Here is a 49,653-nt window from a genome sequence, read left to right as displayed (position 1 = left end):
ATATCCGAAGCGATCGCACCGTCGATGCCGGTGAGGAAGCCGCCGGTGGAGGTGTTCATGGAAGCTGCGTTGCCATTGCCGTCGAAGGCGCCCCACGAGCCGAAGGCATAGCCCCAGGCGAGCGGGCCGATGCTGTCAGCCGCCGCCTGCCTGGCCCCGTCCGGTCCGTAGGCGAGAAGGGGCATGTCGCTTGCCGTGGCATCGCCGAAGGCAGACCGGATACGATCGTTCACCGCATCGCGGACGAAGTGGCTGTCCTCGATCAATGCCGATTTGGTGGAGGCATATATCTCGCCGGAGAGCTGGTCGAACGCGTGGCGGGCCGAGCCAGCGTCCAGCATCAGAAGGCTGTTATAGAGCGCAAGAGTGCCGCCGACCTGCGGCAGCGTGTCGAGTGCCACCGCCGTCGTGACCTGGTTGCGCGTCTGCGCCACGGCCTCGAAGGTCGCCGGCGGCGTCGGACCCGGAGTGCTGCCCTTGACCGCAATGACGAGGTCAATCTGGTTGGGTAGGTGCTCGGCCGAAAGGTCGAGGAAGGCCGAGCGCGAAACCACGCCGGCAAGCGTCCCTACGACGCCACCATTGGCGGTTATGATGGTGTAGCGCTGGCCGTTGATATAGCTGGTCTGCGGGTCGAGCGCGGTGACGCCGACCTGGCTGCCGCCGACCGTCGCCGTGCCCGAGGCCGCAATGCGATCGGAGCCGCCGGCGCCGCTGATCTCGACTTCGTAAGTCGAGCCGGCCGCCAGCACGAGGTTGCCGTTGACGGTGAGCGTGCCGATCGAGTTTCCGGGCGCAATGGTCGCCCCGGACTGGATCGTGGTGGCGCCGACCGTGCCGGAGCCGCCGAGAGACGCGCCGCTCAGCACAGTGACCGCCGAACTCGCAAGTGAGCCATTGACCGAAAGCTTGCCGGCCTCGACCGTGGTCGCGCCACTGAGGCTGCCCGTGCCGGTCAGGTTCAGGTTGCCGGCGCCCCGCTTCGTAAAGGAGCCGGTCTCGTTGATAGCATTGCCGAAGGTCGCGTCGGTCGGCTGGTCGATGACGAGAGCGCCAAAATTGCCGATCCCTTCACTGCCGAAACTCGTCGAGGATCCGATCAGCGTGCCCGTGCCGATCACCGTTCCGCCGCTATAGGTGTTGGTCCCGGTCAAGGTTGTGGTGCCCGTGCCGAACTGAAACAGCAGGCCATTGCCTGAGATGGCCCCGCCGAAGGTCACGGCATCGGAGCGGTTGAACGCTAATACGCCGTTGTTGACGACGACATCGCCCTGGATCGAGCCGGTGGTGCTGCCATTGCCCACCTGTAAGAAGCCGCCGGCGATCAACGTCCCGCCACTATAGCTGTTGACGCCCGTCAGGGTGAGCCATCCGCCGCCCAGCTTCTGAACGCCGCCTGATCCCGAGATGGCGCCGGCGAAAACAATATCGTCCGAGCGGTTGAAGGCGAGCGTGCCATTGTTGGCGACATTGCCGGTGATCGACCCGCTCGTGCCGCCATCGCCGATCTGAAGGGCGCCGGCCGAGATGGTCGTGCCGCCGGTATAGGTGCTGTCCCCGGTGAGGGTGAGAGTGCCGCCGCCAAGCTTGGTCAGGTTGCCGGAGCCAGAGACGGCGCCCGCGAAGGTGGGGTCGTCCGAGCGATTGAAGGTCAAGGCGCCGTCATTGGCGACATTGCCGACGATCGAGCCTGAGGCGCCGCCATCGCCGATCCGCAATGCGCTCCCGACGGCGATCACCGTTCCGCCGGTGTAGGTATTGGCGCCCGTCAAAAACTGGGTGCCGCCGCCGATCGCCAACGCGCCCGACCCGGTAATTGACCCGGAAAAGATGCTGCTCGCGTTTAAGATCGTCAGTGTCTTCGTGCCAAGTTCGACAGCGCCGCCGCCGGCGAGGAACTGGATATCAGAGCCCGCTGCCGTGACGCCGGAAATATCGAATGTGCCGTCGACCACGACACGGCTGGAGCCGGTAACAGAGCCGGTATTGGTCAGTGCCAGCGTGCCGGACTGGACCACCGTCTCGCCGGTATAGGTCTGAGCCGTGTTGAAGGTGACAGTGCCGGCGCCGACTTTCGTCACGCCGCCAACGCCGCTGAGCGGGCTCGCCACTGTCACCGCAAAACCGTTGCTGTCGAGCGTCAGCCCGCCCGCCGCGATATTGAGCTGCGTGCCGGTGAAGCCCGAAGCGATCCACGTCGCGTTGTTGCTCAGGGCCCTCAGGGTGCCGTTGTCGATATTGACCTGTTTGGTGCCAAAGAATCCACGCAAGAGTGCTGTCGTCTCGAGCGTGCCGCCGCTGTTGATATTCAGCGTGCCATTAGAAGTCGCGCCAGATCCAAGGCGCACCCCGCCGAGCGCGGTGACTGTGCCTCCGTCCTGAATCTTGAGCGTAGCGGAGCCTGAGTTGCCGAGCGCAAGAACACTGGCGCTCGTGTTATTCCATCGCGATCCGGCACCGGTGACGGTCACGACGCCGCTGCTGCCGCCAAAACCTCCGAGCAGAGTCGCACCAGCGCTGGTGAGTGTGCTGCCGTTCTGGATCGTAAGGCTTCCTAGCCCTGACGTGGCAACGATCAGATCGTCCGTCGAACCTATAGCGGCGCCGCCCACGCCGAGGACGGTCACGTTGGGCGCCGTCGTGTTGATGCCCGCATCAGTGAGATTGGTCGGCACGGTGCCGGTGGACCAGTTCGTGCCGTCGGTCCAGTCGGTGCTGGTGGTGCCGGTCCAGGTCTGCGCCGCTGCCGGCAGCGAGAGGGACAAGGCGAGGGCAGCGCCACTGACGACTGCGAGAAGCCTGCCATGAGTTCGAGACCTTATTCTCGAAACGCCCCGCTTCACGCCCGCATCCATCTCAGCCCCCACAAAGACATAGCCATCCTAGAGTTGCAAACATGCAGAGATTCGCCTGCCGCGCAAATGATAAAAACGGCAATAATAAGAATAGTTCGTTACGATGAGTGCAATTGCAGGAACACGCCTTTCCTGCGACGTTTCGTGGGTAATAAAAAAACCCCGCCGGCGCGAAGCCAGCGGGGAAAACGATTGGGCAACTCCTACCGGGCTCACCCACCCCGCAGCACGCGCCAGATGTCCGACCAGTATGCTGTAACGAGCGAAGCCAGCGCCGCTGCTCCCATGCCGGTGACACCGAGCGCCCCGAGCCCCATCAGCTTCCAGCGCGTCACCTCAGCGGTGACTTCCTTGACGCTGGTCATGTCGGCATTGAGCTTGCTGACCGCGGTCTCGGTGGCGCTCACGCGCTCGACCAGCTCGTCGGTCTTCTGATACATCTTCGCCCGGCTGGCGGCGGCGCGCTGTTCAGATTGCTCGTAACTGAGCGCCGCCCGGGCATCGCTATCCTTGATGTCGCGCCGGATCTCGGTGATGTCGCGCTGCATGTCCTGCGTCGCTTGCAGCAGGCCGCCGATCATCATTTCCAAGCTTTTCGTTCCTGATGTCGGCATCATCCCCGCCCTCATGCAATGCTATGATTTGAGTTCGGCGCGGCGCTCAGCGCTGGCCCTGGTGTGCCGGTCGCATTCCGCCGGCGTATAGAACTTCACGGCGCAACCTGGAGCCATGGTGCGATCGATCCTGTTCTGATCCTCGACCGTCTTGCCCTGCGCGCCAGCAAGGCTGCTACCGATCGCTGCGCGAAGGGCTGGAACACCGTTGACGCCGGAAGTCCCACAGCCCGCCAGCGCGATTGCAGTCATCAAAATTCCGACTGGCCTCAATGCCCTTGAGTACCGCATCCATGTTCTCCTTCTCGATCTGGTCGCGGACTTCCTCCGCCCCCCAATGCTTGATGAGCTGGTAGCCGCCGATGGCGGTGCAGGAGACGGCGACAGCAATGGCGGCCCAGGCTACTACCCCGGCCAGCGGGCGGGGAACGCCGACAAGACCGGCGATTAGGGAGATGAGCCAGGTCATGCTGGCGCGGTCCCGAGCGCTTCAGCCAGACGCTTGGCCCTGCGGTTGGCGAACCAGCGATAGCCGAGGCCACCGATCGCCAGCACGGCGCTTGCGAGCGCCACCACGACGACGACTTTCCCGATCCATTCGCTTGTGTAGGACAGCGGCGAAAGCTGGTTCTGGAGATCGTAGAGGTAGCCAGACAAGCCAAGGCCGCTGGCCCCCGCGCCAGTGGCAGCGTCGGCCGGCGCTGTCGATGGCGCCGCCTTGGCATCCTCGACCAGCGCCTTTGCCTGGCCGCCGTCGACGAAGTTGGCGGCTTGCGGCTTCTCGCCGGTCGCCCAGGCCTTGCCGATCGCGCGCACTTCGGCGACACGCGCTGTCCAGCCCTTGCCGAAGGTCGGGAACGTGCCGAGATGGCGCAGGAAGTTCATCCGCGCATCGCAGATGCGGTCAATCAGCGCGTCGTTGTTGTTGACCGCCTTCAGCGCCGCCAGCGTGCCCACGCCCATGACGCCGTCGATCGGCCCGGTATAGATCGGGCGAAGCGCCTGCTGAAGCCACATGATCGACCGACCGGGCCCGGAATTCACGCCGCCATCGAACACCACGTAGTCGACGCCGTCGGGCATCAGGTCGCCCTTTACCGCGTCCCAGTACTGGCGATCATAGATCTCGCCGACCTCGTCCATGGTGATGCTCTTGACCGAGCGTTTCGCCAGACCCTTGCCCTTCCGGTAGCCGTCATAGACGCGCTGCGTCACGCCCTTGTTGGTCGGGCCGCCCGGATCGGCTCGATTGTTGCTGTAGCCACCCTCGTGGCTAAGGACGTGGGCCAGCGCCGGCTGGAAATTCTGTTGAGCCATGATGTTCGATCCTGTGACAGTTGGCGCAAAGCAGATCGCACTTAGCGACCTCCTTTGCGATTTCTGCCAAGGACGCCGAGTCGATCATGTTTGCGGGGTGGTGATCTTTTTCCTGCGCGTTTCGATGATGGAAGTCGTAGACGAAGTCAGCGAATTGCCCGCGGCAGCGGGCGCACCTATTGCCGAGATGTTCGACGCAGACCCTGCGGATGATGCGCCGTCGCTTCAGCCGATAGTGTTGCTTACAAAGTGCCCAGCCGCCCTTCCCATCCACCGGCGCGCCACATTCGACGCATTCCGGCCTACGCCCGCGTTGCTGGATCGCCAGAGTGAGCGGCTTTCCGCTCCTCGATCGAATGTAGTGGGCGTTGCAAAAGCCTTTGGCGTAGCCACCGTTTGGGCACCCGGCGACCGAGCATTGGTAGGCCCGCCGGTTGGTCGGAGTGTAGGGCACATAGAGATCGGCTGCCGCCGCCTGTAACGCCGACCTTAGTTTCTCTGCTAAGTCGTTGGGTTCAAACAGGCTTTCCATGCTCGGAGTAGTATTGAAAACCCGACCGTTTCGCAATGCGCGGATGGTTCACATAGCCGCCTTCGTGCGCCAGCACCTTGGCAAGCGATTCCTTTTCGCGTGAAGCGACCATGGGGTTTCCTTTCGGGATGATGATTGGCTATGGTCGGCCCCGGGAGGGCCAGAGGGATGAGATACGACGAACCCCGAGGGGATTGGGTATCGCTGCCGAAACCGTGGCTGGAGCTACGGCAGCATTTGCGCGACGCGGTTTTCAACGCCGGCGAAATCCACACCTATGACGGCGGACATCTCCTGCTGGTCGACGGCCTATGGGAAGTGATGGTGAGCGGCTATCACAACGACGCCGATGTGGTTCTCAACGTGCTGCGCAAACCAAACTAAAGGCCCGTACGCGATGGAAACTCAACTGGGAGCCTGGGCCGGGCGGCTGCTGAAACTATGGCAGGAATGGGCGCCCGCCATGGGCGTCGTTATCGCGATCCTGGCCTGCCTGGTCTGGACGGTCTATCTGCCGATCGTCGGATTGCGGCACCTCTTGGGGTACTGAAGCGCGGGCGTGCCTGTTTCCGTTCTGGCTTCTGGAGCGCGTGAAGAGTTGCCTTCAATGGGCGCGCGGCTAGGACGGCCAAGCGATCACCGGCAGTTCGGCGAGGAACGCCTCGACGGTGGGAACCTCGCGCTCGCCAGCCTTCACCTTGTCCAGTTCGCCATAGGCGTAGACCCACACGGCATCGCGCCATGCGACGAAGGCTGTCGCCTCGGCCGACCATGCCGGCACTGTCGACGCGACATAGCCGGCAAGAGCGTTTCCATCGGCATAGGAGCGCGACCTAGCTGTCTGGTCGACGAGCGATTGGATTGCCGTCTGGAAACTCGCCAGCAGCGTTACCTGCGCCTCGGCTGCTCTCTGCGCAGCCGTGCTGATGATGGAAGGATCAGGCGTCCACATTGGCGGTCTCTTCCTCTTGCTCAGGCGCCACCGGCGGATCGGGGACGAACACCGTGTCGACCTGATCTGGCTGGTGCCAACGATGCGTTGTCGTGACGAGTTGCCTACCTCCCTCGACAGCCGTCTCGGTGGTCTCTGACCAGGTATTGGAGGGCACGTCGACCGTGCCATCGGGCACGTTTTCGATGTCGCCTGGACACGTCTGCCAAACCTCCGGGGACGGTCCATGCGGCAGGACTATCGTGACGTGAACCTCGCCGGCGATCTTGGTGACATTGCCGACGATGAACTCACAGGGGATATCCTCGACTTTGATCGCGTCGCCATCGCTCAAACCGTTGAAGTTGAACTGCTCCCCGTTGACGGTCAGAACGTCGCCGGACTTTGCTAGGGCGAGAGCGTCGTCGCGGCGCTGCGGTGCGAATGAGATGCGCATCAGAACCACCTTCCAATTGCTGTGGCAAAAAAGGTTTCTGTTTCACCTGCCACGAAACCTGCTGATGTGATGGCGTTTATTCGAGCCGACGTGGCTGTTATGGTGTCCATGGCGAAATGGAAACCAAACTTCGTGTTTGCCATTGTGCCGATGCCGTTTGCAGCCACCGAAAAAGTTGCGTTCCCGTCCGCAAAAGCGGCCGGATAGGTCCAAGTCCCCGCAATGCGGTTAGGGCTGGCAAAGGTACCAACCACGTTGTTGACCCTGCAAATCTGCGTCCCGTCGGCGAACCGCGTATAGGTTCCGTTGGCATTGCTGCCCGTCTCGATTATGCGACCGGAAGGAACGCCACCGATCTGTCCGACAGGCCCGACAATCAGATTTTGATGATAGACGGCGCGCGTTCCTGATCCGTCGAAAACGCTGATGCCGGAGCCAGTAAAGACCACGTCATCGGTGACGTTGTCGGCCACACGGAAATACACCTGATTTGCCGCATTCACGCCCCACGCGCCGCGAAAGCCAGCAGCGCCGTCGGAAAATAGCAACTGCTCGCTAAACAATGTCCCGCGCCTGCCAAAACAGATACCGCCTTGCGAGCTTACGCCGTTCGGATCGCCAAGATTGATCGGGGTGGTAACAATACCTGCGAGAAGCGTTGCGAGTTGTGCGGTCGCATCGGCATCGTCCAGAAGCGCGCGACCCGCCGCCGTAAACGTGGCCAGTGCCGCAGTGTTTGCCCCGTCAAAATAGGGAAGCTTGTCCGCCGCTCCTGTCAGACCAAGCATCGCCCGCGCGGCGGCCGTGAAGTTGGCCAAGCTCGCCGTGCCGGGTCCGGTGAAATATGGCAGCTTGTCCGCCGCGCTGGTCAGGGCGGCAATGGCGGCGAGATTGCCGTTGGCGAGAGCCTCGATCAGCGTTGCCGCCTGCGCCGTCAAGCGCGAGCCGTCCGACTGGAAACGAATGCGCAGCGGCTGGGCCGCGCCCGCGGCACCAGCCGGGCAATTTGCGACGAGCGTGCCAGCATTCTCCCCGGTGATCGACGCTATCACCAGGACCAGCCCCTTGGCCGGCAGGAGGATCTCGTCGCCAGCGCGGACCGCCGCCGATTGCAGCGCGGCGCCCGTCGAGGTGAAATTCGCCGAGCCGCTGGTCAGCGTGATCGTTCCCGTCACATAGTCCGGAACAACAGCCATGTCAGTTTGCCTTTGGCTTTTTGGCCGGCATCTCGGCCGGCTCCAGCGCGGCAAGCTTCGCTTCCAGCTCGGCAACGCGCGCCTTCAGGTTCGCGTTGCTCTGCGCCAGGAACAGGATCCGGTTCCTGGATGCCTTCGCCGCCGCGTCGAGGCGCTCGACCTCCTCCTCGAGCGCAACCTGCATTGAGATGGACATGGTCTCCGGTTCATTGGTAGTCATTTTCGGGCCTCTGTTTGGGTGTTTGCTCATTTTTTCCACCAGTTCGCGGTGACGGAGCAGTCGATCGTGATGCCGGCGCCGCCAGCGGGCGTATGGTTGGTGTCGATCCGATAGGTGAAGGTTCCCGCCGGAGCGGACGCATCGAGAAATACCGGCTCGTAGACCCCGGAGTTGCTGTTGTAGGTCACCGATCTCAGGACCGTATCGACGCCACCCACCGTTCGAACCAGCCTCATGTTGACGGTAGCGCTGCTGCTGCCGCCGCCGGCCGTGTAGACAGAATTCATCCTTGCGAAGACCAGAGGGGGAATCGCACCCGTGTTGTTGACGGTGATTGTGACGCGGGTGACGAATGAGGGTCCGTTGGCACCGGTCGAAAGAAGAAACGCCTGATTATCCCAATCGGTGATGGCATTGCCGGCGATCAGGTCGGTGATGACCGTGCCGTTCTGCAACACCACGCCGGCGTTGAGCGAATTTGCGGTGATGTTGCCCGCAGTCAGGTTGCGGATGCGCGCGTTGGCGATGAAGGCAGTGCCAGCGTCGAACAGCGCGGTGACGACACCGCCCGTCACAATGACAAACTGATCTGTGTCGAGGACGATGCGGGATGCTGATGCCGTCGCCTCGATGTAGAGGCCTGACGAGCGGAAGGTGCTGCCCGAAGTAACGCGCGCCTCTATGCCGATGCGCGAGGACCAGCCGGCCGCCGGTGTGTAATCGGTGCCCATTCTGAACGTGGAACCGGCAGAGACGTCGCCGATCGTGGTCTGCAAGGCGATGATCGCCGAAGCGTTGGCCGCGATCGTGCCTCCTTGGGCCGACACCGTCGTCGACAACAACGACACGGCGGTCGAACTGGCGACAACACCAGTGACCGGATCGTTGACCGTCGCCTCGAGAGCCTCGATCTTGAGGGCGAGCGCTGAGCCGGGACCGGTCGCAGTAATGATCTCTTCAGTGAACAGCGCGACTGCGCCGTCGGTTGCGGACCGCAGCTCCCGCCGCAGTTCCTGCTTGTCGGAAAAGCCGACCAGGTAGTTGCCGGCGCTGTTCGTCGATACCGCCTGCAATTGTTCAAGGACATCGCGCACCGCATTGCCGGTCCACGCCTGGAAGTCCTTCACATCCTGCGCGAGCTGGCCGAGGTCGATGGGGTAGAACGTATTGCCGGTGACATCCGCCGTCGTCAGCCAAGGGGTGAACGTCTTGAACCGATCGGGAACCGTCGTGATCGTGGCCCTGGCTGTATAAAACACTCCAGGCGAGACGTTCTTCGACGTGATGTAGATGCCGTCTTCGGGAGTGTCGCAGGTGTCCTGGTAGACCTGATCCGGAATATCGTCCCGGTAATAGAATATCCGAACGGCAATGATCGTGGGATCGTTCGGCGGATCCCAAGCAAAGCGCAGCGCGGGAACCTCCTGGCCGCCGGCACCATTGATTACACCGACCTCGACCCGCCAATTCTGCACTGTCGACAGGATCGACGGATTGATGGGCGGGCTCGGCGGGATGATGATCGGGCCCGGCTCGATGTCGCCGTCGTCGTAAATGTCTGCCGACGTTTCCGCCAGCGTCAGCGTGAAGCGAAACTGCTCGTCGCACTGCCATCCGGTGATCAGCCAATCGGTGCCGTCGAATGTGACCCACTCCCCTTCCTGCACCGTAAGGCCTACCCGGCGTGACACCGGAACCGTGGCGGACCCGCCCAAGCGGTTTTGCCGATAGCGGATCGTCAGCAGATATTGGGCGATGTCCGGATCGGTGACCTGGAGGAAGTCATTCGAGGTTTGCCGCGACCTGCCATCGGCCGCAACATCCGCATTGACGAAAATCGGCGTCAGGCTTTCCGGCCCCCACTGCGATTCCTCAGATGTGAATTGCCCCGACAGGTGGTTGAAAAGGTCGAACGCGGACTTGCGGCGTTGCAGATCCTGGGCGCGGTCGATCGGGATGTCGTCGGCCGTGATCTCCAGAACAGGAACTTGCGGCGCGCCGGCGATGATGCCTGAAAGGCCGCGGCGATTGAGGGCATAGCCAGCCATCGCATCGTCGAACTCCTTCAGCACCTCCGTATGATCGTCATCCGAGTTGACGAATAGGGCCGACTCATAGGTCGGCTTGCCATTCTTGACCGTGTCGCAGACGTTCATGGCGACGAAATAGGTGGCGAGATCGAGCTGGCCGATGCTCTTCCCTTCGCCGATCAGAGTTCGACCGGAGACCAAGCCTTTGAGGCCCAACTGGTAGTTCAGGCGATGGACGGCCGGGTTCTTGGTAAAGACATAGGTGGAGGTATCGCCGAGCCGCTGCGGACCGCTGCCGCCTGCGACCGTGCTGTCCTTGCGAGGATCGTATTCGCGCAAGCCGCGCAGCACGAAATCGAAGTCGGGACGCCCCTTGCTGAACCGCTCGTCATACTCGCGTTCGACCACCACATAGGTGAGGCCGGCACACACACTGGTCGACTTCCATGTCTGCCCAAGCGCCGCGCTATCCGAGACGAGTTTGGCGTCGACGCCCTGCCCCGGCCTTCCATCATAGAAGCGGAACGAGAGGTTGTTGCCGAACTCGGCCGTCTCATAGTGCTTCGCCTCGTTCCCGATTATGGCGCGTTCGATCAGGTCGTATTTTTGGCCGTAGAAATAGACATGCGGCTCCAGCCCATCACACCAGCCGTTGGCGAGCGCGAAGACCTCGGTATTGAATTTGTTGCCTTCCCCGAACTTGGCATAAAACAGCCGCTGACCGCGTACCTTTCCGGTGCCGAACAGGGCATTGACGGGAACATCGCCGCCGAACTGGGTCTCGCCTTGAACCGCCGAATACTTCCGCGCCTTGGGCCTGTTGAGATAGCTGATCGCCAGCTTGGCGCCAAAGGCCAGCGCGCCGGCGATCAGCGTTGCCGCAAGTACGGACCCGCCAAACAGCGCGCCCGCTATGGCGGTGCCGATAAGCGTGAAAATTGGCATGAATGACTATCCGAGCCGGAATGCGGCTTTGCAGGCGGAAAGATCGTAGTCGGCCCGCCCGCGCTCGGTCTTGGTGACGAAGCGCGTGGCCATGCAGATGCCGACATGTTCGGCGGGACCGACCTGAAGAATGACCAGGTCGCCGGTGCGTGCTTCCGCCGGCGCGCAGGGCTCAAGGTGACGTGCGAATAGTTGAACGAGGGATTTGCACTTCCGGCGCCGCAAAGCCCTCTGCGCGCCGGCCAGCGTCGTGTAGGAGCCGGAATACTTCTTCACCAGGCCGAGAGTGGTATCGAGCGCATCGGCCATGCGACAGCCGAGAAAGAAGCAATCGCTTTCGCCATAGACGTAGGGCTTGGCCATCTCGGCCTTCAGCGTCTCGGCGACGATCTCGAAACGGTTAGCCACTGCGCTGGCCCCATTCCTCGGGAATGGTCGCTGTCGTGGCAACGTATTCCATACAGGTGTCGGTCGGGTCGTTGTCGAACTGGTGTTCGGCCTGGCTGCGCTTGACCAGCGTTGAGCCCCGCGCCGAGCGGCCCGGAGGCTGGAGGTCGATCGTCAGCGTCAGCGAGCGCTCGCCTTTGCCGTCGATCGCGCCCTTGTTGTAGCGGACCTCATCGATCTCGTAGAGGCTCGACGCGAGAATGCCGAGCACCTCGTCGGTGGCGGGATCGCCGGCAAGATGCGAGATGATGACCGGCGCGTTTGGATAGTTGAACTCCTCGATCTTCGCGATGGCATCATCGACGTTGGCCGTCGGGATGTTCGAGAACGTGATCGTGCGCGTCGTCACCGCCACGCCGAGCGCCGAATTCATGCCGGCCGGCGAAAGCCAGCGGTTCGGCAGGTAGACCAGCCCGTTGTAAGTGTACGGGCGGCCGCCGCGGTGATAGCCGACCGACTTGCCCGGAAGATCGAAGCGGATGAGGTCGAGGCGAGAGATCTGCCCCTTCTCGACCAGATCCTGAACGGCGGGATCAAGGCTCATAGATGAACACCTCAGTCGCCGAGAATGATGGCTGGCGGCTCGACCAGGACTTGGCGCCGGAATAACTGCCGGGGTCGATCTGCATCACGCATGCCGCTTTCTCGAAATTGACGACGGCGGACGTGGTGAAATTGTCGAGGTCGAGCCCGTACTTGATCGACAAGGTTACGACACCGGCGCCATTGGTCGTGGCGGGCGCCATGATGCGGTGCAACGACCGCGTCAGGGCTGTCATGCGGAACTCGACATAGTCGCCGGGGGAGAACTGAAAGCCCGCCGGCAGGCCGCCTATGACCACCGTGCGGCTGTTCGTGATCGAATTGAGCACCGCCGTGCCGTTGAATGCGCCGCCGCCGGCCTTGGTGCCTGAGAGAGGCGCACCGGTGTCCATGAGGATCGGCCTCGGCCGGAACACGTCGTAGCCGAGGAAAGTCTCGCCATCGTCGCCAGCCTGCATCATGAACGCGTCGAGGAGGCCGAATTCAGCTTTGTTGCGCCATACTCCGGTGTATTGAGCCGTCCACCATGGCGTGCCGATGCTCTGGCCCTCGGTACGTCGGCCTTCCATGCGATCGGTGGAACGCGGGCGGACCGGATCAAAGCTGCATCCGTCCGTCCATGTGACGGCAGGCAAGTTGATTGGAGCGACCATTAGCGCGACGCCCCGTTCTGGTAGCGGTTCGCTTGAGCCTCATTGTTAGACTTGACGATCTCGATGGACTGGTTGCCGCTTTGCTCAAGTATCTTGGCAACAAGGTCCTGGCTGAGCTCGACTACGATGCGACCGTTCTGATTGGCCGACTGCATCTGCCCTCCGCCCGTCGCCATCACGCCAAGCTGACCCGAGCTGTTGCGCTTCAGCGGCAAGATACCTTCTGGCGCGGTCTCGGCGATGCTGCCGGTGCGGCCGCCTGCCATCTGGAATGTCGACATGCGATTGACGACACCGCCCTTTGCGAACGGGATCACATTGCCGCGGTCGAAAGCATTGCCCTTGGATGAGGCGAAAACGTCCTGGAACGGGTCTGGCGTGCCACCACCGAGGCCTGTTCCGCCAAGAAAGCTGGAGAACAGGCTATCAATGGCTGAGTTGAGCAACTTGTCGGCAATTTTGTCGAGGACCGACAGGGCTGCGTCACCGAAAGCCTGGAAGGCATTTTCGCCGTTTTTCAGCCCGTCGACGAAGGTGTTAACGAAATCGCCGGCCAGATCGCGGGTTTCTTTGAGATTGTCGTTCAGCCTGATTTGCGCAGCCAACGCCGCGCCCGCCGCGGAGTTGATATCAACATCCGCGTCACGAAGTGTCCCATAAACATCCTGCTCCGTTGGGGAGCGGAACATCTGCTGGCGGTCGAACAAGAGGTCTTGCTGAAGCTTGGCGGCTTTCGTGGCTTCCTCAAGCTTCGCCATCGCCTCGGCGCGATCATGCAATTCGGCCTTCTGCTTTTCGCCGATCGCCCGGCCATGATCCGTGGCCCGGCCGAGCAATTCCTGATAGTTGCGCAGCGTGTCGGCCGCCACGCCAACCTGCCCCGTCAGTTCGAGCTCAACCTTCATCTGGTCGATGCGGTCTTGGGCCGCCTTAAGCACATCCCGGTAGGCAGTCGCCGCGCGATTAGCCCCGCGATTTGCTCGCGCCAGGCGCTTATCATTCGCCGCGCCAATATCTTCGGCGTTGGGCCGCTCGTCCGGCGTTGGGGCTGAGCCCGGCAAGGTTATTGTGGGAGGGAATGCGTTGTCGTCCTTGGTGCGCGTGCCCCCGAGATTGATGTTGGCGACGGAAGCCGCGGCGGCATTCGCCTGCTCGATCAGCTTCCGAAAGCCTTCGATAATGCCTGCGAAGGTCGGGTTGGCGTTCTCAAGCTCGTTAAGCTTCGCCATGACGGCAGCAAGAGGCTGGGTGCCATCTTGCGCCGCGTCAAAGACGTCCTGAAGCGCCTTGCGAAGTGGTTCTGGCGCTGCCGCAGCTTCCAGCAGTTTCGCTTTGAAATCGGCAGTAGCCTGATCCGCGTCACTCAGCGCCGATTTCATACCTTCGACGGCGCGCGTCGTTCCGCCTAAAGCGTTCTCGACCTTCAGCGCTTCCGCAGCGGCGGAACTCAAGGTGGTAGCGAATTGCTTGCCTTCGCTTGTAGCATTCGGATCGAGCTGGATATCCGCAAGCTGGGTCGCAAGATCCTTGGCCGTTATCTTCCCTGAATCGAGAAGCACGAGCAGCCGTTGGAACGTGGCAAAGGTCTTCTCCCCGAACCCTCCAACGTCGCCCTGCTGCCCGCTAAGCGGATCGGTGATGGCCAAACGGATCTCACGACCGACCTCAGAGAATTTTTCTTTCAGGGTGTCTAGGTCACTGGCCGCCTTTGTGGCTGCATCGGCCTCGATGACAGACTTGGGCAGCCGAGAGGCGATCTCCTCATACTGCTGGGCCGCCTCCGCCACCTTGGGATATGAATCCGCCAGGCTTTCGATAAGCTTTTTGTGGTCCTCCAAGACCTCGTCGACCGACTTGATGTCGTTCCGCGCGACAAGCTCGTATGCCGCCCATGCCGCGCCAGCAGCAACAATCGCGGCGGTAGCAAGAGGAAACCTTGTTACGAGCCCAAGAATGCCGTCGCCGACAGCCTTCAATGATCCCGTCAGGCCGCCTGGCCCCTGTTGCAAGGCATCAACGATCTGGCCGGCTTGGCTTGCGAAAATCTGCATCGGCGGCGCGCCGAGTGCGAACATGGTCGCGACATCGTTCGCCTGCCGTGACAGGTTGAACATCTGGTTGGAGGTGAGCTTGGCCGCGGTTGCCACCTTCGCCGCCGATGCCTCTGCTTTCATTGCAGATGCGGCAAGCTTGTCGAGATCGGTGGCGGCTCTTGCTGCGGGCGAACTCTCAACAGCGATGCCAAGTGTTGCAACGGTCATTGCGGGTTTCCCGGAAGTGGATACGCTTCGCCCATCAGTTGCTCCATTCCATGGCGTGAGCTAGCTTCCCGTCTTTCGGGGAGGCTGATTTGGACAATTGGTTGAAAGGGCTGATCGCTGCCGCGTGCGTGGTCGTGATCGCCGGCGGTGCGTATTTTGCCTGGAACGACTACCGAGATCGAGCCGAAGCTAAAAGACTGGCAGAACAACGCGGCCAGCAGATGATGTGCGACACGATGTTGACCGAACTCAAATCTGGGAAGCCAACTCACGACTGGCGCATTCTTCATGTCGCCGGATGCATCGTCGACGGCTATTTGAATGAAAGTGATTTCTCACCATCCGAGCTCAAGCCGTATCTCGACCAAGCCCAAGATACGATCAAATGGAAGAGACAGGAAAAGGCCGGCAGCTGAGTGTGGTTCTTCGGAACCGCCCAGTGTGCCTGCCAATCAGACCAAGCCATTCCTTGCGGAACTGAGTGCGCCCGCAACTAACGGAAACTCTGCGGGAAACCGAGATGAGCGCAGTTTCCGTTAATTCAGCCGATCACATTTCGGTAATGGAACCGATAAACCACTTGTAAAGTTGTAGCCTGTAGGATACGTGTGCATGATCGAAGTCCGAGAGATCGACCGCTACTCCGACTGGTTCAATGCATTGCGAGACCTACAAGCCCGCGCGAGAATTCTCGCGCGCCTGAGGCGCGTATCGCTTGGTACGTTGGGCGATGTGGCACCGGTCGGTGAGGGGGTAAGCGAACTTCGTATCCACTACGGCCCTGGCTATCGGGTCTATTTTGTACAGCGAGGGAGCACCGTCATTATTCTGCTTGGCGGTGGCGACAAGAGTACGCAGAAGGAAGATATCGCCGCCGCTAAGGCATTGGCGAAGAAAGTTTAGGAGTGATCTCATGGCCCTCAAAACCAAACGCTGGGACGCATCAGAGCACCTCGAAAGCGAAGAGATGATCTTCGCATACATCAATGCAGCTTTCGAAGAAGGTGACCCTGCACTCGTGACGGCCGCCCTTGGTGACGTTGCTCGCGCTCGCGGTATGACACAGATCGCCAAAATGGCAGGCGTCTCTCGTGAGAGCTTATACAAAGCTCTGAGCGCAGAGGGCAATCCGGAGTTCGCCACCATCATGAAAGTGATGCAAGCCTTAAAGCTGCATGTCTCTGTCACAAGAGCTGATGACGGCGATCCTTGCGACGACAATTTTTCTGAGGCCCGCCTCTCTGCCTAGCGGGATGACGATGCATGCCATTGCCGACAATGGGTTAGATTGCGGTTCGCCTATCGAATTGTAGGCGAACCGCTCAATTTTGCCATTGCTAAGCGGTGCATAGTCCCTTCGCCGGCTTTGCGGGACATCACCCGCGATAGGTCGTTCGGTGACAGCTACGTCAACGCCGACTGAGCATGCCTGCCTTCATCTCAGGCAACTGGTCGGGCGTCTTCTCCCTCGTGATGAAACCCATCGTCTCGAACATATCAAGCTTGCCAGCATAGCCGACTTGGATGGCGTTCACATCGGCATTTAAGGCTTGGACCTCGGTCCACTGGAGCCAGCCGATCGCGTACATGGCCAAATCGTCGTAGAAGTCGACTAGGCTGATGCGGCCTTCGGAGGGTTTACCTCTACCTCCCCTCCGTCTTTATCCGTTGGCGGTCGTCCGCCGTTTGCAACGATCATGACGAAGCGGGTCAAATCGGCATTGAGATTTGCGATCCCGGTGCGCCAAACTGTCTCCTCGACCTCGGACGGCTTTTTCCCGAGGCCATCCGCGACAATGCTGGTCGCAACATCCAAATCGAGATTGGCGAGCCCGCGAAGCGCCCCCATGATCCCTCCAGCCTGCCGCGAAATGGCCTGCGCCGCCTTCAGGGTCGGCCGAAGCGTGAACGTCTCGCCTTCAAGAACGATGTCGACATCGCCGGCGCCGAGTTGTGGTTTGCTCATGTGCTTGCTCATGCTGGATTGATGAATTCGCCATAGGAATTCGAGACGCCAAAAGACCGCTTTGCGACGTTATTTGGGCCTGTGCCGTTGACGCGCGACCAGCTCATCACCGGACCGCGGATGTAGGACACATCGCCATTCTTCCATTCGAACTTGATGTTGAACTCGGCCTGGTTCGTCGGCGCCGCGGCTGCCTTGACCGCAATTTGCCCCAGATCGGTTGGCATGTCGGCACAGGTGATGGTGGCAACGCCGCCGTCGGTCGAACCCTTCAGGTGCCGGGTGCGCGCATCTGCGAGGGCCGTGAAGGCCACGTCGGCCGCCGTGTCGCCAAAATCGGAGATGGTTTCCGTCTCGGCGATCAGCTTGTAGGTGTCGAGCGCGAAATCTGCGAGGATTTCCGTTTCCGTACCAGTGAAGTCGATAACGGCAGATGTGCCGATGCTGACCTTGGTTCCGGCCAGGGTGTAAAGGGCCATCTCGGGCCTCCTATGCTGGGATGCCTTGCCGAAGGGCGGTTAGGCGAAACACTCGTAGGCGACAGTCACCGGCGTCTGCCAATGCGTGTCATCCGCAATGGCCTGCGCGACTTCCGCCGCCTTGGTGACACGCACTGAAACGGCGCCATAGGTCATGCGCAGATCGGTCGGGAACCATGCCGCCACCTGCCCTGCTATCTCCGCAGCGACCGACGCGTCCTGGTTCTTCTTCGCAAACGCATCGATCTGGAGCAGCCCGATGCGCTGGTGAGGATCGGTTGAGCCGATGAACAGCCGGCGGTTGATATTGGGGACGTGTGTGACGCGGAGATAGCCGGTGATCGGCTTGATGAAATCCTCGTTCGGCCATGCGATCGGCAGGACCGGCGATAGCGTGAGGGTCTGGACCCGGCCTTTCAGCGCGAGCCAAATCTGGGTCTCGATGGATGGCATGTCAGAGCCCCAGCCTGCGCTTCACTTCGGCCGCCTTGGCCTCGACAATCATGACCCAGCGCTGCGCAACCAGCGTCACCCAAGGCCGCGGCGTTGTGCCGTTGGCGCCGTAATGGACGAATGCCGCATAGTTGGCCGTGTAGCCGAGATAGATCGTGTCGCCGAGATCTGCGCCATTGATGACCAGGATGACATCGCCGAGGTCTGCCGGCACCGGTGCGCCGGGATTATTTCGCGACAGCGTCGGCATGGCGCTGGTCGACGCCATCAGCGAGGCCCGAAGGAACCCGGTTCGCTTGTAGCCCGGCGGCTGCGGTTTGGCGTAAACCTCGTCGGCGAGAAGCTGATCGAGTTGCGAAACAAGCTCTTGCGCCGATTCCTTGAACACGATCTCCAGCGCGTTGGGCACCTTGGCGCACCAGGCGCCGACGGTTGCGGCAAAAGACGCCATCACCGCACCAACTGGGCGACGAAATCGATCTTGTATTCTGCGAAGCACTTGCAGCCGAGTGTGTGCCTGGTCGGAACGCCGGGTGCATGCGGATAAGGAATTGCGGTACCGTCCGGCGCGGTGAAGGACTGATCGAACGGCACCACCTGCCCCTGCATGGCGATGTGCTGCATGCGGCCATGCTCCTGCGGTGTGTGCTTCCAACCTTTGGTGACGTGCTGGGCCTGAAGGTTGCCCTTCTCCATCTGTTGGCGAAAGGCGATGTCCTTGGAGGCGCCCAAGGCAGCGAAGGTTTCATGCAGGCCGATGGTGTCTGCCCTCAGCTTCAGAAGGCTGTCAGCGTACCGGCCGGTGATCCTGTCGACCATCGTGGCCGGAACAGGCTTGCCGTCGGCGATCGCCTTGGCCACGGTCTTGTCGAACCGCTTGTCGCGCCGCGTCCGCTCGAGATATTTCCGGATTTGCGCCGGATCGCCAGACAGCAGTTCATCCCGCGCGGTGGCGACGAATGAGGCCTGCGGACCCGTCAGGCCGATGATGCCGCCTTCTCGCCGCCCGGTGACGGTGGAGACACGCCCCACGACCGCAACAGCCGTCTTGGTCGGGTTGTTCCCTCGGGCCAGCCCCGTCTCCAGCGCCGTCCTGATGCTGGTCATCTGATCCTGGACGATGCCGGTGACTAGTTGCGCCGAATGAGCCTGTAGCCATTGCTCGGCCGCCAAATTGCGAGCATCCCAGCGCACCACGATGCGGTGTCCGGATGGGTCGCGAAGCGTGGGCATGCCCTCCACAGTCGCCACGCCGCCCCCGTTGAAAGCGGCTCGGATCGCCTCATCCAGCGGCCGGAAGGCGGCCGGGTCGAGATGCATTGCCGCGACTGCGCCGTTGATGTCTCCGCGCTCCAGGCGCTCCACGATCCGGCGCAGCACGATGTTGCCGGTGATGTCGTCGATCGCTTCGAGGAAAGCTGTGCGCAACTTGGGCGCGAAGTCGGCCAGAAGTTGTTCAAACCGTTCACGTGGTGATAGGCGTTTGAGCATTGGAGGAAGCCTGAAATGAATACATTCACATCGGAAGAAGCGAGCCTTGCCACGATCCTTCTTCTTGGTCGCCTGTTCGAGGCGTTGAATAAGTCTGGGGCGTTACCGCAGAACGACGCTTCGGTGGCCATCCGCGCCGCCATTACTCAGGCGAACGGGACCGGCAATCCAGGCGCCGCTAGGGTTCTGGATCACTACTTCCATCAGTGGACCGTTTAGGCCGCGCAAAACGCCTTCCAAGCCACCACAGTCCCCGCCGCTGGCGTAGGACGCAGGCTGGTGATGACGCGCTCGGTTCCGTCGATGACGAGCTTATCCGTCATCTGCGGCACCACTTCCGGCACCGCGAAGGTGACGATATCGCCGGTCTGGACGATCAGAACGCCGTTCTCGTACCGCTGATCAACGCGTTTGACCGCGGCATTGAGCGGCCAAGTCGTCACCGTCGGCTCAACCGGCACCCATGGCTGGTCAGGATCGACAACGCCGGGCGTCTCGCGCTTCAACTGGACGGTGCCCTGCCCTAGCCCGCCGGCGGCATCCGGTTGCAGGATTTCCGTGACCATCTCGGCCATGTCGTCATAGAAGCCGGCCACGTCACACCACCATGATGGCGGGGAACCCTGTCACCGGCCCGATCAGCGGCGCCAACAGGCCCTCAATGATGGTCGAGACTGGCGCGTCGGGTGCGAAGATGTTGCCGCTATCGCCGGGTTCGAAGAACTCCCGCTCGATCGTGTCGACCTTCTGGCGCTTCACCTTTTTCGACGGATCGAATGAGATCGACAGAGAGCCGGGGTTCTTCAGTTCCAGATATGCCGCCTCATAGGAGGCATCGATCACCCGTTGAGGGATGAGATCGGAAGCGAGCGCAGCACCAAAAGCCGTGGCGCCGGTGCGCGGCCATTCCCGTTCCTGGGCGATGCCGCCGGTCGGCTGGCCAGGGAAGCGCATGCCATACGTGCCGTCGATGTAGGCGCTGCCGCGCTGGCGGGCCGCTGAAATCGTCCCTGCGGGCACCGTATAGCCGGCTGCTGCCGCATAGGCGGTAAAGCCTGCATCATCTCCGTATCCAGCCATGACGCACCCTCACGCTCCGGAACATTCAGGTTCCGCTCACGTTGATTTCTGCAAAAGGAGAAAAGCTATGCACAAGGACGAGATTAAAGGTTCCGCCAAGAAACTGCGCGGCGAGGTGAAGGACAAGATCGGCAAGGCGACGGGCGATGATAAGCTGCGCGCCGATGGAGCCGCCGACAAGGCCGAAGGAAGCATCCAAAAAGGCGTTGGCAAGGCAAAAGACGCAGTTCGCGATGCCTTGAAAGACTGAAGTCGAGGGCCGCCAGTCAACCGGCGGCCCTTCGTTCTGCTCTACTGCCGCGAAGCCTCAACATAAGCGGTCTTGTCCTCGTCGCTCATGGCATTGAAGGCATCCGCATCGGCCTTGTTGAGGCCGGACAGAAGCACATCATCGCCCTTCACGATGTTGAACTTGCCGCCGCCGTGATGGACGGCCTTGGCTGCGCCATCATCGACGCTCGCGGCCTTCGCCTTGCCGCCTTCGAAGCCGAACCAGCCGGTGCCCTTGGCAACCTTCAGTTCGGCATCCGAGAGATCGACATCGACGGTCTGGCCCGGCTCGACGAGAACCGGACCATCCTTGGTATTGAGACCGCGCGGGCCTACCTGCATGTTGGTGACTTTCATCATTGCCTCCTCAGACGCCATCGAGATAGCGGATCGACTTCGGCCGGCGGATGTCGACACCACCGAGACGGAAGATGCCGGGGACATCGAACTTGATCGGCCCGGTCTGCCATGCCGGCAGGAACCGGAACGGCATCGGCATGTGGAACTTCAGCACCTCCGGCGAGCGGCGATAGGCCACCATGCGCTTGGTGCTGCCGGCGCCCGACGCATCGAGGTAGCCGAACATGCCGCGAATGGTCAGCGGCTGGCCCGTCACCAGCGTATAGATGTTGTTCTTCATGACCCATTCGAGGATCGTGGTCTGGTTCACCGCGTCGATGCGGCGCGTCGAGATGTCGAGCAGCACCGAATACGGCAGCAGGATGGTGTCCGCGATCTCCGCGCCCAGCGTGCCGGTGAAGATGCCGGTGAGCTGGCCGTTGATGTCACGGAGTATCTGATCCGGCGTTTTGGACGCGAAGGTCGTCGCCGAACCCGTACCGTCCGCCGGCGCCGTGGTTGCCGTGGGCGTGGTGGAGTTGACCAGACCAAGGAAGCCCTTGCCGGCATCGCCGACGAAGGCAACGCTGTCGATCTTCTCCTCGGCGATGCGGCGGGCGGCCGAGGCCTTGTCATTCGACAGGTTCATGCCGAGCAGCTGGGCGGTGCCGAGCTCCTCGAGATTGTAGCCGTAGCCGATCGCCGCCATTGAGACGGTCGTCTCGAACTTCTCGCGGGTCAGCTCGACCTTGGGCACGTCGTGCGCATTGCCGTTGAACCACTGCGCCTGGCCGACCGAATCCATCGAGAAATACGTGACGGACTGGATCCATTCCGGGGCGGAGGTATCGACCGGGACCAGGGACGGATACTGGATGTCCTGGTACCGGATCGCGTACACCGTCGGCTCGATGAGCGTGGCCTGACGGATAAGGAAGCTCATCGCGACTTGCTGAGCGTCCTGCATGGTGTGTGCGTTCATTGTGGCCGCTCCTGTTAGCCGAGGCGCAGCGCAGCGAGGCCGGCACCGGCGGTGCTGGTGTCCCACTGAGCATTGGCGATGAGGGTGTTGGACGTCGAGACGTTCGTGAGAACGCCCGTCGCCGGCACGTAGTAGACGGGATCGCCGACGGCGACCGCGACCGAAGCCTGGACGACGATGACGCCCTTCTTCATGATTGCCGCCGTGGCGTACTGCTCATACTTGCCAGTCGGCTGCGTCGCATCCAGAACGGCGATGCCGCAGAACTTGACGGTGGCTTCGCTGTCCACGACCTGGTTGTCAGCCGTGCCCTGAACCGCGACCTTGCCGAAGCCGATACCTTCCGCGTCCTCGCAAAGGCGGGACACGATGTCGGTCGGCTCCATGTTGAGGACCATGCCCTCGATCCAGCGCGCATGCTGGGCGCTGTAGGTAGTCTGGACTGCCGGCATGATCAGGCCTCCTTCTTGTTCTGCCAGGCCGAGGCGAGATGATCGGTCATGGCCTGGTGGGCGGTGGCGACAGTGCCGGCCGCGTCATTGGTCTGGAGGCCGTTCTGCACGACCTGGCGGAACGGATCGGCGCCGCCGATCTTCTTCGCCGCGTCCTCGACGAGGATGTCGAAACGGGCGTCGATATAGGCGTCGGCCTTGTCCTTGACAGCGGCATCGCCGAGCGCGGCGGTGACGGCGGCCTTCCGGATAGCGCCATCGGACAGACCATCGGTCTTGACGTCCTTGGCGATCGCCTTGGCCTTCGTGATGAGATCGGTGCGGGCCGCGACGCGCTTGTCGAGGTCGGCATCCGACAGCACCTTGGCGATGGCGGCATCGCGTTCGGCGTGGGCCTTGGCGAGATCGGCATCATTGGCCGCAAGAGCGGTCTGGTGCTTCGTTTCGGCGTCGGCGAGCTTGGCCGCCGAGGACTGCAAGTCCGCGAGCAGCTTGGAAATGGCCTGGGCGCCCGCGTCGGTCGTTTCGACCTGGAGCCCATCGACCAGCACTTTGCGCAGATCCATTTGGATATTCCTTTCATCTGCTGTCTGGAGTGTGACAGGGCTCGCGCCCCACTTCCCCGCATCGTCGCCGATACGAGCTTTTGAACCGGCCCGAGCTCGATCGACGAGCGCCAGGTGGTTGATCTTGATGCCGCGCTGCTGCGCATCGAATGCCTCGCCGTCGGCAGTCCTGCCGGGGGTGAAATCCAGATCGCAGGTATAGCCAGCGGAGAGCTCGCGCTTGCCGTCGATCACCGACTTGATCGCCGCCGCATCCTTGAGGATCAGCGGGAGCATCACCCACTGGCCGTCCTGCTTGGCGGCAGTGCTGACCTCACCGACAGATAGCGCCTTCCAGTTGTCGGCCGTCACCTCCTCGTCGGGATGATCGACCGTGATCGGGGCGTGGGAGAAGGATTGGAGGCTGTCCTGCGAGAACACCTGATCGGCGGCGCGATAGACGCGCACAACGTCCTGATCCGGCTTGCCGACCTCATGGCCGGCGTAGAGCTGGATGCCGGTGCGCACGGCGCGCGCGGTGGCGACAAGGTAGCCGTCGGCGGTCTGGCGCGTTCCCGCGACAGATACTTTGTCGGTGAATTGCATTTCATATGCCTTTGTGTTTGGATCAAGAAGGGCGGAGTTGTTACACTTGACACTTCATGACATTCACGACATCGCAGAGATTTTTGGTGCAATAGGTGCGCTTATCGGAGCGGTAGGTACCATCGCCTTGACTTGGCTAGTTTTTCGCTTTTCTCAAAAACAGGAGGCTCAGAAATCTACAGAGGATGTTCAAAATTGGTGGCAGACACACAACTCGGTGGTCTTGAGCAACCCTAGGCTTCTATCTTTGGAGAAGCGCCTTCATCCATTCGGCGATCTGACTGATGAAGAGGTTCGGCGGCTGTACATCCATTTCATGACGCTTAATGTTTGCTACAATGCCTGGGCCAACAGGGATCAGATCGACCGGTCCCTATCTGAGTCAACGATAGACAATAGCGTCAATCGACTGTTTCTCGACCGAGATTTCGTAGTGCAACACGTTTTGCCACGCGGGTATCCGAAAGACTTTGCCGAAGAAATCCTACGACGCCTTGGGCTCCGAGAGTCGACCGCGAAGCCTCTACCGATGAGCTAGGGCTTTTCCCGTTGACCAATCTGTAGTGTCGCGGCCACTACTTCATCCTCGCTCGGCTCTTGCTCTGCCAACGTGCCGAATTCCTCGATCGCGGCTTCCAGGCCAGGCAACGAGCCATCTTCCACGAAGGCATTGATCAGCGCCTCGCTGAGCGCATCGATCGGGAGCAGCGGCGACTGACCGTTGCCGCCGGCCAAAGCGCGGGCCGCATCGGACTTGGTCTTGAAGACGTCGGCTTTCTCCTTCTCCGACATGCCCCAGAGCGGCGCCCACTCGTAATAGACATCGGCCGGGCGCGACCCGAGCGCGGACCTGATCAAGCACTCGTCCAGCCGATGCATCGCAGGCGTCATTTCGACCTGCTGCATGGCGGAGAGGCGATCGTAGTAGTTGCGCAGGTCCGATTCGCCGGTGGCGTTCATGCCGGCCGGTGCTTGGCCGAGAAGCCTGGTTGCAGGGATGTCGGCCGCACCGGACACGATCTGCAAGAACCGGTCGAGCACATCGGGCAATGTCGCGAAGGATGCCGACTTCTGCTCGTATTCCTCTTCCTTGTCGAGGAGCAGCGTGCCGTTGATGCCCTTGGCAGTGTTGGCAAGGGTGTACCTCTCCAGGATCTTGGCCTTGTAATCCTCATTGGCGAGGCTGGCCATGAAGTTCGGCACCTTGATGATGTCGATCTTCGCCTCGAACACGAGGCTGGCGATATTCGCCGCGGTGCCGTCGGCCTGCTTGATGGCGTCCATCACGGACTGGAGCACGCTGTCGCCCCACGACAACTGACCGTCGACCAGATCAATATCGGGTTGCGCGTTGCCCTGGAAGATGACCAGCCGCGACGGGTGTATCTGGACCTGCGCAGTTGTACCGGCGGTCAGCGTGTAGAATTTCGGCTGGCCGTAGAACTCAGATGCCGGGTCGCGGTCAATCTCGCCAGCGCTCAACTGGCGGCGCGACAAGACGGTGAGGTATTTGACCCCTCCCTTGCCGATACGATCGATCTCCAGCGGCGCGGCTAGATCAGCATCACCGGTCCCGATGTGGATGGCAGCGCCACCCCAGAGCCTGGCCTTGACCTTGGCCTCGAACACCTTGCCGCGAACATTAAGCCGGTTCTCTTCCGCCTCGATCGGTTCGATGACGTTTCCCTCGGCCTGCCAGTCGCGCCATGCTCGGACGGCATCAAAGGCGGGGATGTCGACGATCTTCCTTGGCAGCCAAGCCGTTCGGTAGGCGTTGAGCAGTTCCGCATCCGACAGCGGCGTGAACGCGTAATAGCTCGATGCTGCCTTGTCCCTGCCCGTGCCCATGCGGGAAACGAGGTTGGTCAGGCTGTCCCTGGCAAGCGTGATGATGTTGCCCATGCCGGCTCCTAGATATTCGCCAAGGTGTAGGTGCTGGCATCGATCAGGGCATTGAATGCCCGGCTTGTGCTGTCCGCATCGTCATCGTGCGCGGCTTCGGGAAACCCTTCGAGCGCGGAGAACCATGCCTCATTCCAAGGTGCGCGGAGCACCAGCACGTTGCCGGCTTCGGCCTGGGCTGAAAACGGGCTGAACCGCGTTACCTTGTCGCCGGATTCCGGCGTTGCCCTGGCGTCGAACCCTATGAGCAACTTCACCAGGTTGGTGACCTGCGACTTGCCCGCCTGTCCAGGATCCTGTGGCAGCGAGATTTTAGTCGGAATGCCGTCGGCGTCGGCGGTGTTCTTGATCAAGCGCTCGACGCCTGCCGGGGACAGGAAGTCCTTCACATGGTGGCCGACGATGTAGCGCCCGTCCGGCAGCTTTCCGATCTTCGTTCCAGCCGTGCCGTCAGGATCATTCCCTTCGACCTTCGGCGTCGAGGCCAAATCCCAGCCGCGCATCCACCTGACGCCGGCTGGCACCGCGTCGACCACTTCGCACCAGCCGCGCTGGAACAGCAAGCCAGCAGCCGGCCGTATTTTCCAGTTACCGCCGAGTAGGCGTTCCCGCTCGACTGTCGGCTGCGCCATAAGATTGGCGAGATAGCCGGGGTCCGCCGCCATCAGCAGAGCATTGTCGCTCAGCTTGGCCGGGATGAAGGTGACCGACTTCGGCGGGATCGGCTCGCCGTCGATCGGGTTGACCTGATGGGCAAGCTCTTCCTTGCTGTCTGCCCAGATGATCGTGTCGCCGATGCGAACGAACCAGCGGATGACGCCAGCGCGCTCAGGGATCGCAAAGCCGGTTTCCTGATCGATCCACCAGGAGATAAATTCGGCTACCCAACTATCAGCGTCAGGGTTGCATGTTGCTCGAACGTATGGCCGCACGCCGCACATGGAGCGATTGCGGCTGAGCATGTACCAGAACTGCTTGGCCGAAAAATGCGTCAGCTCATCGAAACAGATGAGCGGGATCTGCGAGCCCTGCCAGTTGTAGATCGTCTTTTCGTGCTCGAGGTGAGCAAACGAGACGCCTGCGCCTGACGGAAAGGTCCAACTCAGGTCCGGCGCCGATCGCGGTTGCGCGCTCAAGTGCGGATAGAGCTTTTCGCTTTCGTCCCATAGGCCGCCCTCATTGCGGACCTGAGTGAGGTTGCGCCGGAAGAAGACCGCGCCGAAACCCGGATTGGCCACATGCCGAAGCGGCTCCATGAGCAGAGCCCACGTCTTGCCGCCCCCTGCCGCGCCGCCGTAGATTGCGATATCGGCCGAAGAGCCAAGGAACGTCGTCTGAGGGCCAGGCTGTGGCCTGATGACGGTTGGGGCGGCCTGCCCTTGCTCAACTCCTGCCATTGTCGGGCAACTGGAAGATCGTCACCGGTGCGGTAGGCGCCGGCAGGTCCTTTCCATCCTTCCCGGTCAATTCCCGGCGATTGGTGTAGGCGTTGCCCACTTCTTCGGCCGCCTGCTTATGAAGCTGTGCCGCCAAGCTCATGTTGCCCATCGTCTCGGCCTTGTCGGCCATACGCTGAAGGGCGCGAAGGCGAACGGCGCGATGGCTGATGGCGATGGTGGCGGTGTCCTCGAGAAAGGTCTTACGGGTCTCTGCGAACAAAGCGCGCCACTTGCTGGAAAGGGCCGCGCCCGCCTTCTTGGTCGGGTCGTACCCCTCGACAGTCTGGCGCGTGACCATGGCGCCAAATTCCTTCCTGACTGCCTCGACAACAACGGACGGGGTATCGAAACACGCGACGCTCTGTACAATGAACGTTTTCGCGGCCTCGCTGAGCTTTGCGTTGGCCATGATCTATGTCAGGCTCCGGTCAGGGAGGATTGAATGGCGACTTACCGGGACATCCAACAGCGCGTGAAGCAGCAGAGCGGCTTTGTGCCGAAGACTTGCTGGATCGCACATGTCCTTGCCGATAACGGATTGACTAAGCGCCAAGCAGTGAACCGCGCCGATCCCAGCAGCAGAGTACACCCCTGCCCTGACGAGAAGCGCCCGGCCATCGAGGCGGCCCTACGTGGCCTTGGCGTGCTGGCCGCCTAGGCTACCCGTAACCGGCAGGTCCCACAGGCCTGGGCAATGCTCACATTGGCGATTTCAGGTCCGGCCTTTGCGGCATCGACCAACTCGCGAACACCCGCGGCGTCGGCGCCGTATCGCCTGACCACACCGACGAATTCCTCAACATCATGTCCACGAATGGCGAAGGCCGGCAATCCGCTCTTGCGGAACTTCGGCTGGCCGAATGCATCGCGCTCTTGTCCGCAGTGATAAAGCTCGTGCTCGACCAGGACGCAGAACTCGGCATCACTGCACTGGCTGGCGTAGTGGGCGTCGAACGTCAGGATGAAATCCGGCACATCGCCGAACCAGTCTAGGATCTGCCGCTCGATCCGAGCGCGGAGCCATTTGCCGGCCGGCGGCAAACCTCTCTCGGCTTGGCCGATGATGGATCGCCCTGCCCTGCCATTCGGCACGTTCGTCCAGAGTGCGCCGATGGTGGCCTGGTTAAGGTGGCGATGGTCGTCGTTGCGGAGGAAGGCATCGTCAGCGATGAAGGTCGCGCGCGCCCACTTGCTCAAATCAGCCGAAGCGGCAAAACAGATCGCGTCCGTTTCCAGCAACTCGAGCGGCGGCAGCGGGCGCTGCTTGTCGGTGAGGGGCACGTGTCCTCGCAACCGATTAGGAAAAGGGCGGCTCACTCAATTCCCTGGAGCAGGAATATTCACTGACTGTGCTTCGATAGTGGCAAGCAGCGATCCACGTTTTTTAACCGCCAGGATGCCAACCCCAAACGCAACCACTGCAAACAACAGCGCAACCGGCGCACCGACAGAGGTTAATACCCGCCCTTCCGGGCTAGATCCATTTTGAAAAGCGGCATTCGCCCACAAACCCACCGCGAACGACAATAAACCAGACCCGATGGAAAAGAAGAGCGAGCTTAATCCATTCATGAATGAGATCTGGTGAACCTCGTGTTCGTGGATGGCCAGCACGCGGACGCTCCGCCTGACGTAGTCGTTTACGACGATTGATCCTTGCGTAACGCCTTCTTGCGTAATGTTTGAAGTTTGGCTCATACGACGCGAGCCTCGGTTATGGTAAAGGTAACAAGGCGGAACTTGTCACCGATCAGATGAACGCAAAGTGCGTATTTATACGCCCATGTCCCCGCCTGCCCCTTCACAGAGCCCGCACGCAGATTCATCATTCCGCTGACAGCCATGCCGAGTGGGCTGCCAAAATTGGCCAGCGGCAGTCGAAATACTCCTTCTTCAGCCCGGGGCGAAAGACTGGGTTTTGCTGTTGCGTCAGAGGAAAACGTGATCTCGACTGAGAAACCCTCTTCAACTTGAAATTTTACCCGGTGCTCGTCCTCCCTGAGCAGGACCTGCTTTGACAGGACAACGCTGTTCCCCTCAATCTCGATCATTTTATCCCCCGACTACACTCAGGCACGATATACGCTGCATGTCGCCATTGCTATCTTGAGCTGCCTATTTTTGACGCTTGTGTGCCTCTCGCTGACGGCCCGGCATGGCCAGCGTTGACAAATGCCTCCTTCAGACGGGTTGATGATATCTCTGGACACTAGCCCGCAGAGCGCACGCCAGCGTGTGTGGCGGCAAGGTTTGCCCGGCGAGTATTCCCTGCAAGCAGGTCCGCTTCAGAACAGCAAATCACCTGACCACAGATGATAAATCATCTGCGCGCCAGCGCAAGCGATGTTCACCCTTCGTTCGAAAAATCTCCAACGCCCTCTTGTCGCATCACGATTTGTCTGGTTGGCTGAGATGATCGGAGATGGGAGGACGAAATGATCAACTTGACGCGCTATGACGACGAGAAATTTCAAATAAAGGCGACTGACATAATCAGGGTTCGAAAGACGACGCTGAATGACGGCCCAAATGGAAAGTCGCGTATTAGCGACGCGGTCTACGGCGACGAGCTGTACAATGATGTCGCGACTGTTGTGGCGAATTCTGTTGCAGCGGAAGTTAAGACTTTCATCAGCTTGACGCAACCAGGCGGAGATCCTGTCTGGTTCAATGGCGCCACTGCGAAAGGGCCAGTTTTTGTTTCGAAGGCCGAGCAGACACCCGATTGGAGTGGCAAGATAAATTCGGCCTTGATGATCGGCGACAAAAAGCAGTTCGTCAAAAACACTCCGCAGGAGGTCTATGATGCAATCAAGGCGCAGGGAGGGGTGGCAATTCCTCCCAAGAAGAATGAATTTGCCGTTGACGCCTTCAAGGAACTAGAAGGTGTCGCCGCAAAAAGCCAAATTTGGGATGCAGAGATGTACCTCGAACCTGGTGTCTAGCTATAGCTAGGCGGCATCACGCGCCGGATAAGGCTCAATATCATCGGCGTCGAATTCGGCCGCAACCAGGCGGCCGAACATTTCGATCATGCTCTTGACCGTCCCCCTGCCTGTGACGCCGACCACCTCGCCATGGAAGCCGGCGAGCATGTGGGTGTGCTGCCAGTCCTGCTTGACCCGGATGGCCTGACCTTCTGGGAAAGTCATCTGGATGGTTTCGCGCCTGGTCTTGCCCTCAAGCCTGCGCTTGATCCTCGATTCCTTGGTGTCGTCGAATTCAAGATCCGCCTCGGCGTGCATGTAGCCCTCAACCGCGCCAGTCGGGACCTGCCAGGGCTTGCCGAATTCTCCGTTGTAGCTGAGCAAGCGGCCGAGCCCGTCGCAGTCCTTGAGGTATTCCCCGTTCGCCGACGGCAACGCAACGAAGATGTACCCGGTGAACAGCGGGAAGCGGCGCACGATGCGCACGTTGGTCCGATGGTGGACGATCTCCTTGCGCATGCGCGGGTAGTAGCATTCGAAGCCAGCATCCCGGATCGAGCGCTCGGCGACGATCTCACCCTTCCGATTTTCCGGCGTCCCGATGCGATCCTTAGCGGTTTTCGCACCGCCGAGGCCGATCCTGGCGATGAACCACTTTGCTGTGTTGCTCATGACCGACCTTTCACAATTTTGGTTTGCTCGACTTTCGAAATTTCCTGACGTGGCCGTTTGAGGGCGTCGATGCGCTTCTGCTCGGCTTGGTTCATCGCGATGCGAGGCAGGCCCTGGCGCTTCGCAGCGCCAGCTGTGGCGGCCTCGGCCAAGGCTGCGACACGCTTGCGCACCGCTGGATCTTGGCGCTCCATTTCGATCAGGTGGCGCTTGTGGTCTTCCCGCGCCCGGTCGATCAGCTTCGATGCTTCGGTGCGCAGCGCGGCGCGCTCGGACAGAAATGGCGTCATGATCGCCCTCGCCCGCTTTGCGAACTCGGCACAGGTCGGCATGAACTGGCCGGTGTGGTTGTCGACGCGGCCGGCGAGGAAGTCGCTGGCAGCTTCCGACACTGCCCACGTCGGCAGATCCCGACACGCTGCCAGGAACTCGCCGGCCATCTCGGCGTGGTCGATCTCGGGTTGGTCCCGGAACTGGCCGGCCATGCGCAGCACCGCGGCACGGGTGTCGGATGCATCACAAGGTTTCATCAGCCCGTCGATCTCGGCGACACGAGCTTTGATCGCTCTCGCCCGGTCCCGGTATTTCTCGGGCAGCTTGTTGAAATCGTCCGTGGCTACGAGTTCACGCATTTGAGGAACCCCTCTTCGATTTTTTGCTGACGGGATTTTTTCGGCGCTCTGGCGCGCTCTAGAAAACCGTTAGGTTTTCCTTTGATGGTTATGGAAGGATGGCATTGCTCAAGCATCGCCTGAGCATCACCTTTTTTCTTGTCTTTCCAGCGACTTGCAGCAGCATCGGCTGCTTTCGCTTTTCTATCGACCGCCAATCGCCTCTCTTTCTTGAGACGTTTTTGCGACCACCTTTTGCTGCGGCCGTCGAGGCTCCAGAAGGCCATGATGATGGATTTCATCTTGCGCCAGCGGGCAAGCGACACGCCTGCCACACGGGCCAGCATGTCATCATCGTCGGGCAGGGAATTGGTAGGCGACGCCCATGCCGCCATGAGCAGCAGCAGATAAGCGCCATGCTCCTCCGTGGTCAGGTGCCGCGTGTCACGCTGGTAGTCATCGACCCAGAACGGCATGTATGGCAGGCGTTTGCTCACCCAGCCCTCCGGTCGGCGCGAGCGCCTTCCTTGGCCAGCGCAAGCGTCCGGTAAACGGCATCCTCGCGGCAGCGCAGCGCGTCGGCGATGTCCTTGGTGTCGAACTGACCAGATGCCCACAGAACGATTGCAGCGTGCGCTTGGGCGTCGCGGAGATAGGCGGCGGTGGATGGATCGTAATCGGTCATACCCCGCACATCCCTTCGCACTCATGGCCGAACAGATCGGGGCCGGTGTCAGCAAGCGCGATGTTGGCCTCGGCAAGCGGCACTCGGCTATGGTGCAGATATACCTGACCGTGAAACCGGGCGATTTGCGCCGGCTCTCTAAGCCAACCATCCAACTCGACGGTCTCCGCCCATTCGTCGGGGTTCTCCCAGAGGCTGCGCCAGCCTTCGTTGCCTTGGAACGGGCAATATTTGCAGCGCGACTTTGGCGGAATCCGATATTGGCGTTCCTCAAGCCACCTATAACAGGCCTGCCGGGTCATCCTTGCTTCGATCAGCGGATGCCGGTTATGGATGAAGAGGCATCCGCTAGGCTTGATGCGCGTGATTTCATCGAGGGATATGCCGACCCAGCTTTCCACGGCGCCGGGAGCAACGTAGCCACGAAGCCCGACGCCAAGCAGTTCTCGGATTTTCCGCCGTATCGGCCGGATCTTCCAATTGCGGGTGCAGTTTCGGCCGCCCATGCCGCCGCGGCCAACGTGCCACGGGATGCGTGCGCCGTCCTCGTCGCCTGCCATCAATGCCGCTCTAAGCGACCGATCGCATTGGGCAATATGAACAGGAAACGGCAGCACGCCGGAACAGAGCCAAGCCAGATGCTCATAGACGGCTTGCGGCTCATCGCCGGTGTCGGCGAAAATGGCACAGTCAGGAGCCGCGATATCGCCGCGCGCAGCCATCAAGGCCAAGGTGGTGGACTGAACGCCGGCACCCAAGCTCAATACCCTCAGCTTGGGGCTAGCCAGCGGCCTGGACAAACCGTCATGCCAAAAGTCCATCAAGCCGCCTCCGCCAGGAAATTATGCTCGCGGTTCGTCAGGCGAGCGTCGTGATAGGCGCAATACGGTTTGCCGAGTTCCACGCGGAATCCGCAGCAAAGCATGTCTGGGCCGGGCCTTTCCTCAAGATCGGAACTCAGGGGAGCGCGGCAACGATCAAACAGGCAGTCAATGAAGCGCGTGGCAACGAAGTGCGCCTGTGCGCCGACGCTGCGCGCCGAGGGGCGCGTCAAGTGATCAAAGGCCGAGGGCTCCCGATCTAGGTCCGAGGTGACGGCCAGGAACAGCTTGCCCGGCAATTGGCCCGGAGAAACCTTGCCTTTGGTGGAAGGCCTCCCCTTCTTCCCCTGGAAACCGATTTCCTTCAATTCAGGGGTGCGCAGCACAAGGCTTTTCACGCCGAAGCGCGATATTGCCCTACCGCTCTTGGCGGCCAACTGGCGCGCGATCTGCGCATAGTTTTTCTTGGCCGCAAGCCCTTTCGCAACCAGTTCGATTTCAGCGGGAGTGTAGATGCTGCCTTGTCCCGAGCCGGGCGATGGATTGCTGCGGCTGAAACCAACTGCAGCAAGCGTCTTGTTGCGGTGAACGATGCCGATGATCGAGTTGCGCGAAACAGACCGACTACGGACCGATGATAGTTTGCTCGCTACCTGAGACGCCGAGTCGCCTTCTCTGAGCCAGACGGCAATTTGATCGATTTCCGATTGAGCGTAGCTGGTCATGCCACAGCGCTCGCGATCATGTCGGATTGGCGGTCCTCCGCATCGAAATACCGACAGGCCTGGCGCCAATAGCTTTCCTTGGTTTCGGTCCCGATGAACTTGCGGCCGAGGCGAAGCGACATGACGCCTTCCGAGCCGATGCCCATGAATGGCGACAGCACGATGTCGCCGGGATTGCTCCACATGACGAGCGCGCGTTCGATAACGTCGAGCTGGAGCGGACATAGATGACGTTCGTCGGCCCCTTCCCGCGCCATGGCGACGTTCAGAACATTGGACTGGTTGATCGTCATCCAGACCGGCTCCGCCCACTCCTGCCATTGCGAGAGCGGGAAATCCTCCGGAGTGTGCTTGATCGGCTCGGCGTTTTCACCGGGCTTGATGAAGGTCAGGAGATAATCGGGCATGCCGCCGCGCGACTTCGAACTGTCCTTCTGCAACTGCTTGTAGAGCAGGCCGATGTGCTTGGTGCGCGTCATCTCGGTCACGGGTGATTTCCGGATCGTGCGCCGGCCGTGATAAATCCAGCCAGCATCTTCGTGGATCTGGATTATTTGACCCGAGAAATCCTTAATGCCGATCGCGCCATCCTTCCATTTGGTCATCGGAAGGTCCGAGCAATGAACGGCCGTCAAACGGCCCGGCTTGGTGACGCGGAACTTCTCCCGAACCAGCCAGGCATAGTGCTCGGCAAATTCGTCATCGGTCGAGTTGCCCATGTCAGCGGCCGATTCCGAGTAGACGAACAGCGAGCCGAACGGCGGCGAGTAGACGCTGAAGTCGATGCTGTCATCGGGCAACTGCATCAGCACGTCGACGCAATCGCCCTGGATCGCTTGCCAATTTGCGCCTTCGTTCGAATTCAAGCAGCGGATATCCATGGGGCGAGCCTCGCAGTGTGGTTGGGCTGATAGGCCGTCTTGACGGCCCACGACTGTTCCTGCGCCCGGCGCATCGCTGCGCGCATGGCGACCTTCATTTTCGAGTGGTCATCCGATTTCCGGGAAATGACGCTGCCGGTTGCCATCTCACCTTCGGCAATCGCCAGATGCACCATGAGCTTGCGCTCCTGACCGAACCGGAGGCATCGGCGCACAGCCTGGTACCAGGTCTCGTATGAATAGGTCCGGCCGGCGAAAGCCATGCGGGCACAGAAGGGCCAATCCAGCCCGAAGCACATGGATGGCTTGGCGATCAGGTGCTTGAACTGCCTGGAGGCAAAGCCTTCAAGCTTTTCCTCCTTTTCCTCGATCGACTGCGTGCCGCGAACCTCGACGGCATCAGGCAATGCCGCAATGAGCGCATCCGCCTCGTAGTTCGTGTCGCACCAGATCACCCAAGGCTCGTCCGGCTCGGCGGCCACGGCGGCGGCGATCACCTCCGCGCGCGCCTCGCATGTCTGGCGCTTGACCTCGTGCAGGCCGGTGGCCGAGAGCGAGGACGCACCGAACATGTCGCCATCGCCTGCCTTGATGGGCTGGCCCCCGGCAGAGTGGCGGACAATCTCAAATCCCGGCAGCTGGTAGCGCGCATCGCTGGCCTCGTCACCGAGGTCTGACGGGCGCTCCGCCATCCTCGCCCAAGATGCCATCCAGTCCCAGAATGGGCGCTCGGCGTGGCCTTTGAGGCGCCATTGCTGCGATGCGGTCGAGGTGTCGTTGATGAAGAACCGTGACAGCATTTCGTTGTAGGCCATGACCGAGCAGAATTCGGCATATGACCCGAACTCCATATGATCGTTCGGCGCCGGCGTGGCCGAGGCAACGAGCTTGAACCGCGCATTGCGATGCGCTTCGGTCAGGTCTCGCCTGATGACACCGGAAAAGCTCTTGAGGATCGAAGCTTCGTCGCAGGAGACGATGCCGAACGAACTGGTGTCCAGCTGCTCGCGCCGGTCATAGTTGCAGATGTTGATCAGGCCGGGCCTGACTTCGGACTGATCGCGGACGATGCAGGCCTCATAGCCCCACTTTTCAGCGCGGCGCTTGGTCTGGCCGGCCACAGCCAGCGGCGTCCACATGATCGCCGTGAGGTTGGTCGCTTCCATGGCGCGCTGACAGAACTCGAGCTGAACTTCGGTTTTGCCGAGCCCCGTATCGAGGAAGCAGCCAGCCGCGCCGGCACGCAGATGATGCTCGACGCATGAGCGCTGGAATGGGAACAGGTGCTCGGAAAGATCCGGCGTCGAAGCCAACCCTCGATCCGAAACCATGCGAACCTTGCTCGCGAGAAAATCGGAATATGCCGCGATCGTCATTCCGCTGCCTCCTTATAGGCAGGGATGAATTCGGCGAGACGGCTATCGCGATAGGGCATCGCAAACGTGACCCTGGAAGCATCGTTCGGATCGTGGATCGTGATGCCGGTCTGGTGGTCTGCGTACCGGAGTTCGATGGTCTCGCAGTCGAAGCTGGACAGGATCGGAACCGCGACGTGATGGACGATAGCGATCTGGAAATCGTCGCCGTGATAGGCGATCTCATCGACCGCCTCGCCGGTCGCGGTCACAGATGACAACGTGATCTTGCCGTCCCTGCCGACGAACAGGATCGAATGTTCCTTGGCATCCGCGACGAGCGCAACGCGCCCCAGCGAGGCCAACAGTTCCTGCCGGTCAAGGATGATCGAAGTAGAGTTCTTCGGGATCAGGCGATGATAGTCAGGATAGGTGCCTTCGATCAGTTTCGATGCCAGGGTCTGGTTCCCGGACTGGAAGCGCACGAAGGCCTCGGACGCATCCACATTGACCGGACCAGACCACGACGGCGTGTCGATGATGGGAACGATGACAGATGGCATCGCCGCGGCCGCATACGGTGCATCGACCGACATCAGCGACAGTTTCTTGCCATCGGTCGCGCAGAACTCCAGCTGACCTTCATGGACACGCCATGACACGCCGATGAGGAAATAGCGGCCATTGGGCGGTTCGGCCGAGAACGCGACGGCCTTGCCGATCCTGGTCAAGACGGCGCCGTCGACCGCAAACGCACAGTCACCGTCCTTGGTGAGCATCGGCATTTTAGGGAAGTCGGCCGCTGGCAGGACCGGCATCTTGAACTTGGACTTGCCGATGGTGACGGTCGCCTGCCGATCGTCAGCTGAGACGCTGACCTCGCCCGACGAACTCTTGATTGCCTTGAGGAGCAGCGAGGCCGGCAGGCACAGCGCGCCCGGCTCCTGCACTTCGGCAGGGCACGAATCCGCGGCGGCTTGCTCGAGATCGGTCGCGACGAAATAGACCTGGCTACCCTTCGCCTTGATCAACACATCGGCGATGATCGGGATCTTGTTGTCGGATGCCGCGTATTTGCCGACGAAGGTCAGCGCGGCGAGGATGGTTTCACGTTCGGCGGTAAATTTCATGCCGGCACCCGATCGGGAAAGAGGTTGCGCTGCTCGCGAACGGAGCGAAGCCGGCCGTTGGTGATGTCATTCAGGATATCGACTGCATCCTGCCTGCTACCCTCACAAATCGCATCATGCAGACGGTCGGCATCGTCGGTGAAATCAGGCGCTTGCGCGATCTCCTTTTCGAGATTGGCGATCGCGTCGTCGTGATCATCTTTGGCGACAACCTCCTGGAGGTCGATCGCGTCATCGATCGCCATTTTGCGGACATCATTCCAAACGTTGTGCTCTTTGATCGCCGCGAGAAATTCGGTCTTGTCTTCCTCGACAAGGCTAGCCATGCGGTCGAAAATATCGGGAGACTGCACGTCCATCTTCATTGACCCCTTGATTGAGATTTTCAGGCGAGAGCGTCGAGCGCGGCGCGGTTGTAGGCCTTGAGCTTTTCGTCGTCGGATATGGCCTCGGCTGTGCGTTGCCGAGCGAAAGCCTCTCCTTCAGCCAAGGCGGTCATTTCGGCTTCATGCCGAGCCTTCTCGGCCTTCCGAGCGGCGGCGAATGCAGCGAGATCAGCCTTCAGCGCGCGCTTGGCCTCCGCGACGCGCTGCAAACAGGCGGCCGCTTCCCTGCGGTGGAGATCGGCCAGCTTTTCAGCGTTGGGCCGAGGCGCGAGCTTGAGCGGGAAGACGTTAGCAAGGTCGGCTTCGACCGCTTCGGCAAGGCTCTTGGTCATTGCGTTCATCGTTCACCTTTCAGCTTTCTTGCCAGCCACAAGATCAGCCAGCCTAACCAGCGCCGAACTATCTTCATGGCGCGCCCTTTCCTCGTCGTATGCTGCGTCAGCCTTGGCGAACCCGGCCGCAACCCAGGCTTGGAACAGGGGAAGCCATCTATGAGTGAGCATCCCCCGCGCCGGTCTATTCCACCCCTGTAAGATCACGTCGGCATCCACTCCGCATTCCGATTGGATGCGATATGCTGCCGTTTCTATGTTATCGCCGGGACCACGGTGGTATTTCCCCAGCAGGTCCGTCGCCATTCTCTTGGCGCTTCTGCCTGCAAACATCGGATCGTTGATTTCGATCACAGACATCTTGTTACCCTTTACACGCGACTTGTCGCCCATGACATGAACCCTTTGCTATGTTGCTTTCATGAGCAGCAGCAACAGAAGGGATTGGCGAGAACTTGAGACCATGGAAGAAGCCGCGCGTCGGTTGATTGGCGTCATGGACGAGCGAGCGAAACGAAGGGCTTCCGGACGCCTTCAAGGGCCGGAACAAATTCAGGATCAGCCGTTGTCCCCGGCTGAAAATGCGGACGGCGAGAGGCTTTTGGGTTCGGGTAGCCTCGATCGCCGTCCGCAGTCTGCCGATGCCGACAGAGAGGACAGTTGCGGCAGCGGATTGGGTTGAGGAGATCACGCGCGCCGCTCCCGCTTCATGGCCTTGCGGCGCTCGACCTCACGGCGTGCGGCGGTTTCGCTTGGCGCCGAGACAGTGCCGATTTCCGGATCGAACACGATGACTGTTCCGTCATGGGTCCAGATGGCGCTCATGCTGCCCTCCCCCGCTGCCGAGCTATGGCGGCGTCATTGGCGCATTTCGCGCAGGAAGCTTGGCTATGCGACCACCGGCAGGACTGCGGCTTCTGGCAATCGGGATTGAGTGCTGGCGATGGTGCCTTTTTGAGGAATGCCGGGACATCGGCATCGGAAATGGTGACGGCTCGCCCGGAATTGCCCTGGCCTATGGCACCCTGACCGACAACGAACTGATGAGGATCGTCGTTTTTTGCACGGGCGACTTCCGGGCTTGGTTTGCTGGGATGGCCGGCATCCCCTGGAGTAGCGCGGTCAGGTATCTCAGAATGATTGGCCGGCGCCGCGAGGGGATCGACGCCGGCCTCCTTTGTTGCAGGTTGGGCTTGGGGTGCGGGCACTGCAACAGAGCTGGAATTGGTGGCCGGAGCGGAGGGAGGAGGTTCCGCCCCGGCCGTATCCGTCGTTTCTGGGGAGGAGGTCAGATCGGACGAATTCTGTTCGATGATCTCGCCGGTTTCGGCGTCGTGCGGCGGAAGGTCGGTCGCGATGTTTTCATGCTTCATCGCGATCTTGGTGCAACCGTCGGCGCGCTTGCCGGCCGGAAATTCTTTAATGTTTTCTCGTGTGCGCGCACGGGCATGCGCCTGTGGCTTGCAAGCATCCTCGTAAGCGAGGCGATACAGGTCGAGGATGCTGTTGCGCTCCTCGAATTCCTGGATGCCAGTCTTGGCCTTCTTGCGAAGCTCGGTCACCAACGCGCCGACGGCGGTGCGGTCGAAGCCGCAGCCCTTCAATTCGGCATAGACTTCCTTGATGTCGCCGCCGATCGTGTCCTGCTCTTCCTTCAAACGAAGGATGCGATCGACGAACGCGCGCAGCTGGCCGGCGGCAACAGTCTGGCTGGTTTCGGTGGTGTCGGTCATGCTGCGCGCTCGCCTTGGATGGCCGCGAGAACACGCTGGCGGGTCGCGGTGCGCGGCTCCCTGCCCTTCCGAAGCTGGAAGACGAACAGCGGATCACCGGCAAACTGCTTGCCGAATTCGGTTGGGCTCATCGCCCTGTCGGCAATGAACTGCTCAACGATTTGCTGGAAGCGCTCAAGATCGGTCATGCCTCATGTGTAATAGGTTTTTTCCTATCATGCAAGAGGATTTTTCCTATTGGACGATAGGAAGCCGCCCTGCCACCGTTCGGGCATGGATACCGAAATGCTCATCGCTGAAATGAACCGGCTGCGCGACGACCTTGAGCGAGCGCAACATGCGAGGTTGATCGACTACAAGGCGCTGTCACAAGCGCTGGGCAAAAACCCGACTTACGTGCAGCAATTCGTCACGAAGCAATCCCCGCGGATCATGCATTCCCATTTGGTGGCGCAGATAAGGGAGAAGCTGGACCAGGCGACGCGAGATGGTCCCAAAACGCATGTCGGAAGGCAACCCCAACTTGCGAGAAGCGATGACGAGATCATCGAACTGTTACAGCGCATTGACGGCCTACCACCAAGTTCAATCCCGGCGATCCTCTCGACAATCAAGTCGGTTCTACCCAAGGCCGACGCGTCACGAACACAACACCAGCATCGTGATCCACATGGGTCATCCAGTCGCCCCCGTGTAAAAGCGCCATCGCGATAGCAATTTCGGCTGCTTTCCGCTTCACCAACATCTCCGGATCGATGGGCGCCGACGCGCCAGCCAGCGCACGAAGATTTGCAACGATCTGTTCGTTCCGACTTTTGTAGCGCGGCTTCACTTTGATCATGATCGAGGCCCCTCCGATTCGGCTGGCTACTGGACGCGTTCCATTTCCTTGATTTCGTCCGGCACATCCCCGAAGGCATCGATCAGCTTGGCGTCTTCCCATTCCCCGGTTTTTGGATCGCCTTCCCGCTGGAAGGCGACCACCAGCGCCTTCCTGACAGCCAGACGCTGAGCCAGGCCTCGAGCATGGCTGGTGCTGTTGGCTTGGATCGGACTATCGGCCTGCAGCTGGCCGCGCTTGCCGGCTATGAAAGATTGAACGACGTACATTGCACTCATCCTGTCGCCTCCCTGGCGCTCGTTGTTAACGAAGCTAGGAAAGTCTTCCTATGGCCGCAGAGTCAATTACCGGTCTAGGTCTCCGCCTGACGAGGCTCCTGACAAGTACCTTCAGGAGTGATCGCGGCTCGACTAGACTCCTGATGGTCTGGGATTGACGGCCTTTTACGGGCAGAAAAGGCTCGGGAAATTGAGACCGCTGTTACACCCGCTAGAACATAGCGCCAACGACTAGCTATAATTCCCATTGATTTCAGACAGTTGTTGAAACTCCACACTTATGTTGACTTCCACAGAAGTGTGGAATACTCTATCTGTATGAATGCGAACGAACTCCGGCGCTGGCTCGCCAAGCAGGGATGCACCTTCGAAACCCATCGTGGTGGAAGCGGTCATCAGACTGTCCGTCTCAAAGATAGGGTTTCCCAGTTGCCTATGCACGGCGGCGGCAAGGAGCTCGGTACGCGCTTGGTCGAGAAGATCAAGAAAGACTTGGGGCTGAAATAGAGGAGGCTCTTGTATGTGGTATGAACTCACTCTCACGCCCGACGACAATGGAACTTGGATGGTAACGGCACCTCAATTTGAGGAGGTCGTAAGCTTTGGCGATACCCAGGAACAGGCATGTCGGAACGGGCTCAACGCAATCGAGGAAGCGATCGCCGCTCGGATCGCCAATGGTGACGATATTCCGTTCCCACTCAAAGATACGCCCGGCAAAGGTCGGTTTGTTCAAGTTCCTGCGCTCGTCTTCCTGAAATCGGGGCTCTACATGATCCTGAAAGATAAGGGGTGGACCCGTGCGGACCTTATGCGGGAACTAGGTTGCAAACGGGAACACGTCGACCGCCTGTTCCGGCTCGACCATAATTCGCGCCTGGATACGCTTGAAGAGGCATTCAAAGCGCTCGGCCATCCCCTGCGCTTCGATATGGATTTTCCCAAGGCTGCCTAGCGCAAGACAAGCGACCCTCTCCTACGATTAGCCCGCTTCGGCGGGCTTTTTGTTGCGCGCGATTCGGCGTCCGCGGCGGGCTCACCATCAAAATATCCTACTGCTAGGATTTTTCCTATTTACATTTGATAGGAAATTCCCTATTGTCTCCTCATACCAGATGAGGAACGGCAATGAACGCCACCACTTACGAAATCACGCTCGACGGGACCAAGCGCACTGTTACGCTTGCGCAGTTCCGCGCCGAGATTGAAGCCCGTCGTGCAGCAGCGGCGCCAATCATGGCCGCTTTGCTTGCCGGCGATATCGACGCCTGTGCAGCTGCTCAATGCGCAATGCGCGCCAAGTTTGCGGTGTCGGCATGAACACCCACTCCCTCGACCTTACCCGCGACGGCCTGATTTCGGCTTTGTCGCCCAAGCCCGGCCTGCTCCTTCAGACTAAGGCTGAATTCCTCCGTGACGTGATCGCGATGAAGCACGAGCGCGGCGATACCGACGTCGACGGTTTCAAGCAGGTCTGCCGCGAGTTCGGCTCGGGCACCAACGCGACCGTCGGCGGCGCGGCTTGGGCGATGCGCCAGTGGGTCGCCAATCGCAAGACTTGGATCAGCGAAGAGCAGCATGCGCGGCGTGTCGCCTTCCTTGCCGATTTGGATGCGGTCATCGCCGGCAGGTTCGGCATCGAATTCAAAGCGGTGGCGTGATGTCCAGCATCATTGACGACCGCTACGCCCCGATTTCAAGCGCACCGCGCGACGGGACCCTGATTATCGTCGCCCACGATGATGTCGGCGCCTTTCCCGTCCGTTGGAATCCGGAGGCAACAAACGACTTGTTCGCGCCTGGATGCAGCGGGTTATGGGTTGCGCCGGACGGAACTTTCACTTGGTCGGAGCATGGCGGCCTTGGCCCCTCGCATTGGAGGGCCGCCCGGTGAACTCGCTCAGCTTCCGCGAAGTCTTCGTCATCATCCACAATCTCGACCTGTCCGACCTCGAGCAGGCCGGCGTAATCAATCCCGGCACCAATGGCGGGACGGACTGGCGCCGCTTCAACAGCGATTTCGGCACCTTCGTTCTCAAGCTCCCAAGCGAACGGCTCGACAAGCTGGTCGGCCTGATTGAAGGGCGCCGGCCACGCGAAAGCGCGGCGCCGGCCGCCTGCCTCGCCTTCTTCGATTTCGAAGACCGTTCCGGGGAGGCCTTCTGATGGATGCCACCTGCAATTGGCTGGTCCGTCATCCTTGGACCGCATGCCTCGTCATCTGCTCGGTCTGCATCGTCGCCGGGCGGCTCGATCTGGTGCTGCCATGACCGCGCCCGCATTCTTCTCCGAGCACGTCGACGCTGTCATCGCCGGCAAGCCGCTCGATGAGCAGCTGACCGCACTCGCGGCACTCATCCAGGAAGCACAGCACAACAAGGATGCCGGCTACGGCCCGCCCGCCGACGACCTGCGCATGGCGCGTCGCCGCTGGCTCACTCTCTACGACAAATGGGCAGCGGAAAATCTGCCGTCTTACGAAAGGAAGGTTGCATGAGCACGTCTCTCGACGTCCGCACGGACGATACCCATCTCGCACCATCGCCCGACGATCGCATGGTTGCCGCGATCGAACGCGTCGCCATGGATCCGACCGTCCCTATCGAGCGCCTCAAGGAAATGCTGGCGATGAAGGAGCGCATGGAAGACCGTGCGCTCGAAGCCGCTGACCGTCTGGCAAAGAAGGCGTTTTTCGCGGCCATGTCGAAGTGCCAGGCCGAGCTGCCCGTCGTCACCAAGAACCAGAAGAACGATCACACCAAGTCGACCTATGCCGACCTCGCTGCCATCGAACAGCAGGCCATGCCGATCATCCATAAGCATGGCTTCGCTGTGTCATTCCAGCCCGACGGGTACAACCAGCTCGGAGAACTTCGCATCCTTTGGGAAATCTCCCACGAGGAAGGCCACGTCCGGAACGGTGTCGGCGAAATCCCTGTCGATGGCGCCGGCTCGCAAGGCAAGGTCAACAAGACCGGCACCCAGGCATTCGGAAGCACCGCGACCTACGGCCGGCGCTACCTGCTCTGCATGCTGTTCAACATCAGCACCGGCGATGACCGGGACGGCAACCGCCCCGACGATGATGCAACCATCACCAACGAGCAGCGCGACGAGCTGCAGAACCTGATCGACGAGCTCGGCTGGAACGTCCCCGACTACTGCAAGTGGCTGGAGATCGACGCCTTGACCCATCTCAAAGCCCGCTTTTTCGCGCGGGAAAAGCAGCGCCTCGAAACCAAGATCCGTGTGAAGGGCTCGGCATCATGATTACGATCATCAACTGCGCCCAGAACACCGAAGAATGGCACCTCGCCCGCGCCGGCATCCCGACTGCCAGCATGTTCGCCACCGTCATGGCATCGGGCCGCGGCGGCGGCGACAGCAAGACCCGCGCAAAATACATGCGCCAGCTTGCCGGCGAAGTCATCACCGGCAAGCCCATGGAAGGCTTCACCAACGTCCATATGGATCGCGGCCACGAAATGGAGCCGGAGGCGCGCGAGCTTTACGCCTTTGCGACCGATACGCTACCCGAACAGGTCGGGTTCATCCGAAACGGCCAGAAGGGATGCTCGCCGGATTCGCTTGTCGGCGCCAACGGCATGCTCGAGATCAAGACCAAGCTGCCGGACCTCGTTATCGAATGTTGGGAGCGCGGCGACTTCCCTCCCGAGCACAAGGCCCAATGCCAGGGCGCGCTTTGGGTTGCCGAGCGCGAATGGATCGACATCGTCGTCTACTGGCCCGGCATGCCTGTCTTCATCAAGCGCGCCTTCCGTGACGAAGGCTACATCGCCGAGATTTCGAAGGCCGTCGACCAGTTCAACACGGAACTGGCGGCCCTCGTCGATCGCGTCCGGCACTACGGCCGCCGCGCTGAAACTCTGAACAATCCACTGGTTCAAAACGTCTTAGCTGGCTGACCTCCGGCGACCGGCGGCTGTGTTTCCGTACCGCCGGGAACATCTCAAGGAACGACGATGACCGACAAAATCGAACGACCGACATTCTGGCTGGTCTGGCGGGATCGCGGCAATGCACCGACGTTCCAGCACTTCCAAAAATCGGCCGCGCTGGCCGAGGCTGAACGCTTGGCGCGGCTGACGCCGGGCGAAGTGTTCTTCGTCATGAAGTCGACCGCGGCCGTTTGCGCGCCGCTGCCCGAGATCCAGCACGTCAAGCTGGTTTTCGACCCGATCCCGTTCTGAGGCCGCTCTGATGATCGAATTCTACGCCATCCGCACCGACAAGGGCATCACGCCCGAAATGCATATGGACGCCGATCAAATGGCAGATGTGCCTCTCGGCAAGCGTTTGAAGGTCAGCGTGTCGTTCCCGCGCAACCGCAAGCGTGACGGCCTCTATTGGGCTGTCCTGCGTGAGACCGTGCGCGCCACCGACCGCTGGCCGTCCGACAAGCACCTCCATGAGGACCTGCTCATCACGCTCGGCTTTTGGGTCAAGGTCGTTTCCCTGTCCGGCGACATCCGTTTGATGCGCGACAGCACCGCGCACGACAAGATGACCGATCCCGAATTCTCGGCCTACTTCACCAGGGCGATGGCGCTTTTGGCGCAAGAGGTCGGTTACGACCCGTTGGCGGAATATGAGGCGAAATACGGGAGGAAGGCTGCATGAAAACGCCTCAGCACCTCTCCGACCTCTCCGACTACCGCAAGCGCCAGCAGATGACGGAACAGCTTCGCCGCGATATTGTCGCCAAGCGCAGGATCCGCGTCAAGGCAGTCGGCCGGCACGTCGCCGCGGTGAAGCCGGAGGCGCGGTGAAATGGCCCGCCGCGAATTCAGCACCGCTGTCTACGCGCAAATCGTCCACCGCGCCACCAATGCGCATGGCCACGTTCAATGCGAAGGCTGCGGGCTGGTACTCGGCAAGCGACCTTATCATATCGACCACACCATTGCCGACGCTCTCCAGATCGACAAGCGCCGCAAGCTCACCGCAGATGACGGCCAGCTTCTGGGCGTCGAGTGCTGCCATAATCCGAAAACCCGAGAGGTCGACGTGCCGGCGATAGCGCAAGCCAAGCGTCGGGAGGCCAAGCATCTCGGCATTGCCAGACCCAAGCAGACCATTCACAGCGCCCCTTTCCCCAAATCCGACAAGGCCCCGCAGATAGACAAATCTGCCCTGCCTACGTCTCCCCGTCGAAACCTATTTCAGGAGCAGTCATGAAAATCAGCGGCGCCGAACTCCAGCAATTCACAGATGAAGCATGGCCCAGCCCAGCCGACGATTGGTATTGGGATCATGACCTTTTTTTCGATACACCTGACCCTTTGGCGACGTATGAAACGGACGACATCGGCCCCGTCCATTTCCAAGGTCACGGTGACGACCCGACAAATGGTGACGGCTACAACCTCGCAACGCTGATCAAGAAATGGCGGCGAGAGCGCGATTGCGACGTGTTCACGGTTCTCGTTCCCAAACCAGCCAAGGACGCATTCCTTGAGGCGCTTAGGGCTGTCGGTGGATCCATCTCCCGCGCCGGAGCCAAGCCATGACCAGGGTTGACGCAGCAGGCTACCGAGCCTTCCACGAAGAACTCTCGGGGCACATCGTGCACGGCGACGACGCCTACACCGCCGCTATCGCTGCCTATCTCGCCGCCCTCTCTCCCTGTCTGGATGGAGCGGGAGCAGAAGGCCTGCTGACCAAACTATGGTTCATAGCGGGGAAGCTCGATCCAGCGGTACGTGAAGACATCGCAAGCATCATCGTCGCCCTCCGCGCCTCTCTAGCTAGGAAGAACACCGGGGAGGCGACGCCGGTGGCTTGGCGTGGAGTTATCGATGGCCGCACTGCGTTCCTGTGCAGGACCAGGGACGAAATCGACCGGCTGGCCTCGGATTACAACGCCACCATCGAACCCCTCTTCGCCTCTCCACCTCTACCCGATACCGAGGAGAAGGCGCCGTGAACTGGCTGCTTTCGCACCGCGCGGACCCGGCGTCAGTCTCGATAGCTGATCGGCACTACAACCGGCAGAAAATTGGCTCGCCTCAATTCGTGCCGCCCGGCCGCTGCGTTGTGTTCCGGTCGGCATGCGACCGCGCGCTTTGGGTCACGTCCTGGCCTTTCGCCCAGTACGTCAAGCACGCATGGGCGGGCGCATGGGTCAATAGCCTGTTCCGCAATGAGGGTGCGGGCCTGTCAAGCGAACTCATCCTAGCAGCTGTTGCCGCCACGCGCGCCATCTGGCCTGACGTTCCACCGCTGGGCCTCACCCCCTTCGTTGACGCCAAGAAAACCCGCAAGAAGCGCGATCCGGGCCGCTGCTACCGCAAGGCTGGGTTCAAGCACGTTGGCTTCACAGCCGGCGGCCTCCATGCCTTCCAACTTCTTCCTGCTGATATGCCTGAAGCCATTGCGGCTGGCCCGATGGCGCTACCGATCCTCCCCCTCTTCAAAGGTGCAGCATGACCCCCACATCCCTACCCACCACCAAGGGCGTGACAGAGGCGCTACGCAGAATTGCCTCTCTCCGTTACGCAGAAGATGCGGACGTTTATGACACACTTGAAGAAGCCCTCAGCATAGCGGATACCGCCCTCGCATCCCTATCCCCGCTACCCGCTCCAGGGGAGGGAGAGGCCAGCGCGATTCTGCGAACCATCCGGTCAATGTTCGAAGTCGAGTACCACGACGACGGGCGCATAGCATCTGTCGGGCATAAATCCGATGGGCTGCGCAAGATGGTCGCCATCCTCGACGCAGCCCTTTCCACCCCCGCTGCTGGAGAACTGGCGGTGAAGGCGCTGCATGATCAGATCGACGCAGCGCGGGAGTTCGTCAAGCGGCATCCGGCGCTTAACCTGATCGACCTCGCCGAGTTCGAGGCTTTCCTGAAGGTTCCAGCCGCGCTTGCTGCGGCCCTCGCTTCCTCCCAGCAAGGAGAGAAGGCATGAAGCTGACACCCGCAAGGAAACGTGTGCTGCAATGCCTCGTCAAGCACGGTGGCAAGGCTGGGAGACACGACTTAGGCTACCCTCGCTCCAGCATGATGCATGAACTGCGAATGGCTGATTTTGTCGCCGTGGAGGGTCGTCTCACCAGCTGGGGCGATCCAGCGTATGATGGCCTTTACGTCATCACGCCAGCCGGCCGTCTTTCCCTCTCTTCCGGGAGAGAGCCATGATCAGCGTCGAATGGCCAAAAGACACAGCACCGAACTATGAAGCGTGGCTGAAGATCGCCGCCAACTTCGAAGCCGCGCTTGCTTCCAAGGATGCCGCCATATCGGAGATAAGGGCAGAACTGGAGCGGCTTCAGGATGAAGAGGACAAAGCGGCTCGCGACATGCAGGCCGTCATCCAAGGCTTGCGTGACCGCGCCACGTCAGCCGAAGTCGATAACCTTCGGCTTAGGGGAGCGCTGGCGCCGTTTGCGAAGGCTGGCTTTGACAAGCTTGCCCCGGTCGAGGCGATCCGGCACGCTCGAACCTTCTTCGCGGACAGCGAGCTTACCAATGCCGGCTCATTCGAGTTGCGCCCATGACCCACCCCTCCCATAGCAAGGCGGTGAAGAGTGGGACAGACGCGACCGGCGAATGGATTCCCTGGGAAGGTGGCGAATGCCCGGTTGGCTGGCGCACGATCGTCATGGTGCGTTTCCGGTACATGTACACCTTGGCGCGGAAGTCACGCCCCGCCAGCCGCTATAACTGGCACCATACCGGCTCAGGTGGTGATATCGTCGCCTATCGAGTTGATGTTCCGGCGCCTACCGCCCTTCCCCCATACGAGGGGAAGCCATGACGCGGGCGCTGTCGGCACCAGTGGATATCGGGGACGATGAGCCTGTGACCCTTGCGGAAGCCTGCCGGCTGTTCTTCGGTGGCCGTCTCTCGCCGTCGGCATTGCGGACTGAGGCGGCAAAGGGCCGCCTGGTGATCACCCAGATTGCCCGCAAGGACTTCGTGACCCGGAGAGCTATCGAGGAGATGAAGGAAAAATGCCGCGTGCCCGCAAGCCGCCCCGCCTCTGGCTTCGAACCGAAAAGGACGGAGACAAGCAGCGCTCCACCTGGGTCATCCTCGACGGAACTACCCATCACCGCACAGGATGCCTTGCGCATCAGGTTGCAGAAGCTGGGCAGGCCCTCAACGATTACCTCGCCAGCAAATACGAGGCGCCCAAGGGCGGCCGAGCTTCAGAAATAACCCTTGGCGCGGTGCTGACGGTCTACCTGGATGAGAAGTCCGCCGCCTCGGCAAGGCCAAAAGAGACGCAACAGACCATCGGCCGGCTGAACGACTTCTTCGGCGACAAGACCGTTTCCGAGGTCAAGGGCAAGCTCTGCCGGGAATTCGAAACTCACCGCGGCACCCGATCTGGGGCGAGACGCGACCTCGAAGTCATGCGTGCGGCGGTCCGCCACTATCACAAGGAATACGGGCTGGACGTTGTCCCTGCCTTCACGCTGCCGGACAAGGGCACGCCGCGCGAGGTCTACCTGACCCGATCGCAGGCGGCAGAACTCTTGTGGGCTGCGCTGGGCTGGGAGAAGCAGGGAACGGGCGACAATGCCTATTGGCTGCGCCGGCGGGACCAGAAGCGCGCTCACCTCGCCCGGCTGATCCTGATCGGCCTCTATACCGGCACGCGGCCAGGCGCGATCCTGTCCTTGCAGTGGATCCGGAACACCACAGGTGGATGGGCCGATCTCGATCGGGGCGTCATCTTCCGCCGCGCTGAGGGCGAGCGCGTGGCGCATAACAAGCGCAAGCCGCCTGTGAAGATCGCCCGCCGCCTGATAGCGCATCTGAAGCGCTGGCGCCGGCTGGATGGGTGGAGCGACGAGAAGGTCGGACTGCGCTACATCGTCAACTACCTCGGCAGCCAGGTGACGAAGCCAAACAAGGCATTCAGGAGTGCCATAGCGGCCGCGCAGTTGCCGACGACCGTCACGCCGCACGTCTTGCGCCACACGCGCGGTACGTGGCTTGCGCAGGCCAATGTGCCGCCGAATGAAGCCGCCGCCTCACTCGGGCTGACGGCGGAGGAGTACGAGCGCACCTATCTGCACAATGATCCTGACTTTCAGAAATCGGCGGCCGATGCCTACTGACACCGCCGCTGGAACAAACCCGGTTTCCGCAATGAAACCGCAACGTTTCGCGGAACATGGGCGGAACAGAGCTAGATCGGCTGCGATGAGTTTCGTTGAATCCGTTGAGCTTTTTGGGAGCCTACGCCGTTCGGGACGAGGGGGTCGCAGGTTCAAATCCTGCCACTCCGACCAG

Annotated in this window: 81 protein-coding genes (1 of these 81 only partly in view); 31 read left to right on the top strand and 50 right to left on the bottom strand. The window is 61.0% G+C overall.

Annotated elements, in window-relative coordinates; all coding sequences use genetic code 11:
* The 4 genes from FJ951_RS27210 to FJ951_RS27195 form a co-directional block, all read right to left on the bottom strand.
* On the bottom strand, positions 1-2,765 hold the 5' portion of the coding sequence (locus FJ951_RS27210; RefSeq protein WP_181172297.1) for an autotransporter domain-containing protein. Its footprint begins 694 nt before the window's first position; only the first 2,765 of its 3,459 coding nucleotides appear in the window; it begins with the start codon at positions 2,763-2,765; the stop codon falls past the left edge of the window.
* Positions 2,766-3,067: 302 nt separating this feature from the next.
* Positions 3,068-3,439, bottom strand: a complete 372-nt coding sequence (locus FJ951_RS27205) for a DUF1515 family protein (RefSeq protein WP_224684765.1) — start codon at positions 3,437-3,439, stop codon at positions 3,068-3,070.
* A gap of 205 nt (positions 3,440-3,644) precedes the next feature.
* Positions 3,645-3,938: a hypothetical protein gene (locus FJ951_RS27200; RefSeq protein WP_140518175.1), complete on the bottom strand. Its 294-nt coding sequence runs from the start codon at positions 3,936-3,938 to the stop codon at positions 3,645-3,647.
* Positions 3,935-4,786 carry a glycoside hydrolase family 108 protein gene (locus FJ951_RS27195; protein WP_140518174.1) on the bottom strand — a complete coding sequence of 284 codons (852 nt, stop codon included), beginning with the start codon at positions 4,784-4,786 and terminating at the stop codon, positions 3,935-3,937. Before FJ951_RS27195 ends, FJ951_RS27200 begins: the two co-directional genes overlap by 4 nt.
* On the opposite strand from FJ951_RS27195, the gene FJ951_RS27190 reads away from it, so the two are divergent.
* Positions 4,785-5,267, top strand: a complete 483-nt coding sequence (locus FJ951_RS27190) for a hypothetical protein (protein ID WP_140518173.1) — start codon at positions 4,785-4,787, stop codon at positions 5,265-5,267. The two genes, FJ951_RS27195 and FJ951_RS27190, sit on opposite strands and share 2 nt — an antisense overlap.
* 34 nt (positions 5,268-5,301) lie before the next feature.
* Here FJ951_RS27190 and FJ951_RS29050 read toward each other — a convergent pair whose 3' ends face one another.
* Positions 5,302-5,430 carry a hypothetical protein gene (locus FJ951_RS29050; protein ID WP_281405597.1) on the bottom strand — a complete coding sequence of 43 codons (129 nt, stop codon included), beginning with the start codon at positions 5,428-5,430 and terminating at the stop codon, positions 5,302-5,304.
* A 56-nt stretch (positions 5,431-5,486) separates the two neighbouring features.
* Here FJ951_RS29050 and FJ951_RS27185 point away from each other — a divergent pair, with 56 nt between their 5' ends.
* Together FJ951_RS27185 and FJ951_RS28600 are read left to right on the top strand one after the other, a co-directional pair.
* Positions 5,487-5,702 (top strand): hypothetical protein, encoded by a 216-nt coding sequence (locus tag FJ951_RS27185; protein WP_140518172.1) that lies wholly within the window; start codon positions 5,487-5,489, stop codon positions 5,700-5,702.
* Between the two features lie 13 nt (positions 5,703-5,715).
* Positions 5,716-5,868 (top strand): hypothetical protein, encoded by a 153-nt coding sequence (locus FJ951_RS28600; protein ID WP_181172296.1) that lies wholly within the window; start codon positions 5,716-5,718, stop codon positions 5,866-5,868.
* A 69-nt stretch (positions 5,869-5,937) separates the two neighbouring features.
* Here FJ951_RS28600 and FJ951_RS27180 read toward each other — a convergent pair whose 3' ends face one another.
* From FJ951_RS27180 to FJ951_RS27160, 5 genes are read right to left on the bottom strand one after another with little or no spacing between them, the layout of a single operon-like run.
* Positions 5,938-6,270 (bottom strand): hypothetical protein, encoded by a 333-nt coding sequence (locus FJ951_RS27180; RefSeq protein WP_140518171.1) that lies wholly within the window; start codon positions 6,268-6,270, stop codon positions 5,938-5,940.
* Positions 6,257-6,706 (bottom strand): hypothetical protein, encoded by a 450-nt coding sequence (locus FJ951_RS27175; RefSeq protein WP_140518170.1) that lies wholly within the window; start codon positions 6,704-6,706, stop codon positions 6,257-6,259. The genes FJ951_RS27180 and FJ951_RS27175 overlap by 14 nt, the downstream gene beginning before the upstream one ends.
* Positions 6,706-7,902 carry a hypothetical protein gene (locus FJ951_RS27170; protein WP_140518169.1) on the bottom strand — a complete coding sequence of 399 codons (1,197 nt, stop codon included), beginning with the start codon at positions 7,900-7,902 and terminating at the stop codon, positions 6,706-6,708. Before FJ951_RS27170 ends, FJ951_RS27175 begins: the two co-directional genes overlap by 1 nt.
* Before the next feature lies 1 nt (position 7,903).
* The gene (locus tag FJ951_RS27165; protein ID WP_140518168.1) at positions 7,904-8,122 is read right to left on the bottom strand and encodes a hypothetical protein; all 219 of its coding nucleotides are present in this window, start codon (positions 8,120-8,122) and stop codon (positions 7,904-7,906) included.
* A 26-nt stretch (positions 8,123-8,148) separates the two neighbouring features.
* Positions 8,149-10,563 carry a phage tail protein gene (locus FJ951_RS27160; RefSeq protein ID WP_140518167.1) on the bottom strand — a complete coding sequence of 805 codons (2,415 nt, stop codon included), beginning with the start codon at positions 10,561-10,563 and terminating at the stop codon, positions 8,149-8,151.
* A 147-nt stretch (positions 10,564-10,710) separates the two neighbouring features.
* Between FJ951_RS27160 and FJ951_RS27155 the strand changes: the two genes are divergently transcribed.
* Positions 10,711-11,103: a hypothetical protein gene (locus FJ951_RS27155; protein ID WP_140518166.1), complete on the top strand. Its 393-nt coding sequence runs from the start codon at positions 10,711-10,713 to the stop codon at positions 11,101-11,103.
* Here FJ951_RS27155 and FJ951_RS27150 read toward each other — a convergent pair whose 3' ends face one another.
* Genes FJ951_RS27150 through FJ951_RS27135 form a run of 4 tightly spaced genes read right to left on the bottom strand, consistent with a single transcriptional unit; the run spans position 11,104 to position 15,001 of the window.
* Positions 11,104-11,505, bottom strand: coding sequence for a hypothetical protein (locus FJ951_RS27150; protein ID WP_246671795.1), 402 nt, complete (start codon positions 11,503-11,505; stop codon positions 11,104-11,106).
* Positions 11,498-12,088, bottom strand: coding sequence for a DUF2163 domain-containing protein (locus tag FJ951_RS27145; protein ID WP_140518165.1), 591 nt, complete (start codon positions 12,086-12,088; stop codon positions 11,498-11,500). The genes FJ951_RS27150 and FJ951_RS27145 overlap by 8 nt, the downstream gene beginning before the upstream one ends.
* The gene (locus tag FJ951_RS27140) at positions 12,078-12,740 is read right to left on the bottom strand and encodes a hypothetical protein (RefSeq protein ID WP_140518164.1); all 663 of its coding nucleotides are present in this window, start codon (positions 12,738-12,740) and stop codon (positions 12,078-12,080) included. Before FJ951_RS27140 ends, FJ951_RS27145 begins: the two co-directional genes overlap by 11 nt.
* Entirely contained in the window at positions 12,740-15,001 is a 2,262-nt protein-coding gene (locus tag FJ951_RS27135) for a phage tail length tape measure family protein (RefSeq protein ID WP_140518163.1), read from the bottom strand. Before FJ951_RS27135 ends, FJ951_RS27140 begins: the two co-directional genes overlap by 1 nt.
* A 101-nt stretch (positions 15,002-15,102) precedes the next feature.
* Between FJ951_RS27135 and FJ951_RS27130 the strand changes: the two genes are divergently transcribed.
* The 3 genes from FJ951_RS27130 (at position 15,103) to FJ951_RS27120 (ending at position 16,250) form a co-directional block, all read left to right on the top strand.
* Positions 15,103-15,417: a hypothetical protein gene (locus tag FJ951_RS27130; RefSeq protein ID WP_140518162.1), complete on the top strand. Its 315-nt coding sequence runs from the start codon at positions 15,103-15,105 to the stop codon at positions 15,415-15,417.
* A 196-nt stretch (positions 15,418-15,613) separates the two neighbouring features.
* Positions 15,614-15,904, top strand: coding sequence for a type II toxin-antitoxin system RelE/ParE family toxin (locus tag FJ951_RS27125; RefSeq protein WP_140518161.1), 291 nt, complete (start codon positions 15,614-15,616; stop codon positions 15,902-15,904).
* A 10-nt stretch (positions 15,905-15,914) separates the two neighbouring features.
* Complete coding sequence (locus FJ951_RS27120) at positions 15,915-16,250, top strand: addiction module antidote protein (protein WP_140518160.1); 336 nt, start codon at positions 15,915-15,917, stop codon at positions 16,248-16,250.
* 160 nt (positions 16,251-16,410) lie between these two features.
* Here FJ951_RS27120 and FJ951_RS27115 read toward each other — a convergent pair whose 3' ends face one another.
* Genes FJ951_RS27115 through FJ951_RS27090 form a run of 6 tightly spaced genes read right to left on the bottom strand, consistent with a single transcriptional unit; the run spans position 16,411 to position 19,390 of the window.
* A complete protein-coding gene (locus FJ951_RS27115) occupies positions 16,411-16,590 on the bottom strand; it encodes a hypothetical protein (protein WP_140518159.1) in 180 nt (59 codons plus the stop codon).
* Between the two features lie 23 nt (positions 16,591-16,613).
* Complete coding sequence (locus FJ951_RS27110) at positions 16,614-16,967, bottom strand: hypothetical protein (protein ID WP_140518158.1); 354 nt, start codon at positions 16,965-16,967, stop codon at positions 16,614-16,616.
* 8 nt (positions 16,968-16,975) lie between these two features.
* A complete protein-coding gene (locus tag FJ951_RS27105) occupies positions 16,976-17,446 on the bottom strand; it encodes a hypothetical protein (RefSeq protein ID WP_140518157.1) in 471 nt (156 codons plus the stop codon).
* A gap of 39 nt (positions 17,447-17,485) precedes the next feature.
* Positions 17,486-17,899, bottom strand: coding sequence for a DUF4128 domain-containing protein (locus FJ951_RS27100; RefSeq protein ID WP_140518156.1), 414 nt, complete (start codon positions 17,897-17,899; stop codon positions 17,486-17,488).
* A gap of 1 nt (position 17,900) precedes the next feature.
* Positions 17,901-18,350 (bottom strand): HK97 gp10 family phage protein, encoded by a 450-nt coding sequence (locus FJ951_RS27095; protein ID WP_181172295.1) that lies wholly within the window; start codon positions 18,348-18,350, stop codon positions 17,901-17,903.
* Positions 18,350-19,390 (bottom strand): head morphogenesis protein, encoded by a 1,041-nt coding sequence (locus tag FJ951_RS27090; RefSeq protein WP_140518154.1) that lies wholly within the window; start codon positions 19,388-19,390, stop codon positions 18,350-18,352. The genes FJ951_RS27095 and FJ951_RS27090 overlap by 1 nt, the downstream gene beginning before the upstream one ends.
* Before the next feature lie 15 nt (positions 19,391-19,405).
* On the opposite strand from FJ951_RS27090, the gene FJ951_RS27085 reads away from it, so the two are divergent.
* A complete protein-coding gene (locus FJ951_RS27085) occupies positions 19,406-19,609 on the top strand; it encodes a hypothetical protein (RefSeq protein ID WP_140518153.1) in 204 nt (67 codons plus the stop codon).
* Here FJ951_RS27085 and FJ951_RS27080 read toward each other — a convergent pair.
* Both FJ951_RS27080 and FJ951_RS27075 read right to left on the bottom strand, forming a co-directional pair.
* Positions 19,606-19,986: a hypothetical protein gene (locus tag FJ951_RS27080; RefSeq protein ID WP_246671793.1), complete on the bottom strand. Its 381-nt coding sequence runs from the start codon at positions 19,984-19,986 to the stop codon at positions 19,606-19,608. The genes FJ951_RS27085 and FJ951_RS27080 overlap by 4 nt on opposite strands.
* Position 19,987: 1 nt before the next feature.
* Positions 19,988-20,470, bottom strand: coding sequence for a DnaT-like ssDNA-binding protein (locus FJ951_RS27075; RefSeq protein ID WP_140518152.1), 483 nt, complete (start codon positions 20,468-20,470; stop codon positions 19,988-19,990).
* A 67-nt stretch (positions 20,471-20,537) separates the two neighbouring features.
* Between FJ951_RS27075 and FJ951_RS27070 the strand changes: the two genes are divergently transcribed.
* Complete coding sequence (locus tag FJ951_RS27070) at positions 20,538-20,720, top strand: CsbD family protein (RefSeq protein WP_140518151.1); 183 nt, start codon at positions 20,538-20,540, stop codon at positions 20,718-20,720.
* A 41-nt stretch (positions 20,721-20,761) separates the two neighbouring features.
* Here the strand turns inward: FJ951_RS27070 and FJ951_RS27065 are convergent, their stop codons facing one another.
* Genes FJ951_RS27065 through FJ951_RS27050 form a run of 4 tightly spaced genes read right to left on the bottom strand, consistent with a single transcriptional unit; the run spans position 20,762 to position 23,664 of the window.
* Positions 20,762-21,097 (bottom strand): hypothetical protein, encoded by a 336-nt coding sequence (locus FJ951_RS27065; protein ID WP_140518150.1) that lies wholly within the window; start codon positions 21,095-21,097, stop codon positions 20,762-20,764.
* 10 nt (positions 21,098-21,107) lie between these two features.
* Positions 21,108-22,061 (bottom strand): major capsid family protein, encoded by a 954-nt coding sequence (locus FJ951_RS27060; protein WP_140518149.1) that lies wholly within the window; start codon positions 22,059-22,061, stop codon positions 21,108-21,110.
* Between the two features lie 14 nt (positions 22,062-22,075).
* Complete coding sequence (locus tag FJ951_RS27055; RefSeq protein WP_140518148.1) at positions 22,076-22,513, bottom strand: DUF2190 family protein; 438 nt, start codon at positions 22,511-22,513, stop codon at positions 22,076-22,078.
* Between the two features lie 2 nt (positions 22,514-22,515).
* The gene (locus FJ951_RS27050) at positions 22,516-23,664 is read right to left on the bottom strand and encodes a DUF2213 domain-containing protein (protein ID WP_140518147.1); all 1,149 of its coding nucleotides are present in this window, start codon (positions 23,662-23,664) and stop codon (positions 22,516-22,518) included.
* 46 nt (positions 23,665-23,710) lie between these two features.
* Between FJ951_RS27050 and FJ951_RS27045 the strand changes: the two genes are divergently transcribed.
* On the top strand, positions 23,711-24,202 hold the full coding sequence (locus tag FJ951_RS27045; protein ID WP_140518146.1) for a hypothetical protein: 492 nt from the start codon (positions 23,711-23,713) through the stop codon (positions 24,200-24,202).
* On the opposite strand, the gene FJ951_RS27040 is transcribed toward FJ951_RS27045, so the two are convergent.
* The 3 genes from FJ951_RS27040 to FJ951_RS27030 are packed head-to-tail and all read right to left on the bottom strand — an operon-like array spanning position 24,199 to position 27,414.
* Positions 24,199-25,566, bottom strand: a complete 1,368-nt coding sequence (locus FJ951_RS27040; protein ID WP_140518145.1) for a phage portal protein — start codon at positions 25,564-25,566, stop codon at positions 24,199-24,201. The two genes, FJ951_RS27045 and FJ951_RS27040, sit on opposite strands and share 4 nt — an antisense overlap.
* 8 nt (positions 25,567-25,574) lie before the next feature.
* Positions 25,575-26,963: a phage terminase large subunit gene (terL, locus tag FJ951_RS27035; RefSeq protein ID WP_140518144.1), complete on the bottom strand. Its 1,389-nt coding sequence runs from the start codon at positions 26,961-26,963 to the stop codon at positions 25,575-25,577.
* Positions 26,950-27,414 carry a DUF2280 domain-containing protein gene (locus FJ951_RS27030; RefSeq protein WP_140518143.1) on the bottom strand — a complete coding sequence of 155 codons (465 nt, stop codon included), beginning with the start codon at positions 27,412-27,414 and terminating at the stop codon, positions 26,950-26,952. The genes terL and FJ951_RS27030 overlap by 14 nt, the downstream gene beginning before the upstream one ends.
* Before the next feature lie 33 nt (positions 27,415-27,447).
* Here FJ951_RS27030 and FJ951_RS27025 point away from each other — a divergent pair, with 33 nt between their 5' ends.
* Positions 27,448-27,663, top strand: coding sequence for a hypothetical protein (locus tag FJ951_RS27025; protein WP_140518142.1), 216 nt, complete (start codon positions 27,448-27,450; stop codon positions 27,661-27,663).
* On the opposite strand, the gene FJ951_RS27020 is transcribed toward FJ951_RS27025, so the two are convergent.
* The 3 genes from FJ951_RS27020 to FJ951_RS27010 form a co-directional block, all read right to left on the bottom strand.
* Positions 27,660-28,286 carry a putative metallopeptidase gene (locus FJ951_RS27020; RefSeq protein WP_246671791.1) on the bottom strand — a complete coding sequence of 209 codons (627 nt, stop codon included), beginning with the start codon at positions 28,284-28,286 and terminating at the stop codon, positions 27,660-27,662. The genes FJ951_RS27025 and FJ951_RS27020 overlap by 4 nt on opposite strands.
* A 36-nt stretch (positions 28,287-28,322) precedes the next feature.
* Positions 28,323-28,619, bottom strand: a complete 297-nt coding sequence (locus FJ951_RS27015) for a hypothetical protein (RefSeq protein WP_140518141.1) — start codon at positions 28,617-28,619, stop codon at positions 28,323-28,325.
* Positions 28,620-28,699: 80 nt separating this feature from the next.
* Entirely contained in the window at positions 28,700-29,056 is a 357-nt protein-coding gene (locus FJ951_RS27010; RefSeq protein ID WP_140518140.1) for a hypothetical protein, read from the bottom strand.
* Positions 29,057-29,440: 384 nt separating this feature from the next.
* Here FJ951_RS27010 and FJ951_RS27005 point away from each other — a divergent pair, with 384 nt between their 5' ends.
* A complete protein-coding gene (locus FJ951_RS27005; RefSeq protein ID WP_140518139.1) occupies positions 29,441-29,950 on the top strand; it encodes a hypothetical protein in 510 nt (169 codons plus the stop codon).
* A gap of 6 nt (positions 29,951-29,956) precedes the next feature.
* Here the strand turns inward: FJ951_RS27005 and FJ951_RS27000 are convergent, their stop codons facing one another.
* The 12 genes from FJ951_RS27000 to FJ951_RS26945 are packed head-to-tail and all read right to left on the bottom strand — an operon-like array spanning position 29,957 to position 37,923.
* Entirely contained in the window at positions 29,957-30,604 is a 648-nt protein-coding gene (locus FJ951_RS27000; RefSeq protein WP_140518138.1) for a transcription termination/antitermination NusG family protein, read from the bottom strand.
* Positions 30,601-31,236, bottom strand: a complete 636-nt coding sequence (locus FJ951_RS26995) for a hypothetical protein (RefSeq protein ID WP_181172294.1) — start codon at positions 31,234-31,236, stop codon at positions 30,601-30,603. The genes FJ951_RS27000 and FJ951_RS26995 overlap by 4 nt, the downstream gene beginning before the upstream one ends.
* Entirely contained in the window at positions 31,221-31,712 is a 492-nt protein-coding gene (locus tag FJ951_RS26990) for a YdaU family protein (protein ID WP_140518136.1), read from the bottom strand. The genes FJ951_RS26995 and FJ951_RS26990 overlap by 16 nt, the downstream gene beginning before the upstream one ends.
* Positions 31,709-31,900: a hypothetical protein gene (locus FJ951_RS26985; RefSeq protein ID WP_140518135.1), complete on the bottom strand. Its 192-nt coding sequence runs from the start codon at positions 31,898-31,900 to the stop codon at positions 31,709-31,711. The genes FJ951_RS26990 and FJ951_RS26985 overlap by 4 nt, the downstream gene beginning before the upstream one ends.
* Positions 31,897-32,721: a hypothetical protein gene (locus tag FJ951_RS26980; RefSeq protein WP_140518134.1), complete on the bottom strand. Its 825-nt coding sequence runs from the start codon at positions 32,719-32,721 to the stop codon at positions 31,897-31,899. The genes FJ951_RS26985 and FJ951_RS26980 overlap by 4 nt, the downstream gene beginning before the upstream one ends.
* Positions 32,721-33,446: a GcrA cell cycle regulator gene (locus FJ951_RS26975; protein WP_140518133.1), complete on the bottom strand. Its 726-nt coding sequence runs from the start codon at positions 33,444-33,446 to the stop codon at positions 32,721-32,723. Before FJ951_RS26975 ends, FJ951_RS26980 begins: the two co-directional genes overlap by 1 nt.
* Positions 33,443-34,312: a site-specific DNA-methyltransferase gene (locus FJ951_RS26970; protein ID WP_210239754.1), complete on the bottom strand. Its 870-nt coding sequence runs from the start codon at positions 34,310-34,312 to the stop codon at positions 33,443-33,445. The genes FJ951_RS26975 and FJ951_RS26970 overlap by 4 nt, the downstream gene beginning before the upstream one ends.
* The gene (locus FJ951_RS26965; RefSeq protein ID WP_140518131.1) at positions 34,309-35,703 is read right to left on the bottom strand and encodes a DEAD/DEAH box helicase family protein; all 1,395 of its coding nucleotides are present in this window, start codon (positions 35,701-35,703) and stop codon (positions 34,309-34,311) included. The genes FJ951_RS26970 and FJ951_RS26965 overlap by 4 nt, the downstream gene beginning before the upstream one ends.
* Positions 35,700-36,812, bottom strand: a complete 1,113-nt coding sequence (gene dnaN / locus FJ951_RS26960) for a DNA polymerase III subunit beta (protein ID WP_140518130.1) — start codon at positions 36,810-36,812, stop codon at positions 35,700-35,702. The genes FJ951_RS26965 and dnaN overlap by 4 nt, the downstream gene beginning before the upstream one ends.
* Positions 36,809-37,177: a hypothetical protein gene (locus FJ951_RS26955; protein WP_140518129.1), complete on the bottom strand. Its 369-nt coding sequence runs from the start codon at positions 37,175-37,177 to the stop codon at positions 36,809-36,811. The genes dnaN and FJ951_RS26955 overlap by 4 nt, the downstream gene beginning before the upstream one ends.
* 20 nt (positions 37,178-37,197) lie before the next feature.
* Positions 37,198-37,539, bottom strand: coding sequence for a hypothetical protein (locus FJ951_RS26950; protein WP_140518128.1), 342 nt, complete (start codon positions 37,537-37,539; stop codon positions 37,198-37,200).
* Positions 37,540-37,542: 3 nt separating this feature from the next.
* Entirely contained in the window at positions 37,543-37,923 is a 381-nt protein-coding gene (locus FJ951_RS26945; RefSeq protein WP_140518127.1) for a hypothetical protein, read from the bottom strand.
* Positions 37,924-37,951: 28 nt separating this feature from the next.
* On the opposite strand from FJ951_RS26945, the gene FJ951_RS26940 reads away from it, so the two are divergent.
* Entirely contained in the window at positions 37,952-38,212 is a 261-nt protein-coding gene (locus FJ951_RS26940) for a hypothetical protein (RefSeq protein WP_140518126.1), read from the top strand.
* Positions 38,213-38,217: 5 nt separating this feature from the next.
* Here the strand turns inward: FJ951_RS26940 and FJ951_RS28595 are convergent, their stop codons facing one another.
* The 6 genes from FJ951_RS28595 to FJ951_RS28590 all read right to left on the bottom strand — a co-directional run bounded on the left by FJ951_RS28595 (position 38,218) and on the right by FJ951_RS28590 (position 40,778).
* The gene (locus tag FJ951_RS28595) at positions 38,218-38,355 is read right to left on the bottom strand and encodes a hypothetical protein (RefSeq protein ID WP_181172293.1); all 138 of its coding nucleotides are present in this window, start codon (positions 38,353-38,355) and stop codon (positions 38,218-38,220) included.
* On the bottom strand, positions 38,352-39,263 hold the full coding sequence (locus FJ951_RS26935; RefSeq protein ID WP_140518125.1) for a GapR family DNA-binding domain-containing protein: 912 nt from the start codon (positions 39,261-39,263) through the stop codon (positions 38,352-38,354). Before FJ951_RS26935 ends, FJ951_RS28595 begins: the two co-directional genes overlap by 4 nt.
* Entirely contained in the window at positions 39,260-39,451 is a 192-nt protein-coding gene (locus tag FJ951_RS26930; protein ID WP_140518124.1) for a hypothetical protein, read from the bottom strand. The genes FJ951_RS26935 and FJ951_RS26930 overlap by 4 nt, the downstream gene beginning before the upstream one ends.
* Positions 39,452-39,873: 422 nt before the next feature.
* Positions 39,874-40,104, bottom strand: coding sequence for a hypothetical protein (locus tag FJ951_RS26925; protein WP_140518123.1), 231 nt, complete (start codon positions 40,102-40,104; stop codon positions 39,874-39,876).
* A 26-nt stretch (positions 40,105-40,130) separates the two neighbouring features.
* Positions 40,131-40,373: a hypothetical protein gene (locus FJ951_RS26920; protein ID WP_140518122.1), complete on the bottom strand. Its 243-nt coding sequence runs from the start codon at positions 40,371-40,373 to the stop codon at positions 40,131-40,133.
* 240 nt (positions 40,374-40,613) lie between these two features.
* Positions 40,614-40,778: a hypothetical protein gene (locus FJ951_RS28590; protein WP_181172298.1), complete on the bottom strand. Its 165-nt coding sequence runs from the start codon at positions 40,776-40,778 to the stop codon at positions 40,614-40,616.
* On the opposite strand from FJ951_RS28590, the gene FJ951_RS26915 reads away from it, so the two are divergent.
* From FJ951_RS26915 to FJ951_RS26830, 18 genes are all read left to right on the top strand, one after another.
* Entirely contained in the window at positions 40,701-40,889 is a 189-nt protein-coding gene (locus FJ951_RS26915; RefSeq protein WP_140518121.1) for a type II toxin-antitoxin system HicA family toxin, read from the top strand. The two genes, FJ951_RS28590 and FJ951_RS26915, sit on opposite strands and share 78 nt — an antisense overlap.
* A 13-nt stretch (positions 40,890-40,902) precedes the next feature.
* Complete coding sequence (locus FJ951_RS26910; protein ID WP_140518120.1) at positions 40,903-41,337, top strand: type II toxin-antitoxin system HicB family antitoxin; 435 nt, start codon at positions 40,903-40,905, stop codon at positions 41,335-41,337.
* Between the two features lie 173 nt (positions 41,338-41,510).
* Positions 41,511-41,702 (top strand): hypothetical protein, encoded by a 192-nt coding sequence (locus tag FJ951_RS26905; RefSeq protein WP_140518119.1) that lies wholly within the window; start codon positions 41,511-41,513, stop codon positions 41,700-41,702.
* Complete coding sequence (locus FJ951_RS26900) at positions 41,666-42,043, top strand: hypothetical protein (protein ID WP_140518118.1); 378 nt, start codon at positions 41,666-41,668, stop codon at positions 42,041-42,043. The genes FJ951_RS26905 and FJ951_RS26900 overlap by 37 nt, the downstream gene beginning before the upstream one ends.
* A 229-nt stretch (positions 42,044-42,272) precedes the next feature.
* Positions 42,273-42,548, top strand: a complete 276-nt coding sequence (locus FJ951_RS26895; RefSeq protein ID WP_140518117.1) for a hypothetical protein — start codon at positions 42,273-42,275, stop codon at positions 42,546-42,548.
* 100 nt (positions 42,549-42,648) lie between these two features.
* Complete coding sequence (locus FJ951_RS28585) at positions 42,649-42,879, top strand: hypothetical protein (protein ID WP_181172292.1); 231 nt, start codon at positions 42,649-42,651, stop codon at positions 42,877-42,879.
* On the top strand, positions 42,876-43,652 hold the full coding sequence (locus tag FJ951_RS26885) for an ERF family protein (protein WP_140518116.1): 777 nt from the start codon (positions 42,876-42,878) through the stop codon (positions 43,650-43,652). Before FJ951_RS28585 ends, FJ951_RS26885 begins: the two co-directional genes overlap by 4 nt.
* Positions 43,649-44,308 (top strand): lambda exonuclease family protein, encoded by a 660-nt coding sequence (locus FJ951_RS26880; RefSeq protein WP_140518115.1) that lies wholly within the window; start codon positions 43,649-43,651, stop codon positions 44,306-44,308. Before FJ951_RS26885 ends, FJ951_RS26880 begins: the two co-directional genes overlap by 4 nt.
* Before the next feature lie 57 nt (positions 44,309-44,365).
* The gene (locus FJ951_RS26875) at positions 44,366-44,593 is read left to right on the top strand and encodes a hypothetical protein (protein ID WP_140518114.1); all 228 of its coding nucleotides are present in this window, start codon (positions 44,366-44,368) and stop codon (positions 44,591-44,593) included.
* Positions 44,594-44,603: 10 nt separating this feature from the next.
* Entirely contained in the window at positions 44,604-45,023 is a 420-nt protein-coding gene (locus FJ951_RS26870; RefSeq protein WP_140518113.1) for a hypothetical protein, read from the top strand.
* Positions 45,020-45,172 carry a hypothetical protein gene (locus FJ951_RS28580; RefSeq protein ID WP_181172291.1) on the top strand — a complete coding sequence of 51 codons (153 nt, stop codon included), beginning with the start codon at positions 45,020-45,022 and terminating at the stop codon, positions 45,170-45,172. The genes FJ951_RS26870 and FJ951_RS28580 overlap by 4 nt, the downstream gene beginning before the upstream one ends.
* A gap of 1 nt (position 45,173) precedes the next feature.
* Entirely contained in the window at positions 45,174-45,581 is a 408-nt protein-coding gene (locus FJ951_RS28575) for a hypothetical protein (RefSeq protein ID WP_181172290.1), read from the top strand.
* Positions 45,578-45,913: a hypothetical protein gene (locus FJ951_RS26860; RefSeq protein ID WP_140518112.1), complete on the top strand. Its 336-nt coding sequence runs from the start codon at positions 45,578-45,580 to the stop codon at positions 45,911-45,913. Before FJ951_RS28575 ends, FJ951_RS26860 begins: the two co-directional genes overlap by 4 nt.
* A complete protein-coding gene (locus FJ951_RS26855) occupies positions 45,910-46,329 on the top strand; it encodes a hypothetical protein (protein WP_140518111.1) in 420 nt (139 codons plus the stop codon). The genes FJ951_RS26860 and FJ951_RS26855 overlap by 4 nt, the downstream gene beginning before the upstream one ends.
* Positions 46,326-46,832, top strand: coding sequence for a hypothetical protein (locus FJ951_RS26850; protein ID WP_140518110.1), 507 nt, complete (start codon positions 46,326-46,328; stop codon positions 46,830-46,832). Before FJ951_RS26855 ends, FJ951_RS26850 begins: the two co-directional genes overlap by 4 nt.
* Positions 46,829-47,317 (top strand): hypothetical protein, encoded by a 489-nt coding sequence (locus tag FJ951_RS26845; protein WP_140518109.1) that lies wholly within the window; start codon positions 46,829-46,831, stop codon positions 47,315-47,317. Before FJ951_RS26850 ends, FJ951_RS26845 begins: the two co-directional genes overlap by 4 nt.
* A 226-nt stretch (positions 47,318-47,543) precedes the next feature.
* Complete coding sequence (locus FJ951_RS26840) at positions 47,544-47,906, top strand: hypothetical protein (protein ID WP_140518108.1); 363 nt, start codon at positions 47,544-47,546, stop codon at positions 47,904-47,906.
* A gap of 456 nt (positions 47,907-48,362) precedes the next feature.
* Positions 48,363-49,478: a tyrosine-type recombinase/integrase gene (locus tag FJ951_RS26830; protein ID WP_140518107.1), complete on the top strand. Its 1,116-nt coding sequence runs from the start codon at positions 48,363-48,365 to the stop codon at positions 49,476-49,478.
* Positions 49,479-49,653 lie beyond the last annotated feature (175 nt).

This window comes from Mesorhizobium sp. B2-2-3, assembly GCF_006442405.1.
Taxonomy (GTDB): Bacteria; Pseudomonadota; Alphaproteobacteria; order Rhizobiales; family Rhizobiaceae; genus Mesorhizobium.
Note: the sequence above shows the minus strand (reverse complement) of the source record. Positions and strands in the feature narration are given on the sequence as shown.

Coding starts and splice junctions, on each gene's coding strand:
- FJ951_RS27205 (WP_224684765.1), bottom strand. CDS start 3,439: ATGATGATCGGCGGCCTGCTGCAAGCGACGCAGGACATGCAGCGCGAC.
- FJ951_RS27200 (WP_140518175.1), bottom strand. CDS start 3,938: ATGACCTGGCTCATCTCCCTAATCGCCGGTCTTGTCGGCGTTCCCCGC.
- FJ951_RS27190 (WP_140518173.1), top strand. CDS start 4,785: ATGATGTTCGATCCTGTGACAGTTGGCGCAAAGCAGATCGCACTTAGC.
- FJ951_RS27195 (WP_140518174.1), bottom strand. CDS start 4,786: ATGGCTCAACAGAATTTCCAGCCGGCGCTGGCCCACGTCCTTAGCCAC.
- FJ951_RS29050 (WP_281405597.1), bottom strand. CDS start 5,430: ATGGTCGCTTCACGCGAAAAGGAATCGCTTGCCAAGGTGCTGGCGCAC.
- FJ951_RS27185 (WP_140518172.1), top strand. CDS start 5,487: ATGAGATACGACGAACCCCGAGGGGATTGGGTATCGCTGCCGAAACCG.
- FJ951_RS28600 (WP_181172296.1), top strand. CDS start 5,716: ATGGAAACTCAACTGGGAGCCTGGGCCGGGCGGCTGCTGAAACTATGG.
- FJ951_RS27180 (WP_140518171.1), bottom strand. CDS start 6,270: ATGTGGACGCCTGATCCTTCCATCATCAGCACGGCTGCGCAGAGAGCA.
- FJ951_RS27175 (WP_140518170.1), bottom strand. CDS start 6,706: ATGCGCATCTCATTCGCACCGCAGCGCCGCGACGACGCTCTCGCCCTA.
- FJ951_RS27170 (WP_140518169.1), bottom strand. CDS start 7,902: ATGGCTGTTGTTCCGGACTATGTGACGGGAACGATCACGCTGACCAGC.
- FJ951_RS27165 (WP_140518168.1), bottom strand. CDS start 8,122: ATGACTACCAATGAACCGGAGACCATGTCCATCTCAATGCAGGTTGCG.
- FJ951_RS27145 (WP_140518165.1), bottom strand. CDS start 12,088: ATGAGCCTTGATCCCGCCGTTCAGGATCTGGTCGAGAAGGGGCAGATC.
- FJ951_RS27140 (WP_140518164.1), bottom strand. CDS start 12,740: ATGGTCGCTCCAATCAACTTGCCTGCCGTCACATGGACGGACGGATGC.
- FJ951_RS27135 (WP_140518163.1), bottom strand. CDS start 15,001: ATGACCGTTGCAACACTTGGCATCGCTGTTGAGAGTTCGCCCGCAGCA.
- FJ951_RS27125 (WP_140518161.1), top strand. CDS start 15,614: ATGATCGAAGTCCGAGAGATCGACCGCTACTCCGACTGGTTCAATGCA.
- FJ951_RS27120 (WP_140518160.1), top strand. CDS start 15,915: ATGGCCCTCAAAACCAAACGCTGGGACGCATCAGAGCACCTCGAAAGC.
- FJ951_RS27115 (WP_140518159.1), bottom strand. CDS start 16,590: ATGTACGCGATCGGCTGGCTCCAGTGGACCGAGGTCCAAGCCTTAAAT.
- FJ951_RS27110 (WP_140518158.1), bottom strand. CDS start 16,967: ATGAGCAAACCACAACTCGGCGCCGGCGATGTCGACATCGTTCTTGAA.
- FJ951_RS27105 (WP_140518157.1), bottom strand. CDS start 17,446: ATGGCCCTTTACACCCTGGCCGGAACCAAGGTCAGCATCGGCACATCT.
- FJ951_RS27100 (WP_140518156.1), bottom strand. CDS start 17,899: ATGCCATCCATCGAGACCCAGATTTGGCTCGCGCTGAAAGGCCGGGTC.
- FJ951_RS27095 (WP_181172295.1), bottom strand. CDS start 18,350: ATGGCGTCTTTTGCCGCAACCGTCGGCGCCTGGTGCGCCAAGGTGCCC.
- FJ951_RS27090 (WP_140518154.1), bottom strand. CDS start 19,390: ATGCTCAAACGCCTATCACCACGTGAACGGTTTGAACAACTTCTGGCC.
- FJ951_RS27085 (WP_140518153.1), top strand. CDS start 19,406: ATGAATACATTCACATCGGAAGAAGCGAGCCTTGCCACGATCCTTCTT.
- FJ951_RS27075 (WP_140518152.1), bottom strand. CDS start 20,470: ATGGCTGGATACGGAGATGATGCAGGCTTTACCGCCTATGCGGCAGCA.
- FJ951_RS27070 (WP_140518151.1), top strand. CDS start 20,538: ATGCACAAGGACGAGATTAAAGGTTCCGCCAAGAAACTGCGCGGCGAG.
- FJ951_RS27065 (WP_140518150.1), bottom strand. CDS start 21,097: ATGAAAGTCACCAACATGCAGGTAGGCCCGCGCGGTCTCAATACCAAG.
- FJ951_RS27060 (WP_140518149.1), bottom strand. CDS start 22,061: ATGAACGCACACACCATGCAGGACGCTCAGCAAGTCGCGATGAGCTTC.
- FJ951_RS27055 (WP_140518148.1), bottom strand. CDS start 22,513: ATGCCGGCAGTCCAGACTACCTACAGCGCCCAGCATGCGCGCTGGATC.
- FJ951_RS27050 (WP_140518147.1), bottom strand. CDS start 23,664: ATGCAATTCACCGACAAAGTATCTGTCGCGGGAACGCGCCAGACCGCC.
- FJ951_RS27040 (WP_140518145.1), bottom strand. CDS start 25,566: ATGGGCAACATCATCACGCTTGCCAGGGACAGCCTGACCAACCTCGTT.
- terL (WP_140518144.1), bottom strand. CDS start 26,963: ATGGCAGGAGTTGAGCAAGGGCAGGCCGCCCCAACCGTCATCAGGCCA.
- FJ951_RS27030 (WP_140518143.1), bottom strand. CDS start 27,414: ATGGCCAACGCAAAGCTCAGCGAGGCCGCGAAAACGTTCATTGTACAG.
- FJ951_RS27025 (WP_140518142.1), top strand. CDS start 27,448: ATGGCGACTTACCGGGACATCCAACAGCGCGTGAAGCAGCAGAGCGGC.
- FJ951_RS27010 (WP_140518140.1), bottom strand. CDS start 29,056: ATGATCGAGATTGAGGGGAACAGCGTTGTCCTGTCAAAGCAGGTCCTG.
- FJ951_RS27005 (WP_140518139.1), top strand. CDS start 29,441: ATGATCAACTTGACGCGCTATGACGACGAGAAATTTCAAATAAAGGCG.
- FJ951_RS27000 (WP_140518138.1), bottom strand. CDS start 30,604: ATGAGCAACACAGCAAAGTGGTTCATCGCCAGGATCGGCCTCGGCGGT.
- FJ951_RS26995 (WP_181172294.1), bottom strand. CDS start 31,236: ATGCGTGAACTCGTAGCCACGGACGATTTCAACAAGCTGCCCGAGAAA.
- FJ951_RS26985 (WP_140518135.1), bottom strand. CDS start 31,900: ATGACCGATTACGATCCATCCACCGCCGCCTATCTCCGCGACGCCCAA.
- FJ951_RS26980 (WP_140518134.1), bottom strand. CDS start 32,721: ATGGACTTTTGGCATGACGGTTTGTCCAGGCCGCTGGCTAGCCCCAAG.
- FJ951_RS26975 (WP_140518133.1), bottom strand. CDS start 33,446: ATGACCAGCTACGCTCAATCGGAAATCGATCAAATTGCCGTCTGGCTC.
- FJ951_RS26965 (WP_140518131.1), bottom strand. CDS start 35,703: ATGACGATCGCGGCATATTCCGATTTTCTCGCGAGCAAGGTTCGCATG.
- dnaN (WP_140518130.1), bottom strand. CDS start 36,812: ATGAAATTTACCGCCGAACGTGAAACCATCCTCGCCGCGCTGACCTTC.
- FJ951_RS26955 (WP_140518129.1), bottom strand. CDS start 37,177: ATGAAGATGGACGTGCAGTCTCCCGATATTTTCGACCGCATGGCTAGC.
- FJ951_RS26950 (WP_140518128.1), bottom strand. CDS start 37,539: ATGAACGCAATGACCAAGAGCCTTGCCGAAGCGGTCGAAGCCGACCTT.
- FJ951_RS26945 (WP_140518127.1), bottom strand. CDS start 37,923: ATGGGCGACAAGTCGCGTGTAAAGGGTAACAAGATGTCTGTGATCGAA.
- FJ951_RS26940 (WP_140518126.1), top strand. CDS start 37,952: ATGAGCAGCAGCAACAGAAGGGATTGGCGAGAACTTGAGACCATGGAA.
- FJ951_RS28595 (WP_181172293.1), bottom strand. CDS start 38,355: ATGAGCGCCATCTGGACCCATGACGGAACAGTCATCGTGTTCGATCCG.
- FJ951_RS26935 (WP_140518125.1), bottom strand. CDS start 39,263: ATGACCGACACCACCGAAACCAGCCAGACTGTTGCCGCCGGCCAGCTG.
- FJ951_RS26930 (WP_140518124.1), bottom strand. CDS start 39,451: ATGACCGATCTTGAGCGCTTCCAGCAAATCGTTGAGCAGTTCATTGCC.
- FJ951_RS26925 (WP_140518123.1), bottom strand. CDS start 40,104: ATGATCAAAGTGAAGCCGCGCTACAAAAGTCGGAACGAACAGATCGTT.
- FJ951_RS26920 (WP_140518122.1), bottom strand. CDS start 40,373: ATGTACGTCGTTCAATCTTTCATAGCCGGCAAGCGCGGCCAGCTGCAG.
- FJ951_RS26915 (WP_140518121.1), top strand. CDS start 40,701: ATGAATGCGAACGAACTCCGGCGCTGGCTCGCCAAGCAGGGATGCACC.
- FJ951_RS28590 (WP_181172298.1), bottom strand. CDS start 40,778: ATGACCGCTTCCACCACGATGGGTTTCGAAGGTGCATCCCTGCTTGGC.
- FJ951_RS26910 (WP_140518120.1), top strand. CDS start 40,903: ATGTGGTATGAACTCACTCTCACGCCCGACGACAATGGAACTTGGATG.
- FJ951_RS26905 (WP_140518119.1), top strand. CDS start 41,511: ATGAACGCCACCACTTACGAAATCACGCTCGACGGGACCAAGCGCACT.
- FJ951_RS26900 (WP_140518118.1), top strand. CDS start 41,666: ATGCGCAATGCGCGCCAAGTTTGCGGTGTCGGCATGAACACCCACTCC.
- FJ951_RS28585 (WP_181172292.1), top strand. CDS start 42,649: ATGACCGCGCCCGCATTCTTCTCCGAGCACGTCGACGCTGTCATCGCC.
- FJ951_RS26885 (WP_140518116.1), top strand. CDS start 42,876: ATGAGCACGTCTCTCGACGTCCGCACGGACGATACCCATCTCGCACCA.
- FJ951_RS26880 (WP_140518115.1), top strand. CDS start 43,649: ATGATTACGATCATCAACTGCGCCCAGAACACCGAAGAATGGCACCTC.
- FJ951_RS26875 (WP_140518114.1), top strand. CDS start 44,366: ATGACCGACAAAATCGAACGACCGACATTCTGGCTGGTCTGGCGGGAT.
- FJ951_RS26870 (WP_140518113.1), top strand. CDS start 44,604: ATGATCGAATTCTACGCCATCCGCACCGACAAGGGCATCACGCCCGAA.
- FJ951_RS28580 (WP_181172291.1), top strand. CDS start 45,020: ATGAAAACGCCTCAGCACCTCTCCGACCTCTCCGACTACCGCAAGCGC.
- FJ951_RS28575 (WP_181172290.1), top strand. CDS start 45,174: ATGGCCCGCCGCGAATTCAGCACCGCTGTCTACGCGCAAATCGTCCAC.
- FJ951_RS26860 (WP_140518112.1), top strand. CDS start 45,578: ATGAAAATCAGCGGCGCCGAACTCCAGCAATTCACAGATGAAGCATGG.
- FJ951_RS26855 (WP_140518111.1), top strand. CDS start 45,910: ATGACCAGGGTTGACGCAGCAGGCTACCGAGCCTTCCACGAAGAACTC.
- FJ951_RS26845 (WP_140518109.1), top strand. CDS start 46,829: ATGACCCCCACATCCCTACCCACCACCAAGGGCGTGACAGAGGCGCTA.
- FJ951_RS26840 (WP_140518108.1), top strand. CDS start 47,544: ATGATCAGCGTCGAATGGCCAAAAGACACAGCACCGAACTATGAAGCG.
- FJ951_RS26830 (WP_140518107.1), top strand. CDS start 48,363: ATGCCGCGTGCCCGCAAGCCGCCCCGCCTCTGGCTTCGAACCGAAAAG.